This window comes from Bacillus sp. T-10(2022) (assembly GCF_056502895.1).
Genome location: NZ_CP113518.1, coordinates 1,219,902 through 1,277,215 on the forward strand (window position 1 = coordinate 1,219,902; position 57,314 = coordinate 1,277,215).

General features: G+C 41.8%; 59 protein-coding genes and 2 riboswitches (2 of these 61 cut by a window edge). Of the genes, 33 read left to right on the forward strand and 26 right to left on the reverse strand.

Annotated features, from left to right (window positions below; translation table 11 throughout):
* A protein-coding gene (locus tag OSJ91_RS05920; RefSeq protein ID WP_485891208.1) for a ribonucleoside-diphosphate reductase subunit alpha crosses the window boundary here: on the reverse strand, positions 1 to 1,159 show its 5' portion. Its footprint begins 1,139 nt before the window's first position; 1,159 of the gene's 2,298 nt are visible here — the first part of the coding sequence; the start codon lies at positions 1,157 to 1,159; the stop codon falls past the left edge of the window.
* A gap of 138 nt (positions 1,160 to 1,297) precedes the next feature.
* Positions 1,298 to 1,478: riboswitch (cobalamin riboswitch) on the reverse strand.
* 293 nt (positions 1,479 to 1,771) lie between these two features.
* On the opposite strand from OSJ91_RS05920, the gene OSJ91_RS05925 reads away from it, so the two are divergent.
* Positions 1,772 to 2,701, forward strand: a complete 930-nt coding sequence (locus tag OSJ91_RS05925; RefSeq protein ID WP_133348980.1) for a manganese-dependent inorganic pyrophosphatase — start codon at positions 1,772 to 1,774, stop codon at positions 2,699 to 2,701.
* Between the two features lie 98 nt (positions 2,702 to 2,799).
* Here OSJ91_RS05925 and OSJ91_RS05930 read toward each other — a convergent pair whose 3' ends face one another.
* The 3 genes from OSJ91_RS05930 to OSJ91_RS05940 all read right to left on the reverse strand — a co-directional run bounded on the left by OSJ91_RS05930 (position 2,800) and on the right by OSJ91_RS05940 (position 6,976).
* Complete coding sequence (locus OSJ91_RS05930) at positions 2,800 to 2,946, reverse strand: hypothetical protein (RefSeq protein WP_155726446.1); 147 nt, start codon at positions 2,944 to 2,946, stop codon at positions 2,800 to 2,802.
* An 85-nt stretch (positions 2,947 to 3,031) separates the two neighbouring features.
* Positions 3,032 to 4,489, reverse strand: coding sequence for a SulP family inorganic anion transporter (locus OSJ91_RS05935; RefSeq protein WP_485891210.1), 1,458 nt, complete (start codon positions 4,487 to 4,489; stop codon positions 3,032 to 3,034).
* Between the two features lie 971 nt (positions 4,490 to 5,460).
* Positions 5,461 to 5,550: riboswitch (cyclic di-GMP riboswitch) on the reverse strand.
* A 214-nt stretch (positions 5,551 to 5,764) separates the two neighbouring features.
* Positions 5,765 to 6,976, reverse strand: a complete 1,212-nt coding sequence (locus OSJ91_RS05940) for an MFS transporter (protein WP_137019406.1) — start codon at positions 6,974 to 6,976, stop codon at positions 5,765 to 5,767.
* 200 nt (positions 6,977 to 7,176) lie between these two features.
* On the opposite strand from OSJ91_RS05940, the gene OSJ91_RS05945 reads away from it, so the two are divergent.
* Both OSJ91_RS05945 and OSJ91_RS05950 read left to right on the forward strand, forming a co-directional pair.
* Positions 7,177 to 8,484, forward strand: a complete 1,308-nt coding sequence (locus tag OSJ91_RS05945; protein WP_413016063.1) for a CitMHS family transporter — start codon at positions 7,177 to 7,179, stop codon at positions 8,482 to 8,484.
* 169 nt (positions 8,485 to 8,653) lie between these two features.
* On the forward strand, positions 8,654 to 9,286 hold the full coding sequence (locus tag OSJ91_RS05950) for a superoxide dismutase family protein (protein WP_413016065.1): 633 nt from the start codon (positions 8,654 to 8,656) through the stop codon (positions 9,284 to 9,286).
* Positions 9,287 to 9,589: 303 nt separating this feature from the next.
* On the opposite strand, the gene trhO is transcribed toward OSJ91_RS05950, so the two are convergent.
* Positions 9,590 to 10,555 carry an oxygen-dependent tRNA uridine(34) hydroxylase TrhO gene (gene trhO / locus OSJ91_RS05955; protein WP_350301614.1) on the reverse strand — a complete coding sequence of 322 codons (966 nt, stop codon included), beginning with the start codon at positions 10,553 to 10,555 and terminating at the stop codon, positions 9,590 to 9,592.
* 141 nt (positions 10,556 to 10,696) lie between these two features.
* Between trhO and OSJ91_RS05960 the strand changes: the two genes are divergently transcribed.
* The 3 genes from OSJ91_RS05960 (at position 10,697) to OSJ91_RS05970 (ending at position 12,405) form a co-directional block, all read left to right on the forward strand.
* On the forward strand, positions 10,697 to 11,713 hold the full coding sequence (locus OSJ91_RS05960) for a nitronate monooxygenase (protein ID WP_485891211.1): 1,017 nt from the start codon (positions 10,697 to 10,699) through the stop codon (positions 11,711 to 11,713).
* A gap of 17 nt (positions 11,714 to 11,730) precedes the next feature.
* A complete protein-coding gene (locus tag OSJ91_RS05965) occupies positions 11,731 to 12,186 on the forward strand; it encodes a GNAT family N-acetyltransferase (RefSeq protein WP_350302806.1) in 456 nt (151 codons plus the stop codon).
* A gap of 75 nt (positions 12,187 to 12,261) precedes the next feature.
* A complete protein-coding gene (locus OSJ91_RS05970) occupies positions 12,262 to 12,405 on the forward strand; it encodes a hypothetical protein (protein ID WP_350301616.1) in 144 nt (47 codons plus the stop codon).
* A gap of 46 nt (positions 12,406 to 12,451) precedes the next feature.
* On the opposite strand, the gene OSJ91_RS05975 is transcribed toward OSJ91_RS05970, so the two are convergent.
* Positions 12,452 to 13,030 (reverse strand): GNAT family N-acetyltransferase, encoded by a 579-nt coding sequence (locus tag OSJ91_RS05975; RefSeq protein WP_413016072.1) that lies wholly within the window; start codon positions 13,028 to 13,030, stop codon positions 12,452 to 12,454.
* A gap of 103 nt (positions 13,031 to 13,133) precedes the next feature.
* Between OSJ91_RS05975 and pdxR the strand changes: the two genes are divergently transcribed.
* A complete protein-coding gene (gene pdxR, locus OSJ91_RS05980; RefSeq protein ID WP_485891212.1) occupies positions 13,134 to 14,525 on the forward strand; it encodes a MocR-like pyridoxine biosynthesis transcription factor PdxR in 1,392 nt (463 codons plus the stop codon).
* Between the two features lie 65 nt (positions 14,526 to 14,590).
* Here the strand turns inward: pdxR and OSJ91_RS05985 are convergent, their stop codons facing one another.
* Positions 14,591 to 15,010, reverse strand: a complete 420-nt coding sequence (locus OSJ91_RS05985) for a MarR family winged helix-turn-helix transcriptional regulator (protein ID WP_336863169.1) — start codon at positions 15,008 to 15,010, stop codon at positions 14,591 to 14,593.
* A 498-nt stretch (positions 15,011 to 15,508) separates the two neighbouring features.
* Positions 15,509 to 15,712: a hypothetical protein gene (locus OSJ91_RS05990; RefSeq protein ID WP_350301619.1), complete on the reverse strand. Its 204-nt coding sequence runs from the start codon at positions 15,710 to 15,712 to the stop codon at positions 15,509 to 15,511.
* Between the two features lie 128 nt (positions 15,713 to 15,840).
* Here OSJ91_RS05990 and ytvI point away from each other — a divergent pair, with 128 nt between their 5' ends.
* A complete protein-coding gene (gene ytvI, locus OSJ91_RS05995; RefSeq protein ID WP_350301620.1) occupies positions 15,841 to 16,884 on the forward strand; it encodes a sporulation integral membrane protein YtvI in 1,044 nt (347 codons plus the stop codon).
* Between the two features lie 344 nt (positions 16,885 to 17,228).
* Here the strand turns inward: ytvI and OSJ91_RS06000 are convergent, their stop codons facing one another.
* Complete coding sequence (locus tag OSJ91_RS06000) at positions 17,229 to 18,581, reverse strand: hemolysin family protein (RefSeq protein ID WP_350301621.1); 1,353 nt, start codon at positions 18,579 to 18,581, stop codon at positions 17,229 to 17,231.
* A 615-nt stretch (positions 18,582 to 19,196) separates the two neighbouring features.
* Here OSJ91_RS06000 and OSJ91_RS06005 point away from each other — a divergent pair.
* The 4 genes from OSJ91_RS06005 (at position 19,197) to uptA (ending at position 21,625) form a co-directional block, all read left to right on the forward strand.
* Entirely contained in the window at positions 19,197 to 19,769 is a 573-nt protein-coding gene (locus tag OSJ91_RS06005; RefSeq protein ID WP_048678063.1) for a YitT family protein, read from the forward strand.
* Positions 19,770 to 19,863: 94 nt separating this feature from the next.
* Positions 19,864 to 20,577 carry a FixH family protein gene (locus tag OSJ91_RS06010; protein WP_485891213.1) on the forward strand — a complete coding sequence of 238 codons (714 nt, stop codon included), beginning with the start codon at positions 19,864 to 19,866 and terminating at the stop codon, positions 20,575 to 20,577.
* 91 nt (positions 20,578 to 20,668) lie between these two features.
* Positions 20,669 to 20,833, forward strand: coding sequence for a hypothetical protein (locus tag OSJ91_RS06015; protein ID WP_157831095.1), 165 nt, complete (start codon positions 20,669 to 20,671; stop codon positions 20,831 to 20,833).
* A gap of 162 nt (positions 20,834 to 20,995) precedes the next feature.
* Positions 20,996 to 21,625, forward strand: a complete 630-nt coding sequence (gene uptA, locus OSJ91_RS06020; RefSeq protein WP_485891856.1) for an undecaprenyl phosphate transporter UptA — start codon at positions 20,996 to 20,998, stop codon at positions 21,623 to 21,625.
* Positions 21,626 to 21,678: 53 nt separating this feature from the next.
* Here the strand turns inward: uptA and OSJ91_RS06025 are convergent, their stop codons facing one another.
* From OSJ91_RS06025 to OSJ91_RS06040, 4 genes are all read right to left on the reverse strand, one after another.
* Positions 21,679 to 23,010 carry a hemolysin family protein gene (locus OSJ91_RS06025; RefSeq protein WP_137019416.1) on the reverse strand — a complete coding sequence of 444 codons (1,332 nt, stop codon included), beginning with the start codon at positions 23,008 to 23,010 and terminating at the stop codon, positions 21,679 to 21,681.
* A 274-nt stretch (positions 23,011 to 23,284) separates the two neighbouring features.
* On the reverse strand, positions 23,285 to 24,394 hold the full coding sequence (locus OSJ91_RS06030) for a histidine kinase N-terminal domain-containing protein (RefSeq protein ID WP_350301624.1): 1,110 nt from the start codon (positions 24,392 to 24,394) through the stop codon (positions 23,285 to 23,287).
* 236 nt (positions 24,395 to 24,630) lie between these two features.
* Positions 24,631 to 25,518 carry a cation diffusion facilitator family transporter gene (locus OSJ91_RS06035; protein WP_350301625.1) on the reverse strand — a complete coding sequence of 296 codons (888 nt, stop codon included), beginning with the start codon at positions 25,516 to 25,518 and terminating at the stop codon, positions 24,631 to 24,633.
* 394 nt (positions 25,519 to 25,912) lie between these two features.
* Positions 25,913 to 26,437: a universal stress protein gene (locus tag OSJ91_RS06040; RefSeq protein WP_485891214.1), complete on the reverse strand. Its 525-nt coding sequence runs from the start codon at positions 26,435 to 26,437 to the stop codon at positions 25,913 to 25,915.
* 295 nt (positions 26,438 to 26,732) lie between these two features.
* On the opposite strand from OSJ91_RS06040, the gene OSJ91_RS06045 reads away from it, so the two are divergent.
* Positions 26,733 to 28,766 (forward strand): transglycosylase domain-containing protein, encoded by a 2,034-nt coding sequence (locus OSJ91_RS06045; RefSeq protein WP_485891215.1) that lies wholly within the window; start codon positions 26,733 to 26,735, stop codon positions 28,764 to 28,766.
* 915 nt (positions 28,767 to 29,681) lie between these two features.
* On the opposite strand, the gene OSJ91_RS06050 is transcribed toward OSJ91_RS06045, so the two are convergent.
* Entirely contained in the window at positions 29,682 to 29,990 is a 309-nt protein-coding gene (locus OSJ91_RS06050; protein WP_061461953.1) for a hypothetical protein, read from the reverse strand.
* Positions 29,991 to 30,184: 194 nt separating this feature from the next.
* On the opposite strand from OSJ91_RS06050, the gene iadA reads away from it, so the two are divergent.
* The 7 genes from iadA to OSJ91_RS06085 all read left to right on the forward strand — a co-directional run bounded on the left by iadA (position 30,185) and on the right by OSJ91_RS06085 (position 38,870).
* Positions 30,185 to 31,360, forward strand: coding sequence for a beta-aspartyl-peptidase (iadA, locus tag OSJ91_RS06055; protein ID WP_485891216.1), 1,176 nt, complete (start codon positions 30,185 to 30,187; stop codon positions 31,358 to 31,360).
* Positions 31,361 to 31,707: 347 nt separating this feature from the next.
* Positions 31,708 to 31,914 (forward strand): hypothetical protein, encoded by a 207-nt coding sequence (locus tag OSJ91_RS06060; protein ID WP_485891217.1) that lies wholly within the window; start codon positions 31,708 to 31,710, stop codon positions 31,912 to 31,914.
* Between the two features lie 368 nt (positions 31,915 to 32,282).
* Positions 32,283 to 33,395, forward strand: a complete 1,113-nt coding sequence (pdhA, locus tag OSJ91_RS06065) for a pyruvate dehydrogenase (acetyl-transferring) E1 component subunit alpha (RefSeq protein WP_485891218.1) — start codon at positions 32,283 to 32,285, stop codon at positions 33,393 to 33,395.
* Positions 33,395 to 34,378 (forward strand): alpha-ketoacid dehydrogenase subunit beta, encoded by a 984-nt coding sequence (locus OSJ91_RS06070; RefSeq protein WP_350301631.1) that lies wholly within the window; start codon positions 33,395 to 33,397, stop codon positions 34,376 to 34,378. The genes pdhA and OSJ91_RS06070 overlap by 1 nt, the downstream gene beginning before the upstream one ends.
* Positions 34,379 to 34,407: 29 nt before the next feature.
* A complete protein-coding gene (locus OSJ91_RS06075; RefSeq protein WP_485891219.1) occupies positions 34,408 to 35,688 on the forward strand; it encodes a dihydrolipoamide acetyltransferase family protein in 1,281 nt (426 codons plus the stop codon).
* Positions 35,689 to 37,113 carry a dihydrolipoyl dehydrogenase gene (gene lpdA / locus OSJ91_RS06080; RefSeq protein ID WP_485891220.1) on the forward strand — a complete coding sequence of 475 codons (1,425 nt, stop codon included), beginning with the start codon at positions 35,689 to 35,691 and terminating at the stop codon, positions 37,111 to 37,113.
* Between the two features lie 377 nt (positions 37,114 to 37,490).
* Positions 37,491 to 38,870, forward strand: a complete 1,380-nt coding sequence (locus tag OSJ91_RS06085) for an amino acid permease (protein WP_413016099.1) — start codon at positions 37,491 to 37,493, stop codon at positions 38,868 to 38,870.
* Positions 38,871 to 38,960: 90 nt separating this feature from the next.
* Here the strand turns inward: OSJ91_RS06085 and hisC are convergent, their stop codons facing one another.
* Positions 38,961 to 40,073 carry a histidinol-phosphate transaminase gene (gene hisC / locus OSJ91_RS06090; RefSeq protein ID WP_485891221.1) on the reverse strand — a complete coding sequence of 371 codons (1,113 nt, stop codon included), beginning with the start codon at positions 40,071 to 40,073 and terminating at the stop codon, positions 38,961 to 38,963.
* Positions 40,074 to 40,246: 173 nt separating this feature from the next.
* Between hisC and OSJ91_RS06095 the strand changes: the two genes are divergently transcribed.
* On the forward strand, positions 40,247 to 40,705 hold the full coding sequence (locus tag OSJ91_RS06095; protein ID WP_350301636.1) for an Lrp/AsnC family transcriptional regulator: 459 nt from the start codon (positions 40,247 to 40,249) through the stop codon (positions 40,703 to 40,705).
* A gap of 296 nt (positions 40,706 to 41,001) precedes the next feature.
* Here OSJ91_RS06095 and OSJ91_RS06100 read toward each other — a convergent pair whose 3' ends face one another.
* Positions 41,002 to 41,211, reverse strand: coding sequence for a hypothetical protein (locus tag OSJ91_RS06100; protein WP_485891222.1), 210 nt, complete (start codon positions 41,209 to 41,211; stop codon positions 41,002 to 41,004).
* A gap of 157 nt (positions 41,212 to 41,368) precedes the next feature.
* Positions 41,369 to 41,635 carry a hypothetical protein gene (locus OSJ91_RS06105; protein WP_485891223.1) on the reverse strand — a complete coding sequence of 89 codons (267 nt, stop codon included), beginning with the start codon at positions 41,633 to 41,635 and terminating at the stop codon, positions 41,369 to 41,371.
* 91 nt (positions 41,636 to 41,726) lie between these two features.
* Between OSJ91_RS06105 and OSJ91_RS06110 the strand changes: the two genes are divergently transcribed.
* Positions 41,727 to 41,909 (forward strand): hypothetical protein, encoded by a 183-nt coding sequence (locus OSJ91_RS06110; protein WP_350301639.1) that lies wholly within the window; start codon positions 41,727 to 41,729, stop codon positions 41,907 to 41,909.
* 120 nt (positions 41,910 to 42,029) lie between these two features.
* Here the strand turns inward: OSJ91_RS06110 and OSJ91_RS06115 are convergent, their stop codons facing one another.
* Positions 42,030 to 42,428: a carboxymuconolactone decarboxylase family protein gene (locus OSJ91_RS06115; protein ID WP_485891224.1), complete on the reverse strand. Its 399-nt coding sequence runs from the start codon at positions 42,426 to 42,428 to the stop codon at positions 42,030 to 42,032.
* A 118-nt stretch (positions 42,429 to 42,546) separates the two neighbouring features.
* On the opposite strand from OSJ91_RS06115, the gene OSJ91_RS06120 reads away from it, so the two are divergent.
* From OSJ91_RS06120 to OSJ91_RS06150, 7 genes are all read left to right on the forward strand, one after another.
* Positions 42,547 to 42,975 (forward strand): Lrp/AsnC family transcriptional regulator, encoded by a 429-nt coding sequence (locus OSJ91_RS06120; RefSeq protein WP_350301641.1) that lies wholly within the window; start codon positions 42,547 to 42,549, stop codon positions 42,973 to 42,975.
* 86 nt (positions 42,976 to 43,061) lie between these two features.
* The gene (gene sigY / locus OSJ91_RS06125) at positions 43,062 to 43,622 is read left to right on the forward strand and encodes an RNA polymerase sigma factor SigY (RefSeq protein WP_350301642.1); all 561 of its coding nucleotides are present in this window, start codon (positions 43,062 to 43,064) and stop codon (positions 43,620 to 43,622) included.
* Positions 43,582 to 43,932 (forward strand): DUF5345 family protein, encoded by a 351-nt coding sequence (locus tag OSJ91_RS06130; protein WP_485891857.1) that lies wholly within the window; start codon positions 43,582 to 43,584, stop codon positions 43,930 to 43,932. Before sigY ends, OSJ91_RS06130 begins: the two co-directional genes overlap by 41 nt.
* Positions 43,919 to 44,137, forward strand: coding sequence for a sigma-Y antisigma factor component (locus OSJ91_RS06135; protein WP_137017007.1), 219 nt, complete (start codon positions 43,919 to 43,921; stop codon positions 44,135 to 44,137). The genes OSJ91_RS06130 and OSJ91_RS06135 overlap by 14 nt, the downstream gene beginning before the upstream one ends.
* Positions 44,118 to 44,432, forward strand: a complete 315-nt coding sequence (locus OSJ91_RS06140) for a YbjQ family protein (RefSeq protein WP_350301643.1) — start codon at positions 44,118 to 44,120, stop codon at positions 44,430 to 44,432. The genes OSJ91_RS06135 and OSJ91_RS06140 overlap by 20 nt, the downstream gene beginning before the upstream one ends.
* 397 nt (positions 44,433 to 44,829) lie before the next feature.
* Positions 44,830 to 45,762: a catalase family peroxidase gene (locus OSJ91_RS06145; RefSeq protein WP_350301644.1), complete on the forward strand. Its 933-nt coding sequence runs from the start codon at positions 44,830 to 44,832 to the stop codon at positions 45,760 to 45,762.
* The gene (locus OSJ91_RS06150) at positions 45,759 to 45,983 is read left to right on the forward strand and encodes a hypothetical protein (protein WP_350301645.1); all 225 of its coding nucleotides are present in this window, start codon (positions 45,759 to 45,761) and stop codon (positions 45,981 to 45,983) included. Before OSJ91_RS06145 ends, OSJ91_RS06150 begins: the two co-directional genes overlap by 4 nt.
* Before the next feature lie 46 nt (positions 45,984 to 46,029).
* Here the strand turns inward: OSJ91_RS06150 and OSJ91_RS06155 are convergent, their stop codons facing one another.
* Positions 46,030 to 47,700, reverse strand: a complete 1,671-nt coding sequence (locus OSJ91_RS06155; RefSeq protein ID WP_485891225.1) for an ABC1 kinase family protein — start codon at positions 47,698 to 47,700, stop codon at positions 46,030 to 46,032.
* 14 nt (positions 47,701 to 47,714) lie between these two features.
* Positions 47,715 to 48,017 carry a phasin family protein gene (locus tag OSJ91_RS06160; RefSeq protein ID WP_063232312.1) on the reverse strand — a complete coding sequence of 101 codons (303 nt, stop codon included), beginning with the start codon at positions 48,015 to 48,017 and terminating at the stop codon, positions 47,715 to 47,717.
* 219 nt (positions 48,018 to 48,236) lie between these two features.
* Here OSJ91_RS06160 and OSJ91_RS06165 point away from each other — a divergent pair, with 219 nt between their 5' ends.
* Entirely contained in the window at positions 48,237 to 48,986 is a 750-nt protein-coding gene (locus tag OSJ91_RS06165; protein ID WP_350301647.1) for an SDR family NAD(P)-dependent oxidoreductase, read from the forward strand.
* Positions 48,987 to 48,988: 2 nt separating this feature from the next.
* Here the strand turns inward: OSJ91_RS06165 and OSJ91_RS06170 are convergent, their stop codons facing one another.
* Together OSJ91_RS06170 and OSJ91_RS06175 are read right to left on the reverse strand one after the other, a co-directional pair.
* Positions 48,989 to 49,195, reverse strand: coding sequence for a hypothetical protein (locus tag OSJ91_RS06170; RefSeq protein WP_485891226.1), 207 nt, complete (start codon positions 49,193 to 49,195; stop codon positions 48,989 to 48,991).
* An 88-nt stretch (positions 49,196 to 49,283) separates the two neighbouring features.
* A complete protein-coding gene (locus OSJ91_RS06175; RefSeq protein ID WP_048687434.1) occupies positions 49,284 to 50,075 on the reverse strand; it encodes a TIGR00266 family protein in 792 nt (263 codons plus the stop codon).
* A 190-nt stretch (positions 50,076 to 50,265) separates the two neighbouring features.
* On the opposite strand from OSJ91_RS06175, the gene glpK reads away from it, so the two are divergent.
* Both glpK and OSJ91_RS06185 read left to right on the forward strand, forming a co-directional pair.
* Positions 50,266 to 51,756 (forward strand): glycerol kinase GlpK, encoded by a 1,491-nt coding sequence (glpK, locus tag OSJ91_RS06180; protein ID WP_485891227.1) that lies wholly within the window; start codon positions 50,266 to 50,268, stop codon positions 51,754 to 51,756.
* Positions 51,757 to 51,821: 65 nt separating this feature from the next.
* Positions 51,822 to 52,289: a CBS domain-containing protein gene (locus OSJ91_RS06185; RefSeq protein ID WP_485891228.1), complete on the forward strand. Its 468-nt coding sequence runs from the start codon at positions 51,822 to 51,824 to the stop codon at positions 52,287 to 52,289.
* Positions 52,290 to 52,342: 53 nt separating this feature from the next.
* Here OSJ91_RS06185 and OSJ91_RS06190 read toward each other — a convergent pair whose 3' ends face one another.
* The 4 genes from OSJ91_RS06190 to OSJ91_RS06205 form a co-directional block, all read right to left on the reverse strand.
* The gene (locus OSJ91_RS06190) at positions 52,343 to 54,457 is read right to left on the reverse strand and encodes a peptidoglycan D,D-transpeptidase FtsI family protein (protein ID WP_485891858.1); all 2,115 of its coding nucleotides are present in this window, start codon (positions 54,455 to 54,457) and stop codon (positions 52,343 to 52,345) included.
* Positions 54,458 to 54,800: 343 nt separating this feature from the next.
* A complete protein-coding gene (locus OSJ91_RS06195; protein WP_350301650.1) occupies positions 54,801 to 55,154 on the reverse strand; it encodes a hypothetical protein in 354 nt (117 codons plus the stop codon).
* A 74-nt stretch (positions 55,155 to 55,228) separates the two neighbouring features.
* On the reverse strand, positions 55,229 to 56,347 hold the full coding sequence (locus OSJ91_RS06200; protein WP_350301651.1) for a DUF2515 family protein: 1,119 nt from the start codon (positions 56,345 to 56,347) through the stop codon (positions 55,229 to 55,231).
* Between the two features lie 83 nt (positions 56,348 to 56,430).
* Positions 56,431 to 56,598, reverse strand: coding sequence for a hypothetical protein (locus OSJ91_RS06205; RefSeq protein WP_350301652.1), 168 nt, complete (start codon positions 56,596 to 56,598; stop codon positions 56,431 to 56,433).
* 507 nt (positions 56,599 to 57,105) lie between these two features.
* Here OSJ91_RS06205 and OSJ91_RS06210 point away from each other — a divergent pair.
* Positions 57,106 to 57,314 carry the 5' portion of an ABC transporter ATP-binding protein gene (locus OSJ91_RS06210; RefSeq protein WP_485891229.1) on the forward strand. Its footprint extends 1,543 nt past the window's final position, so the window shows 209 of its 1,752 coding nt (coding positions 1-209); its start codon is at positions 57,106 to 57,108; the stop codon falls past the right edge of the window.

Here is a 57,314-nt window from a genome sequence, read left to right on the forward strand (position 1 = left end):
CGCCTTTCTTCTCGTCATAAAGATCTTCAAGTGAAAATCCAAGGGTTTGCTTAACGGTATGCGGATCGAAAAGATACCATTCTTTTCTGTCGCGCACAGCCTCCATGAATAAATCCGGTATGCATACGCCTGTAAAAATATCATGTGCTTTTAATCTGTCATCCCCGTTTTGTGTCTTTAAATCGAGGAAGCTCATGATATCTTTATGCCAGGCATCCAAGTAAATCGCGATGGCGCCTTTACGTTGCCCCAATTGATCGACACTTACCGCTGTCTGGTTGAATAGTCGAATCCATGGCGTCGTGCCGGAACTGTTTCCAGAGAAACCACGGATATCAGAACCAAGCGAGCGAACCTTACCAACGTAAAGGCCGACACCGCCGCCGAATTTAGATACTTTTGCTGCATCGTAGTTTGATAGATAGATGCCATCAATGGAATCTTCAATTGCGTCGATAAAGCAAGAGCTTAACTGTCCATGTGTTTTACCTGCATTGGAGAGTGTAGGAGTCGCAACGGTCATATAAAGGTTGGACATGGCCCAGTATGCTTCTTTTATAAGTTGCAGGCGGTGCTCCGTTTTTTCCATTCGCATGATTTCCATCGCGATGATCATGAAACGTTCTTGCGGCAGTTCGTAGACCTTGTCCTTTTTTGGGCGGGCCAGATAGCGGTCGTTCAATAAGTAGATGCCTATGTATGAGAATAATTTATCTTTTTCCGGGTCGATCACCGAACCCAATTCCTCAATTTCCGCTTTTGTATATGAAGATAGCAGTTCTGGTTTATAAATTGGATAACGCTGACCTTCCGAAAGCTGGGAGAGTTCTGTGATCAGCTCATAGAATGGGCCATAACTCTTGCCTTCATAACCTCGATTGGCTTTTGCATCCCTATACATTGTATTCAACAGTTCTGCTGCAGCAACGAATGTCCAATCCGGAGCATCGATATCCACACCTTCAAGAGCGAGCTGAATCAGTTTTTTTGATGCCTGTTCTTCGGTTGAGTCACTTTTGCGATCAAGCCATTTTGTAAAACGCTTTTTGAACTTTTCCATATCGAGACGGCCTTCGAATTCCTTCGATAACATCTCAAGCTGGATGGATTTCGTTTCTGTGTCATTTTCACTTATGGTAGAGTTATATGTTTGAGTCATTAATAATCCTCCTTGTTAACTTCCGCTAAAATAAAAAAACCGCCCAAAGAATTGAGCGGATCAAACGATAGAATAAAGGAGCCATGAAAAAATAGCCGTTATACTATCGTTTCATCATCTCAATCCCCGAAGAATAAGAAACGTGAAAAATTCAAGGCAGGTCTCCTGACTCATGATCATCCTACTTTGAGTCCTTCCCGTATAGAGAGCTATACAGTGGGTTTCTCATTTCGTCACATTTACAGTTGCGGGGACAGTTCCGGGTTTACACCGGATTCCCTTTTCAGCCATCACTGGCACCTTGGATTATAAAAAATTCTATATATAGTTATTGGTATTGTTTATGTAATCAATATCTAGTATTTCTGCTTATATTATCGTAAGCCATATACGATGATAATTCAACTAATATATTTGAAAAAAACCAACCCTTATCTATTGACAAAGTGATGGCAGAGGGTGAAGGAATGAAAGAATTTATTGGGGAATGGATAATTCAAGCACTGATTTTACGGGATTTTGTGTTAAAATAAAGTGTCTAGTAAAGGTGGCTCTCCCTTATTGCGGTGAGGGGATTCGCGGAAAAATATTTATGAAAAAGGGGATAAAATCTTGGAAAAAGTATTAGTTTTTGGACATAAAAACCCGGATACAGACACAATCTGTTCAGCAATCGCTTATGCAGATCTGAAAAAGCAGTTAGGTATCAACGCTGAACCAGTTCGTCTGGGTGAAGTGAATGGTGAAACTCAATATGCATTGGACCAATTCAAATTCGATGCTCCCCGTCTTGTGGAAAAAGTTGCAGGGGAAGCTGATGGCGTAATCTTGGTCGATCATAACGAACGCCAGCAAAGTGCTGAAGATATTGACCAAGTCCGTGTGTTGGAAGTTATCGACCATCACCGTATCGCTAACTTCGAAACGAGCGATCCTTTATATTACCGTGCGGAACCAGTTGGCTGTACGGCAACCATTTTAAATAAAATTTATAAAGAAAACGGCATTGAAGTTCCTAAAGCAATCGCAGGTCTTATGCTGTCTGCCATCATTTCCGATTCTTTATTGTTCAAATCACCTACATGCACGGAGCAAGACGTTGCAGCAGCTATGGAATTGGCTGCCATTGCGGGAGTCGACGCTGAAACATATGGCTTGGAAATGTTGAAGGCGGGAGCTGACTTGAGCGACAAAACGATTGCTCAGCTTATCACTCTTGATGCAAAGGAATTCTCCATGGGAATGGCTAAAGTGGAGATAGCACAGGTAAATGCTGTTGATCCGAACGAAGTCCTTGCTAAGCAAGCTGAATTGGAAGCGGCGATTGAAGCGGTAATCGCTGTGAAGGAATTGGACTTATTCCTATTCGTCGTAACGGATATCTTGACTAATGATTCTGTTGCCTTGGCTCTTGGTAAAGCAGCTTATGCAGTGGAAAAAGCATACGACGTGTCATTAAACAACAACATCGCCGTCTTAGAAGGCGTTGTATCGCGTAAAAAACAAATCGTGCCGGTCTTAACGGACGTATTCAGCAAGTAATAAAGGAAAAGGGATGCTCATTAAAAATTTGGGCATCCTTTCTCTAACATGCAAAAAAAAGACTCAACCATCCATTAAGGGTGTTTGAGTCTTTTTTCTTAATTCAAGGCTTCCTTTTCTTTTTCATAGGCGATGACAATCAATTCTTTATTGGCTTCCTCGCCTAGTTTGCTTTCAAAGCTTTTCAGTTCATTCAATAAATCCGGTGACAGATTTGCTGCTGTATAATCCTGCTCGGGTGTCATGCTTTTCGCTCCTTTCAAAAGGAAATGATTCATGTTATCTATTTTGTCGGTTTGAAAAGTTTCTATTCAGCAGAATGTTACTTCTTCAAGATATTTTACTTTCTGAGGTGGCGAGTTTTTCAAGCAATGACGAACTTTCTTCATCGAGCCCTTGGACTTGGACAGGAATTCCCAGAAGCTGATATTTAAGGATAACCGTATCAACAGCACCGACTGCTGAAGCATCCCAAATTTTAGAATGGGTGAAGTCGATGACGATTGCATCAGCTTTTTCCTTGAAGTCGAACTTCGAAACAAAGTCTTGGACAGAAGCAAAAAATATTTGTCCGCTGATACGATAAGTGATTTTCTTAGCCTGGATGTTTTCCGTTTTCTCTACTGCCACTTTAGAAATTTTAGCCGAGAAGAAAATCATGCTCAAAAGCACTCCGGCAAATACCCCTTTTGATAAGTCATGTGTATAAAGGACAATGAGGACCGTCACTATCATCACGGCTGCATCCGACTTAGGAGCTATAGTGAGCCTCTTTAGGGAAGACCAGTCAAATGTCCCGATTGAAACCATGATCATGACTGCGACAAGTGCAGCCATCGGTATTTTAATAAGTACATCATTCAATACCACGATTAATACCATAAGGAATGCGCCCGCTACAAATGTCGAGAGCCGGCCCCTTCCACCCGATTTAATGTTGATACCGGATTGGCCGATCATCGCACATCCTGCCATGCCGCCAAAACATCCGGCGATGATATTAGAAATCCCCTGGCCTTTGGCTTCCTTATTTTTATTACTGTCCGTGTCAGTCATCTCATCGACAATTTGAGCTGTCAATAACGATTCAAGCAGCCCAACAAACGCAAGGGCAATGGAATAAGGGAAAATGATCGCCAAAGTTTCGAAGGTCAAAGGGATGTCTGGAAGCATGAACATCGGAAGCGCTTCGGTCAATTGCCCCATATCCCCAACCGTTCGCACCGTAGCCCCCGTGGTAACTGCAACGATCGTCATGAATATGATGGCGACAAGTGGTGAAGGTATGACTTTCGTGATCTTCGGAAAAAGATAAATGATAGCTAATGAAACGGCTGTCATGACATACATGATCCATGTTTCGCCCACGAAATGGGTGAGCTGTGCCGTGAAAATCAAGATGGCTAAAGAATTCACAAAACCAGTCATGACCGGCTTCGGAATGAACTTCATTAATTTCCCGATTTTTAAAACCCCTAGTAAAATTTGCAGCAAACCAGTCAATATTGTTGCAGCAAGTAAATAGTTCAAGCCATGATCTTTAACAAGGTCGACCATGACGAGTGCCATTGCGCCAGTGGCAGCCGATATCATTCCCGGCCTCCCGCCGACGAAAGAGATGACAATGGCAATGCAGAATGAGGCATATAAACCAACCATTGGGTCAACGCCAGCAATGATCGAAAAGGCAATCGCCTCCGGAATCAATGCCAAGGCAACGACAATTCCCGATAGAACATCTCCTCTAACGTTGCCGAACCATTCCTGTTTGTATGCAGATGTATTCAAAGAAACACTCCTTCTTTCTTTTATATATGTGTGTTGAATTCTTTTTTAAATGCACTAAATTATAGCATGAGCCGTTCTTTCTATCTATATGGATAATATAAACGACAAGTCGTGGGTCATTCATTTCTTATCAAATGGGGGTAAAATGCTTTAAGAGAGAAGAATTGGTTAAAAAGGTGCTTGAGTTATCATGTGAGGGAAGTCGATTATCATATGAAGGTAGGCGGTACCACTAGTAAGCTGGATCATTTATTATGTCTGCATACAGGCCATTCATGTAATAATGTCAGTCGAAATGGATTTCCGAAAAAATGGCTTGGCCATTTTTGACGTAATGGGCTTCTACACGCTTTTATAAAATTCCCTTTAAGGAATATGGAGTAAAACAGTAGGGATCTATTTCATAACTAATCGCTTTGCATTCTAGACATGGGTTTTAGAAGGTAGTGAAACGAGATAGAATCTAATGATTACTTATAAATCTCATGATGATTTATATCAATCGAGCCAGTTATAGGGCTGACCGTACATTTACTATTCATATAATGAAAAAAGATAGTGCTTTAACTGTGTCAGTATAATTGGGCATGAGGTAAGAGAGTTTTTTACCGGAACTATATCTTCCTTCTTTTCATACAAGGAAGTGGTGAGGGTGAAAAAGTAGGGAACCGGAACCCCATACCAGTGTTAAGGGGCTAACCCTTATCAATGATACTGGATTTACATTTAGGACATGTCACTTCTTTATAATGCTTGAACCTGATCTTTCGAAGGTCGCTTCTGGACAGCATTGCGAATACATTATATCTTGTGCCGCATGCACAAGTATTTTTATCTTTAACTATGTGTCTCTCATCCGTAGTAGCTGAATAAATGGTTGGAAAGAACATATATAACCCTCCTTGTTTTAATTTTAGGCCAATTAAAAAGGGGCAAGAAATTGATAATGAAGTGATCCATTCAAGAAAAATCTTGGCAGCCCGGCTGCCATGACAACTAGTTGTTGGTTTAGGCCCGTGGCTTTGCGTCTTTTACTTTAATAAAATTTGCCTATAATAATCTTAACATAAAATCTAATGTGTGATGAAGTGCAGTAAAAATACTTATCAGTTTATGGGTGGGACCAAAGGTTATCATTTTTGGACTCACTGCCTGTATCGGAATACGACCGAAACGAGATTCAGTTCCAAAAGTATCCAGAACTACAGCTGTATGAGCATTAAACATGAGAAAGCCTGCTTCCATCTGGAAGCAGGCTTTCTTGCCTAAGTGTGATTAATGTGATCTGGCCAACTCCGGATTGCGGTGCATCGCGAAATAGAGGACAAGTCCGGCAATGAGGAGTAACGTGCTGGTTGTTATGAAAACGGCGGAGAATCCGTAGAAACCAGCAACCATTCCGCCCATTGCGGGCCCGATGATATTGCCTAAAAAGCGCAGGCTCGTATTATACCCAAGAACTTCCCCCTGCATTGCGACAGGCGCTTCTTGGCGAATGTAGGCAATCCTTACAGGGATGATGCCGCCTATTGCCATGCCTAGTATGAAACGTACAAAAACAAGCTGCCAAAAATGATTGATGAAGGCACCGGGCAAGTAGACAAGAGCTGTCAGAAAAAGAAGCAGCACAAGAATTTTCACATGACCATGCCGATCACCTATCTTGCCCCAGTGACGCGCCATCAATAAATTCCCCAGGCCTGCTGCAGAAAAGGCGATTCCTGAATAAAATCCAAGATTGGAAGTTCCATGCAGCTCGCCAACGTATAAAGAAAGAATGGGCTGGATGCTGAAGTGGGCAACTTGGACAAGTGTCGAAATGAGCATGACATTCACTAAGATGGGGTTCCTTAAGATATGCGAGAGAACCTCCCTGCTTGTATAGCTCGACTTCGTTCCCTTCTGCTGTTCCATTCGGTACTCCTTGGTAGCAAAAACAAGAAGTCCAGAGATGAAAATGGTGATGGAGGTGAATTTAAAGGCGGTTGAATAGCCGAGTGTGTCTGCAAGCACGCCGCCAAGCAATGGTCCGAAAAGGGAACCGGTTATATTTCCCGTTTGTAAGGTTCCCAGTACACGTCCGGCAATTTCTTTTGGTGTCTGTGTTGATATGAAGGCCTGTGACATGGAAATGAAGCCAGTGAATATTCCTGTGAACATCCTTAAGACGAATAGCTGCCAAACATTTTCGACGAATCCCATCAGGAAGATGGACAGACCCATCCCAAAGGCGCAGGCAATCAAGATTTTCTTTCTGCCATACCGGTCACCAATCCGTCCCCAAATGGGAGAAAATAAAAAGGCTGTCACGAAAGTAATTCCAAAAGTCCATCCGGACCAATGCTGGATATATTGAGTCGAATAATCTCCGAATGTACCAATGTATAAGGATATGAATGGAAGAACCATCGTCATGCTTCCGCCTATGAAGAAATTGGCGAACCACATGATGAAAAGATTCCGTTTAGCTATTTTATGAGCGTTCATTTTACATACAACACTTCTTTCCTCCGAAAAAAACTTCGGGTTCCTAAATAATAGTATACAGAATTTGACTAATTTATTAAACGAATTTGTTTTACTGGTTTTTTAATGAATGTGCAAATGGTATAATGTGAAAATATTGATTTTTCAGAAAAATTAGAAATCGAAAGGTTTTCATTTTTTCAATTAAAGGAGTTTTTAACATGTTAACGATTTTAGGGTTTTGCATGATTTTAACGTTTCTGGTCTTAGTCATCACAAAGCGCTTATCAGTGGTTGTCGCTTTTATCTTCACGGCGATAGCCTTTGGTCTGATTGGTGGGTTTGCTTCGGAAATGGGAGATATGATGGTTGCGGGTATTTTAAAAGTGACACCAACGGCAGTCATGATCGTTTTTGCTATTCTATACTTTGGTTTAATGATTGACGTTGGTTTATTCGAGCCCATGATCGCTAAAATACTGAGTTTTGTAAAAGGAGACCCGCTAAAGGTTGTCATGGCAACCGCCATTATAACCATGTTGGTAGGTTTGGACGGAGACGGTTCTTCCACATTCATGATCACCGTTTCAGCCATGCTGCCGCTTTATATCAAATTAGGGATGAACAGGCTCGTATTGGCCTGTGTCGTTGGTTTAGCCGCTGGCGTCATGAATATGATTCCTTGGGGAGGTCCTTTGGTCAGGGCGGCCGCGAGCCTTCAGGTTGAAGTATCGGAGTTATTCATTCCTCTCATACCTGTCATGATCTGTGGTCTTTTATGGACGCTTTTTTCGGCATATGTACTTGGCAAAAAGGAAAGGGAGAGATTGGGAGTCAGCTCCCTGGAGACGAACATGCAACCTGGTATGAGTGAACAGGCTGCAGCTGTTGAAACGGCATCTAAAGGAACATCCAAACTTTTTTGGTTTAATTGGTTCTTGACGATTTTACTGATGGTTTTGCTGGTGATGGAAGTGCTGCCGATACAAATCTTATTTGCCTCCGCTTTTGCGATTGCACTATTCGTTAACTTTCCGAACCCAAAAGAACAGCAGGAAAGGATTTTAAGTCATGCCAATAGTTTCGTGATGATCTGTACACTCATTTTCGCAGCAGGGATTTTTACGGGTGTATTCACGGAAACAAAGATGATGGACTCGATGGCTGCTTCAATCGTAACCGTCATTCCGGAGTGGCTCGGGGCACATTTGCCACTGGTGGTAGCGCTGACGAGCATACCGATGGGGTTCATTTTTTCACCTGATGCCTATTATTTTGGCATTCTGCCAATAATAAGTGAAACGGCATCGAACTTCGGCATAGCCCCTGTAGAAATCGGAAGGGCGGCTTTATTAGGTCATTCGACCGCAGGGTTCCCCTTATCGCCATTGGTGCCTGCAACATTCATATTGATTGGACTTGTAGGCGTGGATTTTGGGGATCACCAAAAATTCCTGTTTAAATGGGCGTTTGGGACAACCATCATCATGACGATTGCAGCCATTACTTTCGGGGTCATCACTTTGTAAAATGTGAGCCCATTAAGCTATATTGTAAAATCCTTGTCTGTGAATTTAGTAAGGTGTTCACTCTCATTGGTGTAATCTATTTTCCTATTTATCCCGCTTTCTGTTTATTCTTCCATAATAGTGGAAAGTAATAAGAGGAAATACATATAAGAGAGTGAGGGAATTTATCATGAACTATAAACAAAAACTTGTACTGCCTATGTGTACTGCCTTTTTACTGTATGGATGCAATTCAGCGGATGATTCAAATCAGGCCGATAATAATGCCGAGGACATGACTACAGTGGGACAAGGAACAGATACAGCGGTTGATCCGCAGGTGAAAGCGGAAGTTAAAGATGTTGAAGGTAAAACCCTTGGGACGGTGAATTTTACCGCTGAAGAGAATTCTGTAGTGATCGAGACCGCTTTGGAAGGCCTTGAGCCAGGCTATCATGGATTCCATATTCACGAAAACGCAGCATGTGAGGCGGATGCCAAGGATGGCCCTTTCACTACAGCGGGAGGACACTTCAATCCAACTGATGAAACGCATTCTAAGCACGCAGGTGATATGCCTCCTTTATATGTAAAAGAAGATGGGACAGCAAAATATACGGCAACATTGGATAACATGACAATAGACCAACTGAAGAAAGAAGAGCTGGCTGTAATCGTTCATGCGAATCCAGACAACTTTGCCAATATTCCTGACCGCTATGAAGCCAATGGAGAAAAAGGACCGGATGCAGATACTTTGAAAACTGGTGATGCTGGCGATAGGCAAGCTTGCGGGATTGTTGTAAGTGCAGAGGCAAAATAGGTTAGAACATGAGCGATTCTTCTAATGAGGAATCGCTCTTTTCTTTGAAGGTAGAACTGCTGACAGCTAAAATCTTAAAGCTGACCATTCTTTTTACGATTTAAGAAGGTTTTTTCTATTGTGATATAGAAGTAAGAATGTAAGTAATATTGCAATAGAAGCAGTGTATTAAAAAGATCATAGTTAATTCTTGCAGTGGAATGAAGTCCAAGGCATAGGTTTAATATAGGAAAATAAGATTTGGTTTGAATCGATAAAAAAACCCGAACAGGGATCATGTCCACTGATTCGGGTATGCTAAAATTATTTTGCCGTAATGGAATCTTCGATTAGCTGTAATCTCTCAGCCACTTCTTCTTCAGAAAGGTTATGCTCGACTACATAGCGATTACGCGGATGCACTCGGCATTCATGAGTACAGCTGCGCATATGTTTGTGTTCGTTCTCTTCGCTGCAAAGGATTTTCTTGTTGCATTCAGGATTAGCGCAATTGACATAGCGTTCACAAGGTTCGCCGGAATAAATATCGCGTCCGACAATGACATGTTCCTTTTGATTGATAGGTACGGCAATCCTTTCATCGAAAACATACATTTGGCCATCCCATAGCTCACCTTGGACTTCGGGATCCTTCCCGTATGTTGCGATGCCGCCATGCAGCTGGCTTACATCTTCAAAGCCTTCTTCGACAAGCCAGCCGGAGAATTTCTCACAGCGGATACCGCCGGTGCAATACGTTAGGATTTTTTTGCCTTCGAACATTTCTTTATTTTCACGGACCCATTCGGGAAGTTCACGGAAATTCGTGATTTCTGGCTTGATTGCACCCCTGAAATGTCCTAAATCAAATTCATAGTCATTTCTGGCATCAAGGACGATGGTGTTTTCATCTTGCATTTGCTCGAAGAACTCCTTCGGGCTCAAGTATTTGCCTGTCGTCTGGGTCGGGTTGATGTCGTCTTCCAAGCGAAGCGTTACAAGTTCATTGCGTGGACGAACATGCATTTTTTTGAAAGCATGGCCTTCAGCTTCATCTATTTTAAACACGATATCGGCAAAGCGGGGATCGCTTTTCATCATGTCCATATATTTGTCGGTTTGTTCGATCGTACCTGAAACTGTTCCGTTGATACCTTCTGAAGCCACCAAGATACGGCCTTTCAATTCAAGGGCTTTACATGCCGCAAGATGCTCGGCTGCGAATTCTTCGTGATTTTCGATGGGTACATACAAATAATAAAGTAATACTCTATATGGTTTTGTTTCCATTTTTTATTTACCACCTATGTTTTATATTTGCAAGATATAAAGGGTGATCATTTAGACACTTTTCTCTTACAGATAATCATTATACCAAGAAAACGTAAAAATGATAAGGGCATGAAGAAAAATCAAGGGGAGTTGTATGGAATGTTGAAAGAGTTAATGAGATATCCAATCATTCAGGCACCGATGGCAGGAGGAGCTTCCACTCCGAAGCTTGCGGCTTCAGTATCCAATGCAGGAGGATTGGGCTTTCTCGCGGCTGGCTATAAGACTGCGGAAGAGATGAAGGACGAGATAGGGCAGACCCGTCAGTTGACTGAGCGCCCTTTTGGCGTGAATGTATTTGTGCCAGGCAACGAGGCGGTAGATGAAAATATATTATCTGGCTATCGTGAAAAGATCGAAAAAGAGGCCGAGAGCGTTGGGGCTGAGATTGGAAAAGCCGATAGTGATGACGATGATTGGGGAAATAAACTACATGTATTGAAGGAGGCTGGGGTCGCTGTCGTCAGTTTTACGTTTGGATGTCCAACGGAAGATGTAATAAGGGAGCTCCAAGATGTCGGTTCCCTTATAGCCGTGACAGTAACCAACCTTCAGGAAGCAAAAAAGGCGGCGGGAGCAGGCGCCGATGTTCTATGTGTACAGGGGTTTGAAGCAGGGGGGCACCGGGCCAGCTTTGATAACCGCACAGAAGATGATTACGGTCTTTTAGTATTGATACGGATGATAAAAGATGAACTGGACTTACCGATCATTGCCGCGGGCGGACTGATGCATGGAAAGGATATCGCGGCCGTGCTCGAAGCGGGAGCAGCAGCGGCGCAATTGGGAACCGCTTTCCTTCGCTGTCCCGAAAGCGGGGCAAGTCCGGTCCATAAGGCAGCGTTGGGAAATCCCCGATTTACTCAGACCTCCATTACCCGAGCCTTCAGCGGCCGGAGGGCACGCGGGTTGGTGAATCACTTTTTAACGGAATATGATAGCGTTGCACCAGTCGCCTATCCTTATGTCCATCACATGACAAAACAAATGCGAAAAGCGGCTGGACAAAAAAACAATCCTGAATTGATGGCTTTGTGGGCAGGACAGGGATATAAGTTGAGCAGGGAACTTCCTGCATTTGAATTGGTTGAACTTTTTGTAGAAGAATTAAACTGAGAAGGGTTTGGATGCTGATGGAGATAAGGAAATTATTCAAGGATGAGACACCCCCGATGCATTTATTGCTTTTGGCAGATCCTTCAAGGGAATTGGTCGAGGAATATTTGGGGAGCGGAACGTGCTTTGTTGCCGTGAGTGATAAGCGAATGATCGGTGTTTATGTTTTACTGCAAAAAGGCCCGGAACTGATAGAGATAATGAACATCGCAGTGGATGAACGGCACCATGGAAGGGGAATCGGCAGGCAATTGATTGAACACGCCAAAGGCCATGCAAGGGAACAGGGATATAAAATGATTGAAATCGGAACGGGGAATTCGGGGATAGGGCAGCTTGCGCTTTACCAAAAATGCGGTTTTAGAATAACTGGGGTCGATCGGGATTTTTTTAAGAGAAACTATTCCGAGGCCATTTATGAAAATGGGATTCAGTGCCAGGATATGATTCGCCTGTCACAAAGCTTAGACTAAGGCAATGATCATCCAAGTTTGACGGAAAAGCTTTACAGACAAAAGTGCGCGTCGCATTGCTTAGGGGGAATGAACTTGTTCTTTGGTGATATGATTTATCTTCTTTTTGCTTTACTAATGCCGTTTTTATTTGCGATTGGCGTTTTCATATTCATTCGATCAACGAAAAGGCAAAAGGATTCTTTAGCGAAAATTCGTAAAGACCCACATGAAAAATAGCAGCAAGAGAAAAGAGTGCAAAACAACGGCACTCTTTTTCTCATTTTCACCTTTCCAAAAAAGCTTCCAAATTCCTTTTCACCCTGGGCCATTCATGCTCGAGAATACTATAGACCACCGTGTTCCTGATCCTCCCATCTTGCAGTTTTTTCTCCATCCTCAAAATGCCTTCTTCAAGGGCGCCGAGCCTGGTTATTGCTGCACGCGATCTTTTGTTGCATTCGTCAGTCCTGAATTCAACCCGTTTCATTTGCCACTTTTCAAAAGCATGCAGCAATAGCAGGTACTTACATTCTGTGTTAATGGCTGTTCGCCATTTGTCGGGATGATACCAAGTCGCGCCGATTTCCAGGGATTGATTATGAAAGTGAATATTTCTTAAGCTCGTGCTGCCGACTATCGAATCATCAATCCGATCGATAACGACAAATGGATGATGAAGTTCCTGTTCCCTTGCTCGAATGCCTTCCTTTACATATGAGATCGCCTCTTCATATGACAAAATTTTTGTTGCACTCCATTCCCATATTTCAGATGGCAGGGAAGCGGCGTAAAGCGGTTCGATATGATGTTCCATCATCGGGGTGAGTATCACGTGTTTCCCGTATAATTCGATATGCTCCATAGTTTCCTCCTCTTGATTGATATCTTCATTATAAAAATATTCTGGTTCTGCAATAAGGACCAATGCTGATATAATTTATGGAACCAGTTTGAAGGAGGACCAAATGTTTGAAATCACTCTAACCTTAGATAAAACGAATAAAGAAGCTTTATATGTGCAATTGTATAAATACTTTATGAAGGAAATCCAGAATGGACAAATAAAGGCCGGAATGAAACTGCCTTCTAAACGAAAACTGGCCTTGCATTTAGGGATAGGCCTGAATACAGTGGATACGGCTTATCAGCAGTTGATGGCAGAAGGATATGTGGAAAGTCAATTAAGGAAAGGTTATTATGTAGCCGATTTAGAACCGATTTCAGCTTTGAATGAGCCGTTGCCTGTAACAGAAGGGATGATGTGCCCTCCGAATGAAAGAAATGAGATAGATTACAATCATGGCCGGGTGGACGTGGATTCTTTCCCGCATGCCGTATGGAAAAAATGCTTGAACAATACGTTGTATCTACAGGAAAGGGAAATGTTCATGAGCGGTGATCCTCAAGGGGAATGGGGGCTTAGGGCTGAGATTTCATCCTATCTATTTCAATCGAGAGGAGTTCGCTGCGGGGCTGATCAAATCATCATTGGGGCAGGTACCCAGTATTTCATCCATCTGCTGCGGTTACTTCTTGGAAATGAGCGGGTATTTGGGTTGGAAGACCCTGGCTTTCATCGGGTAAGGGAGGTACTGAGGCTGGAGGGAGCGGATATGGCATACATACCCTTGGATGAAAGTGGAATGAGTGTGGACTCCTTGAAAGAGAGTGCAGCGAATGTTGCCTATGTCACTCCTTCCCATCAATTTCCTTCCGGTATGATCATGCCGATAATTAGACGGGTGGAATTGCTCAATTGGGCAGTGGAAAAAAAGGGTTATATTATTGAAGATGATTATGACGGGGAATTCCGACATGCTGGTAAGCCGATTCCGTCATTGCAGGGGTTGGACACCAATGGAAGGGTCATCTACCTAGGCACGTTTTCAAAGTCGCTCATCCCATCAATGAGGGTGGGATTTATGGTGTTACCCATGGAGTTGGCTTGCCGCTATCAGCAGAAGTTAATAGGATACAAACAGACCGTTTCCAGACTGATTCAGGAAACGCTCTGTCTTTTTATGAAAAATGGACATTGGGAACGCCATCTGAATAAAATGCGAACGATTTACCGTAAAAAGAATAAGGTGCTGCTGAATGCCATTGAAGAGTGCTTCCATGATCGTGTAGCCGTAATCGGTGAAAAGTCAGGCTTGCACGTTCTTTTACAAGTGAAAAACGGCAGCAGTGAGGCAGAGCTCATTCATGAGGCTGCCAGTGTGGGGGTTAAAGTCCACCCAACATCGGTTTATCATTCAAAGAATGTGAAAGATCCGACTATTTTGATTGGGTACGGTGGTTTAACCGAAAGGGAAATCGAAACAGGAATCCGGCTTTTAAAAAAGGCATGGCTATAGCTTGGTGCGAAAGTAAGGAAAGGCCTTGCTTCACACTTATTCAACAATGATATAAGCTACCCATTTTAGTTTCTTATATTATTGAGGATTTTAAGGACCGTCTGGAAAAATACTTCCTGTTCCTCTTCAGTAATGCCTTCCAGGGCTTTCCCTTCGATTTTTTCGGCAATCTTAAGACATTTTGTATGTACCTCTTTGCCCCGGGGGGTCAGTTCGATTCGTTTTTCCTGTTCATCTTTACCAGGAACTTGTTTAATCATATTATTCTGTTCCATACTGTTGACCGAACGTGTGATGATAACACTATCTACATCCAGGTAACTGCAAATATCGGGGATTGTGGAATAGCCACAGTTCTTTAGGTAATTAAGGATTGTCCACTGATTATGGTAAATTTCAAGTGATGTAATTTGTTCATTCATTTTGCTGACTAATGATCTCGATACTTGTAAATATTGATGAAATAATTGAGTAGGGTTCGTCATATGATTCTCCTTTATAATGGTCGACCAATCCATTATATTCTTTAATTCTTAAAAGTCTATTGTAAAGAATCATTTATTTCAGTCAATGTTTATTTTTGGAAGCAAAGCGGGAAAGGGAAAAATACTGGCAAAATGAATGAATTGAGGGAAAGCTCAGTCTTCCCAAATCATCAAAAAACAACGGGGAAGCATAAGCACAATCACAAGAAGAACCCTAATATATGATGGGAGATATTTCAGACTATAGGTAAATTCGAGTTTGCCAACAGTTTTTTAATGGTTTGTCCATTTGGGCGTTTATTTCCGCTCCAGGCACTCGCTTTCCGCGGACGGTCCGCCCTCGGCTTGCACCTGCGGGGTCTCCCTTGGACGCGCTTTTCCCGATTGTCCATAAGTGCCACTGAGAATTGGTGAAAGTCAATACGACACGTCACCTTGAAAGCTGAATGCAGAATATCCTGCAAACAAAAACCAGCCTCTAAAGTGGCTGGTTTCTGTTTAAAACTTCTCGCTGGTGGAGCGGTGCTTTGTTTCTTCTTTATTTCGTTCTTCTTGTTGTTCATATTTAATTTCATCAATTGGTAAATCATCAATGGGCATGACCACTTGATCACGTTCCAGCTGTTTTTCCTGATTTTTCTTGAAGGCCTTGGATTTATCATTACGCTCCTCAAGATACTTTTCTTTATCTTTATTATCCAATGTCAATCCCTCCATCTCTTTGTATCTCTTTTTCCCCTTATTGAGAAAATAAAACGTATAAGCGAAATATATGTGATCCCATTTCATAAATATAAGGAGAACAGGAAAGTGCAAGGAGGGTTTGTTCAGTGAATGTCGCCGTCTTTTTTCGCTGGTTTTGGAGGGGGATTCTCCTTTTAGTCATAGTTATCGTCATTCCCTATTCATGGGCTTTGATTTTAGCGTTGCTCACCGCCATTCTTTTGGATGGATTGGTCCGCATGATTGGTGAAACGGCAAAGCTGCATCGGTTTTGGGCAGTATTGATTTCATTTGTTTTATATGTAGGCGGGCTTATGAGCATCACTTATTTTTCCTTTTCGGTATTAATCAAGAAGGTCATTGTCTATTCGGAAGAATTTCCCGGTTTCATACGTGAAGTGTATTTGACGGCTATATTGCCAGTCATTAGGCAATGGGAAAGGTATTCCCAAACTTTACCGCCAAATCTCATTCAATCAATAGAACAAACGATGGAAAAGGGAGTCATGGCTCTGGAGGGGTTCACAGAGGGCTTTGTTCAGGATATGGTTCAATTCGTTACACTCATTCCGGGATTTTTCATTGACTTTTTAATTTACTTAATCGCTTTATTCTTATTTAGTCTTGAATTGCCAAAGTTAAGAAAAAAGGCAGTCCTTTATTTGAAGACATCCACCTATCAAAAGATTTCGCTAGTTTATCAAGATTTAAGTATGGCAGCCGTAGGCTTCATCAAGGCACAAATCACGTTGAGTTTAATAACGTTCATCATGGCTTATGGAGGACTATGGTTGTTAAATGTGAAGTATACGATTCCATTGGCACTACTAATAGTAGTTGTGGACATTCTTCCTATCTTGGGGACGGGATCTGTACTGGTTCCTTGGGCAGTAATCGTTTGGGCTCAAGGCAACCATCATCTAGGTATTGGCCTCATCATCCTTTTCCTGGTCATTACCATCATAAGAAGGACAATCGAACCAAAAATCTATTCAGCAAATATGGGGTTGAGCCCATTGGCATCGTTGATCAGTCTTTACTTAGGGTTTAAGATGCTTGGCTTCATTGGGCTTTTCCTTGGACCTTCGATACTGATTGTTTATGATACGTTAAAGAGGGCAGGTGTCATCAAAACCAATTTCAAAATATGAAAGATTATTAGATGTTTTTTGCCTGATTTCTTAAATTTGACATATCTTTTACCGCTTTACCTTGACCGTTGCAATGATTGCAGTCCCGGGAAAAAAATTGCAGATAACGGGTTTTCCCTTTCCCTTTGCAGTGCTGGCAAATGGTTATGAGTTTCATGATTCCTCACTCCTTCAAAAAGTATCGCTTTTTTAACAGTATGAAACAATTAAGGTAGAACTATACTTCGTGTAATCATTCAATGTTAAAAGCAGCAGGTTTTATATAATATGTATTTATTTTATTTCATGTACCAGTAAAAAAAATAACCCCCGATCCTATTGTCTTTTAGGAACGGGGGTTATTATCATGAAACGATTTCGGTTTGTGATATGATCGGGAATTCTTTTACTTCGCTTACGACTTTTACTTGTTTATATATTTCAATATAACGAATATGGTGATCTTCCATTTCCTTTATCCTAAAGTTATAAGGCCCGTAAGTCAGGATATCCCCTTGTTTGGCCTCGTAATTCTCGGTAAGGATCCATCCGCCCATCGTATCAATATCTTCATCATTGATATCCAATCCAAGTAAGTCATTCACTTCACTGACTAATACCTTGGCATCGATGATGTAGTGATCTTCTTTTAATTTACGGACATCCGGCACTTCATCCAGGTCGAACTCATCGCGGATATCGCCAACGATTTCTTCAAGAATATCTTCAACGGTCACCAAGCCTGACGTACCGCCGTATTCGTCCATGAGGATAGCCATGTGGATCCGTTCCTTTTGCATTTTTAAAAGTAAATCGTGAATGGGGATACTGTCAATGACACGGATGATCGGACGAACATATCGATCGATCGTTGACGCTGCCTGATTGTTCTTGTCTATCATTTCAGTGAATAGCTCTTTGATATTGACCATTCCAATAACATGATCCTTATCACCGTCAATGACAGGATATCGTGTAAAGTTCTCTTCCGCCATAACGGTAAAAAACTGCTGGATCGTATCATCCTTGGATACCGTTGCAATTTCTGTACGTGGAACCATGATTTCTTTTGCGATCCGATCATCGAATTCAAAAATTTTATTCACATATTTAAACTCTGATTGGTTAATTTCGCCACTTTTGTAGCTTTCGGAAACAATGATACGCAGCTCTTCTTCTGTATGAGCCAAATCATGTTCGGAAACTGCTTTTAATCCTAGCATTCTTGTAAGCGTCCTTGCAGAGCCATTCAGTACCCAGATGAATGGATACATGATTTTGTTAAAACCAATTAAAGGTTTGGAAACCAATAAGGTTACTTGCTCCGCTTTTTGAATCGCCAATGTTTTTGGTGCCAATTCCCCAACAACCACGTGCATGAAGGTAATGAAAGAAAAGGCAATTGCAACCGAGAGTGCATGTGAAGCTGAATTTGGAAGATTCAATTGATTCAAGAGTGGGTGCAAAATCTTTTCAACTGTCGGTTCCCCAAGCACCCCAAGCCCTAGAGCTGTAACGGTAATTCCGAGCTGGCATGTTGAGAGGTATTCATCCAGGTTGGATATGACTTTCTTTGCTGAAATAGCATTCGGCGTTCCTTCTTCAATTAATTGATCGACCCTCGTGCTTCTCACTTTAACAATCGCAAACTCCGTAGCTACAAAAAATGCTGTTAAAGCAATTAAAATGGCAATAAGAACCAAGTTTATTATGTCCAAATAGTCTCCCTTAACTCGCCTTCGAGACGAATAAGGAGTACACCTCCTACATTTTTAAAATATACAAGTATATTTTTTTTGCCGTGCTGAATATTTTTGGGATTACTTCAAAATGGCTGTGGTAATAGATGTGCAGCCGCTTGAACTCCCATTTCTTTTTGTGATGAAGAGAATAATAGTATATGCCGATTAGCGATGCGTAGACGGGAAATAGAAGAATTTCTGTCTGAAGGAGTGCAGCCATTTTCCAAAAGGATGCACATATCCGTTACGCAAAGCAGCGTTCGTCCGTCAAAACGAACATTCTTTAATGCCCCATCAAATCACCTCAATCTAATTAATTTAAATACTTTTATTATAGAAAGAGTTAATCATTCAGTCAAACAGCTTACGGCACCTTAAATCCGGTAAATTGCATGAAAAGGATTAGTTTGAGCTAATAATTAGCTGTTTTTGACTGTTTTCTCTACTTTATTGTAACATATTATAGAATATTCAGAAAACTGAGGGCCGTTTCCTAAAAAATTGGTCAATTTCATTATTTTTTGGATGGTACAAACATATTCTATAGAAACCAAGACAAGTTTTCATTGAAGATTAAAGGGGGTGGCGGCCATGAAAATCATGGAAAGGATGGCAGCAATCATTGCCGGCAGCATGCTAGTAGGAGTGGGAATCAATTTTTTTCTGATACCTTATCATTTATTGGATGGCGGCATGATAGGGATTGGGCTGATTTTTCATTACTATATAGGACTTCCGACTGGGCTGGGTGTGATTTTGAGCAGCATTCCATTATATATATATGCTTGGTATTTTGAAAAAAAATTATTCCTGAACAGCTTACATGGCTTGCTTTTTTCCTCTTTATGCATCGACATTTTTTCTGACGCTGTCACAGGATGGAACCTTCCCATTTATGTAAGTGCGATAATCGGGGGAGGGTTGATTGGACTTGGAATCGGCTTGATGCTTCGGTATGGGACCTCTACAGGCGGAACGGATATGCTGGCACAGATCCTTTCCAGGAAAAGTGGACTCAATGTAGGGCTGCTGATTTTTTTCATTGATGGATGCGTATTGCTTTGCGGATTGAGCGTTGTCGGGACTTCAATCTTTTTATATTCATTTTTAACGATCATCGCGGTAGCCATGCTGACTTCAGTCACCGTGATGCGAACCATTTAGTGTTGAATTATGTATAAAAATCCTAAAAATGGAAAGGATGGGCAATATGAAAAGGACAGATTTTTAGTCTAATAAATAGTAAAGGGAAGTTCATATGAAAAAACTCTATATGTGTACTGCATTGTTAGTTATGCTGGCTGGGTGTCAAGAGGCTGAAATGCCAGAGGATAAAGAAGTGAACAGTGCTGTTCCAGAATCGATGGATGCATCAATTGTCATAAAAGGGAAAGTGGAGCCTGGAAAAGAAGTCATTCTTGAAACGACAGTGAAACAGGGAAGCCAATTGGTGAATGAAGCTGATGAGGTACTGTTTGAAGTGAGAAAGTCCGGACAGGATAAACGGGAAATGCTTGAAGCGAAGAATACTGGAAGTGGCATGTATCAAGTGATGCATACTTTTGAAGAACAAGGCAAATATATTGTAGTCTCCCATGTAACGGCCAAAGGCCTTCATGTAATGCCTGAAAAAGAAGTTGTCGTTTCTGAACATGAAAGTGAAGGTGCATCGGTTCATCCTAGTACGGATGTATCCATCGAGTTTCAAAGTAACCCTGTAAAGGCAGGAAACAGTTCGAACTTTGAAGCGACCGTTGAATTGAATGGGAAACCACTGACAAAGGCAGATGTGAATTTCGAGGTCTGGAAGGAAGGCAGCGAAGAGAGTCATTTCACCAAAGCTGAAGAAGATGGGAATGGAACATATCTAAATAAGGTATCTTTCGAAGAATCGGGAACCTATAAGGTGCAGGTACATGTTGAAAAAGACGAAGTGCACGAACACCAACTGCAAACGATTCAAGTCAATTGATTGTTTTTTGGATGAATCGTTTAAACAGGTTTCATCTCTTCGTTAAATGGGAAGTTAAAGGATAACGGTACAGCAGAAAGGGAGGGTAAGCATGAATAATCAAAAAATCAACAAGTATAAAAATCTCGGGATTCATATTGAAAAAACGAAATCACGCCAAGAGATTTTCACTAATGTTTCACAAAATGATTCATCCTTACTCACCACAGCTGTTTTTTCTCAATTTTCCCAAAAACGGGAGCTAAAAGAATATTGATGCAATGAGACCGGATTACAAATCAGCTGGTCTTTTTTTGTGCATTCTAAATGTGTTGCATTGTGAAGCTGGATATGAAAAATCGAATAGAACCTTATGAGCTGAAATAGGATAGAAGGACAAACAATTTGAAATTAGCGGTAAGGGGAGTCCGATAGCATGATATCACAGCTTATTATGACGATATTGAATTGGTTTGCGGAAATGGGGTATATGGGGATTTTATTGGGGCTGATGGTTGAAATCATCCCGAGTGAGCTTGTTCTCGGATACGGTGGTTATGTGGTCGGCCTTGGGAAAATGAATTTTTGGGGAGCTGTTCTTGCAGGAGTGGCAGGCGGGACGATGGCACAGCTATTTCTCTATTGGGCTGGTTATTATGGAGGACGGCCCTTTCTCTTGAAGTATGGAAAATATATTTTAATTAAAGAAAATCATATTGTACATGCTGAAGAGTGGTTTCAAAGGTATGGTGTAGGCGTGATTTTTACGGCTCGATTCATTCCAGTGGTTCGCCATGCCATTTCCATCCCTGCTGGAATTGCAAGGATGTCCGTATGGAAGTTTATATTTTATACGGTTGCGGCTGTCATCCCTTGGACCATCTTGTTTCTGACCTTAGGGCGGATCCTCGGCGAGAATTGGCAGCAAATCCGGGAAATAACGGACCCTTATCTCATTCCGGCTGCTGGTTTTTCCTTTATCATTATCATGCTGTATATTTTATGGAAAAAAAAGAGTACACCTCCAATCGTAACGGTCAAAAAAATGGGGCGGTTTCCCGATAAATGAACAATCGAAAAAACAGCCACGTAAAAGGTGATTTACGTGGCTGTTTTTAATCATTATCCTTGGGTAAGGTCTTCCTCCAGAGGAAGCTGTACGACCTTTTTTGTCACCTCGATAGAACGAATGGCGTGATCTTCCATTTCAATCACTTTAAAGCAGAAGCCGTCTTTTTCCATGATGTCCCCTACCTTCACATCATAATTTTCAGTAAGGACCCATCCGCCTATCGTATCGACATCATCTTCTTCTAAGTGAATGCCAAGTAAATCATTCACTTCCTTTACAAGAAGTTTAGAATCTAAAATATAATGTCCATCTTTAATTTTCCTGATCGAGGCAACTTCATCGATATCGAATTCATCACGAATTTCGCCAACGATTTCCTCGAGGATATCCTCGACTGTGACAAGTCCGGAAGTTCCGCCATATTCATCCATCAAAATAGCCATATGAATGCGTTCTTTTTGCATTTTTAACAGCAAATCGTGAATCGGGATATTTTCCATTACCCGAATGATCGGACGAGCGTAATTTTCTATTGCTTTGATATGGATTTCCCGATTTTTTATAAGATCCGAGAAAACTTCCTTTAAGTTCACTAAGCCGATGACATGGTCTTTATCACCTTCGACAACAGGATATCGAGTGTATTTTTCCAATTTGGCGACATCGACGAATTCCTGTACCGTATCATCTTTGGATATGGTCATGATTTCCGTCCTTGGAACCATGATTTCTTTGGCAACACGATCATCGAATTCAAAGATGTTGTTTACATATTTGAATTCCGACTGGTTAATCTCTCCGCTTTTATAGCTATCTGATAGGATGAAACGCAATTCTTCTTCCGTATGGGCTATTTCGCTTTCGGATGCTGGCTTGAAGCCAAATAATCCGACAACTAATCGGGAAGAATGATTCAAGGCCCATATGAAGGGAAAGGCTATCTTATGGAAAAATATCAGCGGGCTGGCAATTGCCAAGGCCACTTGCTCAGCCTTTTGGATGGCAACCGTCTTTGGAGCCAATTCACCTACAACCACGTTCAGGAACGTAATCAGGGAAAATGAAATGACGAATGTCAGAATGCTTGTGACTTCTTGAGGGATATTCAAGGCATTGAATAATGGCCCAACCAATTTGAGGACGGTCGGTTGTCCTAGCCAACCCAATCCAAGGGCAGTAACGGTAATACCAAGCTGTGTCGCGGATAGGTACTCATCAAGATCGGATGTAACCTTCTTAGCCGCAATGGCTTTTTTATTTCCCTCTTCAATCAATTGATCGATCCTGGAGCTGCGAACCCTTATGATCGAAAATTCAGAAGCTACAAAAAAGGCCGTTAAAGCGATTAAAATAATGACGAATAAAAAACTTAATATGTCCAATTAGTGTGGGACTTAATTGAATCGCCAAAACGATTTAATTATCCCAGTCACCTCCCAAAACCAATAATGAATGAAATGATATTTAGTGTATAAAATGTTAGATGAAAAATAAGTCTTGTCTATCTTGTATGAAAATTATGCTGGTTTATATTTTCAATCTATAGGATCATTCACCTCGATTAGTAGTGGAACCTACCTATTAGTATAAGTAACTGGACGTCAATCAGTCAAAAATTTCACACTAAAAACCTAAGTAAAAAAGGTTATTTATCCATTATTTAGTTTTCAATTGTATGGAAAAGGTCGTTAGGAAATCGGTAGAGTGGCAGGTTAAGGTTCCTTGATGCTTTAAAACGATTTCTTTACAGACGAATAATCCCAATCCCGTTCCCCTTTTTTTGGTGGTGATGAATGGTTCAAAAATATTCGGCAAAACGTCGTCAGGTATCTTCGGCCCGTTGTTCGATATATTTAAAGTAAGAATGCCGGGTGGTGATTCAGAGCCTGAAATGTAAATGGATGGGGAAGGCATCCCTGCAACCACATCAAGAGCGTTTAAAATAATATTAAGTAAAACTTGACGGAATTCTTCTTTAGAACCGGAAATTACGGCATCCTCGGCAATATTACATGTAATGGAGGCATTTACTTCCAAGATGCTCGGATATAAAAATTCGATTACCTCATTCACAAGCTGAGCAATGGAAAATAGATCAGGTGGTGATGCTGAAGTTTCCTTTTTGGAAATATTAAGGAATTGTGTGATCCGGTAATTGAGCTGATCCAATTCCTTTGAAATGATATCAAGGTATTTTATCTCAGGCTGTTCTGCCTGTAACAATTGTATGAATCCCATGATGGAAGTCAGTGGATTTCTGAATTCATGGACAAAGCTTGAGGTCATTTGGCCAAGTAGCGTCAAACGGTCTTTATGGTTTGGGCTTATGAATTGATAGCGTTCTTCAAGTTCGATCGTTTTCAATTCGGTATAATGGGATAATGCAAAATGAATGAGTTTATCGAAGTAAACGTTTATTTGCTTAATTAGAACCGATATTTCTTCTTTGGGTGCTTCGGAATTCAATACGTGCTCAATGATGGTGGATCTCCCGATGGTTGCAGTGGAAAAGAAATTTTCCATATCCAATTGCTTATTAACTCGATCAGACGCAATTTTTTCCCCTACGACCTTCAGTACATCACCAATTTCAGTATCCGATTTTCCAAGCTGATCCATTAGCAGATTAAAAATATTTTCCACTTCTCCTTTAAAATATCCCAGATATCCGTCCGGTAAATGCAGTAACTCATCTTTCCATTTGGAAATGATGCTGGTTTTTTGAGAAGATAAAAAGTGAATGGTCATTTCTCGATTAGATACCATTTTGCCCTCCATACTGTAGGAAAATGAATTTACTTTTGACCCAGAAAGTGCTTTATTAGAATAAAATTACAAAATATCAAAATAATTACATGATGTTTTCATGATAACAGATTACTGTTCTTTTAACATGTGTCAATTGGATAAATATTCGGCAATCAATCAATAAATACCTTTTTTTGACACAGTTTTATTACAGTAATTACAGGAATTAATAACAAAAAAAGGTATCCGTAAAGTTAATGACGGTTACCTTTTTTATGAAATGCATATGGTTCGATATGAACGATCACATGCTGGATATTATATTCCTTCAAAAGATTCTCTTCGATTTTAACCGTGATATCATGACCTTGAATGACGGTCAAAAGGGGGTTGACATGAACGGTAGTTTCGAGCAGGATTTCACTTCCGTGCATCCGGGCTTTGATTTCACTCATTTCTTTAACACCTTCTGTCAATATAATGGTTTGTCCGATCTTTTGCAGGAGCTGCTCGTCGAAACCATCGGTTAAAGAGATGGAGGCATCACGAAAGATATCCCAGGCTGTTTTGCAGATGATGACCCCCACGACTGCTGCAGCTATCGCATCCAGCCAAGGGATTCCCATCTTGGTGCCGATGATTCCAATGAAAGCACCCACACTGACAAGGGCATCGGATCGATTATCCTGTGCTACGGCATAGATGGAAGAGCTGTTGATCTTTTTACTTAGAGATAAGTTATAGCGGAAGATTCCGTACATGAAGATTGCAGAAAATAGAGCGACATAACCGGTCAGCATACTGGGAACGGTTGTTGAATCTTGGTGAAAGAAGGATTCAATGGCACTGAATACAACTTGGAGGCCCACGGTGATCATGATAAAGGCAGCTACCAACGAGGCTACGGTTTCCGCCCGTAAATGACCATATGAATGATTATCATCAGGAGGTCTCTTTGAAATTTTTAAACCGATCAATACGGCTATGGAAGCGATGATGTCGGTCGTATTATTTAAACCATCAGCCCAAAGCCCTTTGGAATCACCGAAATAACCAAATGACAATTTAAGAGCAGACAAGAATATGTACGCGGCGATGCTTATGTAAGCGCCTTTTTCAGCAGAAATCGAATGTTTATCCATGTCCACATTCCCTCCCCAATGTAAATTAGGCTTAATAAAGATACCAAATCAAACCTTAGTGAGTCTATAGAAAAATTGTCGTATTTAGCCATCTAACTTGGTTAATAGCAGATGTATTGAAGGTCTGTAAAGAAGTTGGATAAATGAAAGATTACTGGGAATGGCAAGTTTTGATAACATGTGCATTTTCTTTAATTGTAATATTCTAACCGATGATCGAAAAATAAATACTTCCAAAGGGGAGCCAAAAAGGCTGAGAGTGAACAGTTCGAACTGATGCAGGGATGTGGTTTTGGATACAAGCAATAACTGAAAAATCCAACAAAAAGGCCGGATTCTATAAGAATCCGGCCTTTTTCAAAGTATGATCAACTAGTGTGAACCGGCTCAATTTTCATTTTGCAATGAATACCGAACAGGGTGCGTTTTTCGCAATGGTACTACTTGTACTGCCAAGGAAGAATTTTTCCAAACCGCTTTTAGCGCTATTGCCGACCACGATAAGGTCAGCAGAAGTTCTTGCTGCAAAGTCACATACGCTATCTGGCGCATATCCTTCCAATAGTTCGAATTTTCCCTTGACTTGACATTCACTTAACAATCTCAACGTATTACTTTCTGCATTCTGAATACTATTCTCGACGGCGGAAGGGGTGTCATTTACCTTTTGATTTCGTGGTTGATCAACTTCAACAACAGGATGTGTCTGGACTGGATCTACATAAAATCCGGCAGCAGGTACGAACCCTGGAGCAGAGGCGTCTCCCATGATACGCTGTTCAACCTTATCATTTAGGACATGAACTATGGTCAACTCTGCTTTTGGAAAGGCCTTTTTCAACGTTGCTCCATATTCGACGGCCCGTTTACTCTCTTCATTTCCATCAAAAGCGACGACAATATGTTTTAAGTCCTTCATTAATATTATCTCTCCCCTTTTTAAGACCTTAAAGGTGTTATACCCACTTTTAAATGGCTTCACGCCTTTAATCTGTATATAGACTGCCATTTACGGGTAAAGGATAGATACGAGCATAGTTAAAATGGTAGGATGAAATCTGGTCTTTCAATTAGTTGTCATGCTCAGACGATGAAGAAATATCATCGGCAAGGGTGCGATATCCGAGTATAGTACTACAAGAAAAAGGGCGCCTAGCTTTGGCCTTTTATTCAATCGACGAGTTTTCTTTAATAAAAAGGGTAAAATATTTTTAATGAAACATGTCGCAGATGGGAAAATGGGGGTACAAATGAGAGGGTTAGTGAAATTAGGTCTAATTATAATATTGGCGATTGTGGTTTTAGGCGCCGGTTCACTATTGTATTTCAGGCAGGGTGCTGATATAAGTCATCTTGAAAATAATCTTCAGCAACCGACAGGAATCTATGATCTGGATGGGAATCTTGCCAGTACGATCACGGCAAATAAATCCGAAGGTGTTGCGATAGATGAAATACCGGAACATATGAAACAAGCGGTGGTTTCCATTGAGGATCACCGTTTTTATGAACATCACGGCATAGATTATCAAGGGATCATGCGGGCTTTGGTTAAAAATGCGAAGGCTGGAAGTGTTGTTGAAGGCGGGAGCACGCTTACCCAGCAGCTTGTCAAAATCACGATGCTGGAATCGGATCGAACACTGAAGAGGAAGATAGACGAGTTTTTTCTCGCCCAGGAAGTTGAAAATCAATATACAAAAGATGAAATCCTGGAAATGTATTTGAATCAAGTTTATTTTGGCCATGGAGCATGGGGAATCAAAAAGGCAGCAAATATTTATTTTTCCAAAGAGGTCTCTGAATTGACCGTTGCCGAGGGAGCTTTGCTGGCGGGAGTCATTAACTTGCCATCCAAACTTGATCCATACAAGAATTTAGACGGGGCAGTGAAGCGGCGTGATTTGGTTCTTTCGAGAATGGCGGAACATGGTTATTTGACGAAAGATGAAGAAGCAGCTGCAAAAAAAGATTCGGTGACACTTCTTATGGGGGAGAAGGAAACCGATCCATTAAGAGGTAAGTATCCTTATTATGTCGATCATGTTTTATCGGAAGCATCGAGTAAATATGGAATTAAGCTTGAGGAGCTGCTTTCAAAGGGCTATAAAATTTACACGACTCTGGACCAATCCATGCAGCAGGCTACAGAAACCGTGTATGAGAATGCAGCCAATTTCCCAGTTGGGACGAGTACAGAAGAACTGGTTCAAAGCGGGTCTGTCCTCCTTGATCCTGAAACCGGCGGCATAAAAGCACTTGTCGGCGGGAGAGGTGAACATCAATTCATGGGATATAACCGGGCAACCCAGCTGACAAGGTCTCCTGGTTCATCCATTAAACCGCTTGTCGTTTACACGCCAGCTGTTGAAGAGGGATATGATATCACTGACCCTTTAAAGGATGAAAAAATGAGCTTCGGTGAATATGAGCCAACAAACCTGAGTGGTGAATATAAAGGAGAAGTCCCCATGTATGAAGCGGTGATGAATTCCTTGAATGTACCAACGGTTTGGCTATTGAATGAGATTGGCATCGATAAGGGGCTTGATTCACTTAAGCGGTTTGGGATTCCATATGACAAGGATGATCGAAACCTTTCGATCGCTTTAGGAGGGATGGAAAAAGGTGTGTCCCCGCTGCAGATGGCAGGAGCCTTTTCAGCTTTTGCCAACGAAGGGGAACGGGTGGAAACCCATGCCATTGTAAGAATAGAAAATGCCGATGGAAAAGAAGTCGCCGCCTGGAAAGAGAAGAGCACCAAAGTGACCTCTGTAGGCGCCGTCGATAAAATGAATGCCATGCTGCTTGGAACAGTGGAATATGGCACAGCGAAAAACGCGGCAGTTTCCGGTTATGAAATAGCAGGTAAAACAGGGTCCACACAAGTTCCCATCGAAGGAATATCAGGGGTTAAAGATCAATGGTTCATCGGTTATTCACCTTCGCTGGTCGGTGCTGTATGGGCTGGATATGATAAGACGGACAAAAATCATTATCTAACGACACACAGCAGTCAGGGAAGTGCACTCATCTTCCAAAAAATAATGGCGCAAGCTTTACAGAATCAAGCGGCTCAATCTTTTAAAGCTCAGGATATCGGACCGCTAATAGCTGAACAGCAGGCACTTATAGCTGAGCAACAGGCAAAGGAAGAAGAGGAGAAAAGGAGACAATATTGGATTGATAAAGGAAATGAGATTAGGGAAGGTTTGAATAAATGGAGGGACTGGGAGGTTCCGTGGTGATTCTCAGGTAAGGCAATTTAATTAAAATTAACAAACTGAGACTGTCAATCATTTGACAGTCTCAGTTTGTCGGCGAATGGGAGCGGATTTAATACGTGGACCTTAAAATAAAATGCTCCGGAGTCTGAATAATGAGGTAAGGGCCGGATAAAGAGCGGGTAAGGTCAAATAAATCCGTGAACGGCCGAATAAAGAGCAGTGAAGGTCGAATAAATCCGTGAACGGCCGAATAAAGAGCGGGAAAGGTCGAATAAATCCGTGAACGGCCGGATAAAAAGCGGGTAAGTTCGAATAAATCCGTGAACGGTCGGATAAAGAGCGGGAAAGGTCGAATAAATCTGTGAACGGTCGAATAAAGAGCGGGAAAGGTCGAAAAAATCCGTGAACGGTCGAATAAAGAGCGGGAAAGGTCGAATAAATCCGTGAACGGCCGAATAAAGAGCGGTGAAGGTCGAATAAATCCGTGAACGGCCGGATAAAGAGCGGGAAAGGTCGAATAAATCCGTGAACGGCCGAATAAAGAGCAGTGAAGGTCGAATAAATCCGTGAACGGCCGAATAAAGAGAGGGTAAGGACGAATAAATCCGTGAACGGTCGAATAAAGAGCGGGAAAGGTCGAATAAATCCGTGAACGGCCGGATAAAGAGCGGATAAAGTCGAAAAATCCGTGAACGGCCGGATAAAGTGTGGTGAAGGTTCGAATAAATTTGTAAACCGCCAAAAAAAGCTCAGGATGAAATCAACTGGAACGTTTTTAAATGAAAAAAACTGCAGCCAAACTCTTCGTTTGGCTACAGTTCTTCATTTATTTTAAAAAATTAGATTTGCTATTATGCCGATTACAACAATTGCGCCTATTACCATTAAAATGGTTCTCATTTCTATACACCCTCTTCATTACGTAGTCGGAATCATTTAAATATTAACAGTTTGGTTCGATTGGAAACCGAATGCACTTTCATCATTTTCTTTACAAATAGCCTGTACTTTTTCTAGCATGGCATGTACATTCTCTCCTTCAAGGATGACTTTCATTGTTGCACACTCTTGAAGAATGAGCACAAAGGATACGAAAGTCGAAAGTTTCTTGGCATCGACCAATTTATGGTTGCAGATAAAATATATATTCCCTTTAAATTCTTTTGTAACTTGATATAGGTTCATGATTTGTCGCATGGATAATCTTTTATTTGTTTTAATGTCAGAAGAAATCACTTTATTCATGTCGTTTGCTCCTTTTGTTTTTATACTTTTGGAAAAGCATAATCAAGATGTCAATTCGGCTACAACTTTAAAAAAATGAACAAGTATGTTTGGTCTTTTTTATGTAATTGTTAGCGGGTCATGTTGTATATTTACCCGAGTGAAAGATTTTGAAACCTATTTGAAAATTTGTATTTTTTGAAGGGAGAAGGAGAATGCTCACACTTATTAAAAATGGGGAGCTATATGGTCCGGAATATATGGGCCAAAAAGATATCCTCTTGGTTGGGAAGCAAATTGGATTCATCGAGGACAAGATTGAGGTACCTGACAATTTCGTTGAATTGGAGGTGATTGATGCGGATGGCCAAATCGTGGCTCCGGGTTTTATAGATGGTCACGTACATATTATCGGCGGAGGCGGGGAAGGCGGCTTTAAAACGAGGACTCCTGAAATCCAATTAACAGATGCCACTTTAGCGGGTATAACGACATTGGTAGGGGTCATCGGAACAGATGGAACGACAAGGACGATGCCCGCACTGCTTGCTAAAGCGAGAGCGCTTGAAGAAGAGGGAATTAGCTGCATCGTTCAGACTGGCTCCTATCAAGTTCCAGTCAAGACGTTAACAGGTAAGATCGAAGATGATTTGATTCTTGTCGATAAAATTATCGGTGTTGGCGAGATAGCCATTGCCGATCACCGTTCCTCGCAGCCGACTGCAGCTGAGCTGGCTAAACTGGCCTCTCAGGCGCGTAATGGAGGTCTGCTGTCCGGGAAAAGCGGTATCGTCAACATTCATGTCGGGGACAGTCTTGATCATTTGCATGTAATTGAGGAAGTTGTCGAGACAACGGAAATACCGATCACTCAGTTCTATCCTACGCATATAAACCGAAATCCGCATTTATTCAATGCAGGGGTGGAATATGCAAAAAAAGGGGGTTATATCGATTTTACGACAAGTACGATCGAGAAGTTCCTTGAAGAAGGGGAGGTCAAAGCAAGTACAGCAATAAAAAGGGCACTGGAAGAAGGCGTTGAAATCGGGCAGATCACCATAACTTCAGATGGACAAGCCAGCCTGCCTGACTTCGATGGAAGCGGTAACCTGCGGGGTTTGAACATTGGTACATGCATGTCCTTATATGATTGTGTTGTCGATGCGGTCCTTGAGGATGGAGTGACAATTGCCGATGCCATACGAGTTGCGACGGCAAACCCGGCAAACATTTTAAAACTTTCTGCAAAGGGACAGCTTGCGGCAGGTAAGGACGCCGATATCATCATAATGAAGAAACAAACTTTAGAAATAAATAGTGTTATCGCGATGGGGCAGATCATGGTCAAGGATGGTGAAGCAGTCGTGAAAGGAACATTTGAAAAATAGATCTTTCTAATTTTGGGTGCTATTTCCGTGCGAGTTCTACCCATTTATCCTGAATTGAAAAAAGGGGTAACATTGATCTAATTTCGGATTTCTGAAAGAGGGTATGTGTAATGATTCCCACTCCAGGCACTCTCTTTCAGCGGGCGGTCCGGGAGCCTCTTCGGCACTCGCCTGCGGGTCTCCCTCGACGCGCTTTTCCTGAAGGAGTCTCGAACACCCGCTCCAATCAACTGGAACTTCTTTTTAAGAAGTATTGTAGGGAAGCGATTTCATCAATTTTTCGACAAAAGGAGTTTCGGATTTCTCGCCCTGAACCAAGATTTTAAAAGTAAACTTGATTATCTTTCATGTTTTTTACTGTAATCCTCATTGGATTGAAGAAATTTGCGATACTCCTGCCGAATAACTGGCTAGCCGAGACCCCACAGGCGCATGCTTTGATGCGGCTTGGCAGACAGTCGGCGGAAAGGGAGCGGATTTCTGAAATCAACTGGAATATTCTGTTAGAAAAAACCGTATGCAACTGGATTTCTTGGAGTTTGTATACAGTCTAAGACCCTTATTATATAATGGGTCTTTTTTTGTGCTGGATACTTTTTGGATGAGGTCGTGAATCGATCGAGCATATCAACAATTTGTAGGAATAAATGGAAATTAACCCATTAAAGGTTCTCATTTTCAAAATGAAGGTGAAGTATCAGAAAACATATTCTAAATAAAGGTAATTTACGAAAAATTCATTCTATTTAACATATTATTAAAAACTTGGATGTATTATCCTTTTATATAAGGCACTGTAGTTTATGAAACAGCATTTAATCACAGACATAAAGACCAATAAAACATTTTGGGCTGTTATTTCATGACTGTTCAAAACCTTGGTATGTTTGCGAATCAAATCTATCTTAAGGGGAGAAATGAAATGGAAAAGACGGGAAACCCAATAATGAAAGCGCATTCAGGCGGAACTGAGCCGGAAATGTTTCGTGTATTGACTCCTGAAGGGGAAATCATTGAAACGATTGATGGAAAAATCGATAAATCACTTATGTTAAAGATGTATGAGAGCATGCTCCTGCTCAGAACATTTGACCGAAAATCAATTAATCTCCAGCGCCAAGGCAGGATTGGAACATATGCACCTTTCGAAGGACAGGAAGCATCACAGGTAGGAAGCGCTTTAGCGTTGTCGGCAGGGGATTGGATGTTTCCCACATACCGTGATCATGGAGCTGCAATCATTCATGGACAGGAATTATACCGCGTTTTCCTATATTGGATGGCACATTTTGACGGCTCAATTTGTCCAGAAGGAAAAAGGATTATGCCTCCAAGTGTTCCCATTGCCACTCAAATGGTTCATGCGGTTGGTACGGCTTGGGCAAGTAAGCTTAAAGGCGAACAGAATGTTAGCATTGCTTATTTTGGTGATGGAGCCACTTCTGAAGGGGACTTTCATGAGGCACTGAATTTTGCTGGCGTTTATAAAACCGCGACAATCTTTTTCTGCCAAAATAATGGCTACGCAATCAGTGTGCCTTTTGAAAAGCAATCGGCATCCAAAACGATATCCCAGCGGGCTGCTGCTTATGACATCCATGGGGTAAGGGTGGATGGAAATGATATTTTTGCAGTATGGCTGACTGTTAAGGAGGCTGTCGAAAGAGCGCTTAAAGGGGAAGGGCCTACATTGATCGAAGCCATTACATTTCGCTATGGCGCCCATACTACTGCAGACAATCCGAACATATATCGCGATCAGGACGAAATTTCAAAGTTCTGGAGGGAAAACCGCGATCCCATAACACGTCTTAGAAAGTATTTGAATAAAGAGGGTCACTGGAATGAAGAGCAGGAGGAATTGGTGATAAAACAATTCAACGAACTGATCGATGCTCACCTTCAAAGAGCCGAAGGGCATCCAAAATCCGACCCGCTCGAAATGTTTAACCATGTATATGCCAAGGAGTCATGGCATCTAAAGGAACAGAAGCAGGAATTGAACCAAATCTTAAGGAAAGGCGGGAAGAAATAATGGGCAAAAATTTAACGATGCTCCAGGCTATTACGGAAGCGCTGGACCAAATGCTGGGTCATGATGATCGCGTGATGATTCTGGGTGAGGATATTGGAGTGAATGGCGGGGTTTTTCGATCGACGGAAGGGCTTTATGAGAAGTATGGAAAAGATCGTGTTGTCGATACGCCATTAGCTGAATCCGGAATCATCGGCTCTGCCATTGGTTTAGCCCTTAACGGAATGCTGCCCATAGTTGAGATCCAGTTTCTCGCCTTTATTTATCCGGGATTCGAGCAACTCGTTTCCCATGCTGCCCGTATGAGGTATCGTACTCGTGGGCAATTTGGGGTGCCCCTCGTAATCCGTACGCCATATGGTGCCGGAATCAGGGGTCCTGAACTTCATTCCGAAAGTGTCGAAACCTTCTTTGCCCATACTCCGGGTTTAAAGGTGGTTGCACCCAGTAATCCATATGACGCAAAAGGGCTGCTCATTTCAGCGCTCGAAGATCCAGATCCGGTGATTTTTTTGGAACCGACTAAATTGTATCGGGCCTTTAAGGAAGAAGTTCCCGACGAAATGTACCGAATACCCATCGGTCAAGCAAAAGTGGTCCAGGAGGGAAGCGACCTGACCATTTTTGCATGGGGGGCCATGTTAAGGGAGGCATTGAATGCCGCGAAAAAGATTGAAGCGGAAAAAGGCTGGCAGTGTGAAGTGGTCGATCTAAGGACATTATATCCTCTGGATAGGGATACGATCGTGCAATCCATTAAAAAGACAGGTCGTGCATTAATCGTCCATGAAGCCCATAAGACTGCCGGATTAGGTGCGGAGATCATCTCTATCATTAATGATGAAGCTCTTATTTACCTGAAAGCGCCGATTAAGCGTGTAACAGGATTTGATGTTCCGGTTCCGCCGTTTACAATAGAAGATCATTATTTACCGACTGTTGACCGGGTAAAGCAAGGAATAGTCGAAACGATATCATTTTAATTGTGATCAAGGGAGAAGGAGGATGACGCATGATGGAATTTAAACTTCCTGATGTAGGGGAAGGGATGCATGAAGGGGAAATTATCCAATGGCTCATCAAAGAAGGGGATGCTGTAAAACAGGATCAACCCATTGTTGAGGTGCAAACGGATAAAGTCAATGCGGAATTGACTGCTCCCGCAGCGGGAGTGGTCAAGAAGATATTTTTTTCCGAAGGGGATATCGTGGAAGTGGGGACCACAATATTCACAATTCAGGAAGAGAACGATATGTCGGTTCCGGATACAGGCATTATTGAAGAAGAAAACCAAGTCGTGCAATCTGGCGATGTAAAAGTGAATGCAGAGCATATTACGACTAAACAGCATCATGAGGCTGTGCGTGCGCTGGCAACACCATTCGTGCGCCAATTGGCGAGGGAAATGAAGATTGATATCGAGAAGGTTAAAGGCTCCGGTCCAGCTGGGCGAATTACCGAAAGTGACTTGAAGCAGGTTAAAGAAAATAATTCGGTTACACGGGAAAATGCCAAACAGCTTGATGACAGGATTGTTCAAGATATGGCCCTGATGAAGGATGCCAACCAGGCAAAAGGTTTGGAAAATGAGCGGGAAGAGCGGATTCCGCTTAAAGGCATTCGTAAAAAAATCGCTGAACATATGGTGAAGTCGGTTTCGACCATTCCTCATGTAACCCATGTAGATGAATTGGAAATGGACCGATTGAAGGAATTTAAAAATCAATTAAAGGAGTACTCCGATGATAAGGATATTAAATTGACTTTTTTGCCATTTTTCGTTAAAGCCATTGTCATCGCCTTAAAGGAGTTCAAAACATTAAACGCTTCAATTGATGAAAGAACCAATGAAATCATCCTGAAAAATTATTATCACATTGGGATTGCGACGAATACAAACGAGGGTCTCATTGTACCGGTCATAAAACATGCCGATCAAAAAACCATTTTCCAACTGGCTGATGAAATCAGGGAATTGGCAGCCCAAGCCCGTGAAGGGAAGTTGAACATAGATCAAATCACAGGCAGTACATTTACCATCAGCAATGTAGGACCTATCGGAGGGATGCACGCGACCCCGATCATTAACTATCCGGAAGCGGCCATATTAGCTTTGCATAAAATGGAACATCGCATGGTCGTTCGCGATTTGGAAGGTGTCATCCGTTTAATGATGAATATGTCACTTTCTTTCGACCATCGTTTGATTGATGGGGTAACAGCGGTGCATTTTACCAATAGAATCAAGGAATTGCTGGAAAATCCAATTCGTTTAGTTGTGGAGATGAGATAAATGGTAGTTGGGGAAGTTGCTGTAGAGACGGATGTTGTCATCATGGGAGGAGGTCCGGGAGGATATGCTGCGGCTATCCGTCTCGGCCAGTTAGGAAAATCGGTCGTGCTTGTTGAAAAGGATAAGCTGGGCGGGGTATGCCTTAATCGGGGCTGTATACCATCAAAGGCATTAATTCACGCAGCATATCAATACCAAAGTCTTAACGATTTAGGGAAAATGGGAATCCGGCTGCCTCAGGAAAAAACCATTATGGACTTGGGAGTTTGGCAGGATTGGAAAGCGGGCATCACATCTCAATTGAGGCAAGGTATTGCCCATTTGTGTAAGGAAAATGGAGTGACGGTGGTTAAAGGTCAAGCAACCTTTTTATCTGATGACCGCATTGGAGTCGAAACCGATGGCGATTTTGAAACCTATAAGTTTGAGCAGGCAATTATTGCGACGGGGTCCAGGCCTTTCATTCCATCCTTCATTAAAGTCGATGGAGAATATATATTGGATTCGACTTCATCTTTGCAGCTGCAGGAAGTTCCTTCAAGCTTGTCAATCATTGGCGGAGGATATATCGGAATCGAATTGGGTATGGCATTTGCAAAGCTAGGTACTAAAGTGACCATCATTGAAATGGCCAATCGCATACTCCCCCAAGTTGCTGAAAACCTGGTAAAGGAAGTCACAAGGAATGCCAAGAAGCTTGGGATGAATATCAAAACCTCCTCGAGGGTAGAAAAGGCGACAATAGTGGATGGCCAAGTACATCTTCATGTGTCCTCGGAAGAACAGGGGACGGAAGTGGTCGTGAGCGAAAAGACCCTGGTTACAATTGGAAGGATGCCTAACACTGAAGAAATTGGCCTGAATCGGGCTGGAGTTACGGTTGGCGAGAAAGGCCATATAGCAGTGGATATGGAATGCCGTACAAATGTGCCGCACATCTTTGCCATCGGCGACACTACACCTGGTCCGGCTCTTGCCCATCGAGCTTCCAAACAGGGAATCGTGGCAGCTGAAGTGATAGCGGGGCTGCCAAGTGCCGTTGACTCGCCTTATGTTCCCTATGTAATCTTCTCGGAACCACAAATAGCTGGTGTTGGTTTAAGCCGTGAAGAAGCTGAACAACAGGGATACAGCGTCAAGGTCGGCAAATTTCCGTTCAGTGCCAACGGAAGGGCGCTTGCAACGAATGAAACGGAGGGATTTGCAGAAGTGATCGTGGATGCCGATAGCCATATATTGCTCGGAATGCATATGGTAGGTGCTGATGCTTCCAACCTTATAGGTGAAGGGGTCCTTGCCCTTGAGCTGGCGGCTCGGGTCGAGGATATAGCCCTCAGCATGCATCCTCATCCAACTTTGACCGAGGGGTGGATGGAAGCGGCTGAGGCAGTTTTGGGACATGCGATTCACATCGTAAATAAATAACATAACTGGAATATGTATCATGGGGATTACCAATGTAGTCCCCGATTAGAATGTTTCATTATAATAGAGTCAGAAACCCAATCATTGGTCCCCGTAAGGCAGGTCTATCTGCAAGTCACTCCATTTCGAAAATCTGACCCGGCGTTTGACCAAACGGGAGCCGTATTAGCCTGCAATGATTCCTCTTGTAAAACTAATGGCTTATTGATATCATTTTTACTTTGGGGAAGTATGAGAAGAGTTTTCAAGAAGGCTTTGCATCCTTCCACTCCTAAACCATAACGGTTGATGAGATAACTTATCTATTCGCCATTCAACGATTGAAATGGGTTTGATTTTTTATATGAGAAAATAATGGAATGAAGGAGGCAAATGTAATGGAGTCAAATGGTGGGTCACTGCAAAAGAAATTATTGCCGCGGCATATTAGCATGATGGCAATGGGAGGGGCAATAGGTACTGGGATTTTTAAAGGAAGTGCCGAAACCATATCGTTAGCAGGGCCAGGAGTCATATTCACTTATATTTTTGCAGGATTATTACTGCTTGTAGTCATGGGTGCTATAGCAGAAATGGCAATTGTCTATCCAAATACAAATATGAAGGGTTTCGTTCAGAAAGCATTCGGTAAGCGCTTTTCCTTCATCGTAGGCTGGATGTATTGTTTCATGTGGCTGTCCGTATGTGTCATTGAGGTAGTGGTGGCAGGAAGCTTCTTGCAGTATTGGCTCCCGGCAATCCCGCTATGGGTATTAAGTTTAGGGTGTGCGGCTTTCATCATTGGGATTAACATGATGAATGTCAAAAATTATGGTGAATTCGAATTTTGGTTTGCTGGCATCAAAATTACAATGATCATCTTATTCATCATATTGGGAGCCTGTATTTTATTTGGAGCCATCCCAAGCGGCGGATCTAATTATCTGCAAAACTTCACAGGGCATGGAGGGTTTTTCCCAAATGGGTGGATGTCCATCTTTTCGGCATTACTGATCGTCATGTTCTCGTATGGCGGTTCCGAGTTAATAGGGGTGACGGTAACGGAAGCAAAGGATGCGGAACGCATTTTACCGAAGGTCATTAAAAACTATATTTGGAGAGTCGTATTATTTTTCACCTTACCGATACTTGTAATCTGCGGTTTGATTCCATGGAACGAAATTAGCGACCAGGCAAGTCCGTTTGTACAAGTTTTGTCAATGTCAGGTTTTCAAGGATCTGCACATATCATGAATTTCATTTTGATTACGGCCGTCTTATCAGCCGCTAACTCTGGAATATATGGGTGTACCCGAATGCTGCATTCTTTAGCTGCAGAAGGGGAAGCTCCCAAGTCGTTCTCTTATGTATCAAAAAATGGCGTTCCATTGTATAGTTTGATATTAAGTGCAGTTGTATTGGTCGTCGGTTCCATGATTACTTTCGTTGCACAGGACCAGGCATTTACTCTGTTAATGGCTTTTCCGGGTTTTGTAGTATCACTTGTATGGATCAGCATCTGTTTAGCGCAGCTAAAACTTCGCAATTCATATCCCAAGGCTCCGAGTTTTAAATTGTGGGGCTTTCCATATGTTACCTTGTTTACCGTAATCACCTTAAGCATCATTTGTGTCACGTTCGTGTTCAGTGAACAGAATCGGATCAGTATCATTGCTTGCCTGATTGTGTTGGCTGCATTAATCTCGATTTCGATTTTTAAATTTAAAAGTGTGGATGCACAGGAAACTCCTATAATAGAAAAGGATATTGCTAAATAAATCCACGTAAAAGATACGGCATGGGCAAAGGCGTCCATGTCGTATCTTTCATTAATGATCATTGTTATACAGCAACTTCATTTCAATCGGTCATGCACCAGACGTTTTATTGATTATATGTTGTAAGGATGCTATGAATCTCTCGTTTTCAGGCGGAGTGCCGATGGTCACGCGGATCGTATTTTCATAGCCTAGCAAATGACCTGAACGGATGATGACACCCTGAATTAATAACTTCTCAAAAATATCCCTGCCAGGCTGGTTCAATTTGACCATCAAGAAGTTGGCATGTGATGGGAAGAATGTTAATCCCATCTTGCTTAGTTCGTTTTCTAAATATCTTCTTCCTTCCCCATTCTTACGAACACATTTCTCAACGAATGGATGGTCGTCGAGGGAAGCGAATGCCGCAGCCTGTGCTAAACGGTTGGTATTGAAGGGTTCCTTCACTTTAACTAGCTCTTGTATGATGGATGCATCCATTAAACCGTATCCAATCCTTAATGCAGCCAGGCCATAAATCTTAGAAAAGGTGCGTAAGATAACCAGATTTGAATGCATATTTAGAAGTGGCAAGGTTTCTAAATATTCTCCATCTTCGACATATTCATAGTATGCTTCATCTACGATCAGCAAAATATGTTTCGGCACCTTTTCGATAAAAGAGCGCAACTTTTCTTTTTGAACGATCGTTCCTGTTGGATTATTGGGATTACAGACAAATATCATTCTTGTTTTTTCTGTTATGGCCTCATACATACCTTGCAGGTCATGTACACCATTAATAAGAGGTATCTTTACAGGTGTGCCGCCGTCAATCAATACATTCGTTTCATACCGTGGAAATGTCACATCAGCCATGATGACTTCATCATTTTGTAGAATATAGGTTCTTGTTAACAAACGTATAACTTCATCAGAACCATTTCCCAAAATGATATGATCTTTATTGATATTCAATTTCCTTGCCAGCTTTTCAGCTAATGCCGGTGCCATACCTTCAGGATAAAAGGAGGTTTGCTCCATCTCGGTAAGCATGGCTTCTTTTGCTAGAGGTGAGTAACCGAATGGGTTCTCATTGGATGCCAATTTAACGATCGTTTCAAGACCAAGTTCACGTTGCACTTCTTCAATTGGCTTGCCGGAAACATATGGGCTAATGCTTTCAATGTTTTGTCGAACCGGGATTTTCGTAAAGGTCAATGCAGGTTCCTCCCTTTGGTAAATTCTGAATTTTCTTTTTCTATTTGATTATTTTAATGATAGAATATTAACTGGTAAAATTACATACAAAAAAGAATGTATTTATTGCTATCCATACAACATTTTAAAGAAATATATGCTTATATTCCTTCATTATGAAAGGCGGTTGCTTAATGGATGAAATAGATGTCAGGTTACTGGAACTTTTACAAAGAGATGGACGCATTACGATTAGTGAACTATCGAAGAAATTGGCTCTCAGTCGACCTAGCATCTCTGAACGGATGTATCGCCTGCAAGAAAAGGGGGTCATTGAGGGGTTCAGCGCAAGAGTTTCACCTCTGGCAATAGGAAGGGGTGTACTTGTGTTCATTCAGGTGAGTGAACTTAAGGTTCCTGTTTCCGATTTTGAAACATTGGTGAAAAATGATTTAGACATTATCGAGTGCCATCGTGTAACAGGAACAGTTGGATATTTTTTGAAAGCAGCTTTAGCTGATATGGACAGCATGAGATTACTGATAGATCGATTGATACCCTATGGACATCTTAATACATCCGTGGTTTTGACATCCCCGGTACCTTCCCGCTCCATTCTTCCAAGGATCAATGAAATGGAGGATACTAGATAAATCGATTCGTTCAAGTTATTGAAGTGTTTTGAACTAGGTCTTTTTCAGAAAGGAACGAGCAAGATGCTCGTTCCTCAGAGTGTAGAAAAAACCCTTTTCCCAAAATAACACTAAAGAAAAAGGGGTTTTTCTTCTTTTCATATAGTTGGTTGCTCGGATGGATAATACTATATATTGACGCTTATTGGGATAAAAAAACAGCTGTCGACTACAGTCTGAGAGTTCATCATTTAATTAGATGAACTCTGTATACTTATACTGTTTTAGTTCCCGATGATTAATAAATTAATCATATTTTAGTTATATTTAACTTTTATATAGGGAGCACCTACACCATATGCAGTATTTGAATAATACGTATTTATAACCTTTCCGGTAGGGCTTTTTACTACGTGTTTAAATCTCTTGAAAGTAATATCTGCCCAAACACCTAATCTACTATATTTTTTTGAATTAGCTGGGATTGTTGTAGAAACTGAGGTATTATGAGCTACGCTAACGCCCACATTATAACCACCATAACTATAAGAACCAGAAATAGTATAAGATTTTCCACGAGAAATAGTATAACTGCTTGCTTTAGCCCAAGCGTTTGTAAGAGGGTGGTAGTTTACCCATTTTTCTTTTGCTGTATTAGTAGTAATGGTTGTTGTTGTAGTTTTATTACACGTTGCGCATGTAGGAACAATTTTTATAATTTGCTAAATAAGCACTATAGTCTTCTACTGTATCAAAAAATACTAAGGTCCCATCGTTTTTTGTTAAGCTGTACGGAGCATCAACTGTTAATTCCACATTAGCTCCTTCAATTTCAACAATAGAACCGTCTACATTTTCTGCTGAAACCTTTGCTAAATTCCAAGAACAGATTAATAAAATAAACAGACTGAAAAGGCTAAGAAGTTGAATGTAAAACTTTTTGTTATTCATCCTCATTTTAATCCTCCTTTTTTCTGAATTTTCTGCGTATGGTATACACTTTATAGTATATAATACAAATTAACTAAATGGAGGTAATATTATGAAATTATTAGCCGGTATAATAGCATTGTCTGTTTCTTTTATACTATTTATTTATTTGTATGGATTAAAAGTTGATCACTCTATTAAATACAACGGAAGTTTTTATACCTTTCCAGCAATACTATTATTGATAGCCGTATTTTGTTTTGTATCAATTATGGCGAAAAACAACAAAGATTGAACGAAAAAAGTGATTAGTAAAAAAGCCCCTAATCAAAAAGAGTAAGGGCTCAGATTGTAGAGAAAAATATACTTTCTCTACGAAATGAGGAACAAGCAAGATGCTCGTTCCTTTTTGTCGTTACTTTAAATCCATCAACGCCCCGAAATATTGCTGGGCGGTTGTAAAACAAATGAATGCCAATAGTTCAGAAATCTCTTCATCACTTAATGCCTCCTTCAATACTTGGAAAAACATTTCCTCCGTTTTTTCACGTTGCAAGAGGAATACCTCCGCAAAGGCGATTGCATAGCTTTCTTTCATATCTTCCGGCTTTAGTGGAGTTCCTTTTGCCTGACAGTATGAGCAGCCATTACCGTAGGCCAGCACCCTTCTGACGTTTTCCTTTAACTTCTTCGAAAGTTTCCCATCTGCAGATATGCAATCTGAAAGCTCCGACCATTTATGCGAAATCTCTTCAGAATGAAATAATCTTTGAAACGGACTTGATCCAATTGATGATTTTTTTATTCTTGTCATGAACATCTCCCCTTTGAGATAATCCTAATATAAAAACCCAGGAATTTTAATTCCGTTTGTAAAGTATTGCGGTTGAATAATGAATGAATGCAAAGAGAAGAAGGGAAAAAATTTTAAAATGAAAATAGATGAAAAAGACCAGAGTATCCTTGCCGAATTAGCGTTGAATAGCCGAATTTCCATGAGGGAATTGGCAAAGAAAGTAAACCTCTCCGCCCCCACCGTTGCCGAACGGGTACGGCAAATGGAGTCGTTCGGGATCATTAAGGGGTATGTTGCCGAGATAGATCATAAAAAGATCGGCTTTCCGATTGAGTGTATCGTGGAAGCAACGATAAAAAATGGCGAATATGAGAAATTCAAAAAGTATATTTCCAAGGAGCCGAATGTTGACTTTTGTTATCGAATTGCCGGGCAGGCTTGCTTTATGCTTAAAATACACAGTGAGAGCCTTGAAGCAGTGGAGGAATTCATCAATCGGACCATTCCTTTTGCGGCGACCGTTACCCATGTTATTCTTTCTGAGGTAAGGCTAAGTCAGGAATAAGAAATTTTTTATTTCCCGTGAACGATTTCATCATCTGAAACGTCAAATAAGTATAAAGGTTACGGATGTGAGAGTGGTGACGATAAATGGACGAAAAAGATCTGGTTAAAGCAGCAAAAAAGGGAGATGATCAAGCGTTAGCTGAATTGTTTCAAGGTTCCTATCCTTTTCTGCTTAAATATTTACTGAAGTTGACCTTTGATCTCGAAAATGCTGAAGATTTGGCTCAGGAGACTTATTCGAAAGCAATTGAGAATCTCTCGAGGTTCAAGGGTGCTTCGAAGTTTTCCACATGGCTGATTTCCATTGCAACCCGTTTATTTTTGGATCAGAAACGGAAACAGAAGCGAGAATTCACCTGGTTAAAACAAGAGAAGACAGTACGAAAACTGAAATGGGAAACACAAAACAATAACCAAGCTTGGGATGATGTCATGGAAGCGTTGGGTCACCTACCGGATGAGTTACGTGTGCCAATCATTTTGAAGCATTACTATGGTTTTTCTTACGAAGAAATAGCAAAAATAGTCAAAGTTCCAGAAGGTACCGTGAAATCACGTGTTCATAAAGGTATAAAAACAGTAAGAAAGGAGTTGAATCCGGTTGATGAAGAACCATCCCATTTATCCAAACCATTCAGGCAGTGATGATCAAGAAACAATCAGCCAAATAAATCGGAGCCTGGAAAATTTTGATGAAGCTTTTACAATTGATATCCCTCAAGCAGCTTATTTTGAACAAAAAGTTGAGATACAGCGTGAAAAACTTAAAAAAAAATGGTGGAAAGAGCTGTTTATATTTACTGTAACCGCTGCAGTCATCCTAAGTTTTCTGGTTATTGCCCTATTCCATCAACCAGAAGTGTTTCTGGCGCTCCAAGTGATGACTGTGATTTTCATTGGTCTATATACGTTTTACGTGAAAAGGAAGGTGAAGGTGAGTCATGAGCAGCCTTGAAATATATGCATTAATCGTGTGCGGGTTGATTTTACTGACCCAAAGCATTTATTTATTTATCGATGCCAGGAAGAATGGCTTCAACCAATGGATGTGGGGTATTTTAGGTTTGATTCAAGCACCTGTTCCATTAATTTTTTATTTGATAATAAAAAGAATAAGAAAAAAGGAAGAGGATGAGCTATATGATTATCGTGACTACTAATACCGTCCCTGGTAAAGAAATTAAAGAACTGAAGGGACTTGTTAAGGGAAACTGTGTTCAATCGAAGCATATTGGGAAAGATATTCTCGCAGGATTACGGACAATAGTCGGTGGTGAAATTACTGAGTATACAGAAATGATGATGGAAGCCAGACAAAAAGCAATTGGCAGGATGGTGGATGAAGCAAAAGGAAAAGGGGCGAACGCAATTGTCGCAATGCGTCTGGAAACCTCTGCGATCATGCAAAACGCTTGTGAAATCATTGCTTACGGCACGGCAGTTCATGTTGAGTGACAAAAGGTTTGATTCATATCCTTTTGTAGTCCTTATTTTATTGAATCAACTTCACGCTATTCAGTAAAGTTGTTGGAAATGGGCAGTAGCTCCCTGGAATTTTTAATAAAATGCTACAGGCAATTTGAATGGGAGCATTCGGAATTTAATAGAGATTATTATTTACCATAAGATTATCGTTCATTGAACTTTTTTAAAACCGATTCGAAGCTATCGGACTTCGGTTTAATCGTAGTAATAATTGAAAAGGTTAAAGCGCCGGGATTTTTCCAGGCGTTTTCTTTTTGTAAAAAGTTCAGTCATGAGAAATGTGATAGAGCATAAGGAAGTCCATTAATGGGTAGAGGTAATAACAAGTGAAAATGATTTTTTGACATTGAAAAATGGGGTGTGTGTTATGGAGGAAAATGATAATTTGAAACCTGAACTAGCCAGGGAAGCAGTTAATGTAATTGAAGATGTAGCTGGAAAACATCCTGGTTATCGGCGTGTACATGCAAGGGGATATGTTTATGAGGGGGTTTTTACCCCAAACGGAAAAGCGTCCCCATTAACGGTGGCTTCGCATCTTCAGGATGAAGCCGTGCCGGCGATCATTCGGTTTTCAAATAGCTCGCCGATTCCAAGCCATCCTGATGCCATTTCCCCTGTAAAGGGCATGGCAGTCAAGTTTCAATTGCCGGATGGAGAGGTGTCAGATCTTATTACTGTGACCATTCCGTTATTCTTTGCGAAAACACCGGAAGCGTTTGTTGATATTGCTGGTTTTTTCAAATCTGCCAAAGAAGGTTTCCCAAATCTGAAAGAGCTTGCAAAAATCCTGTGGAAGTACCCTGAAAGCAAGGCAAGCCTGCAAATGCTTAAAGAAATGCGTTCTCCAGCCAGTTTCTCAACGTGTCAATATTACTCGATTCATGCATTCTATTTCATTAACGCGGAAGGAAGGCGGCAGGCCATCAAGTACGAGTGGGTACCTGATGCCGGCCTTAGTATGCTAGAAAAAAAGGATTTGGCCATGCATTCGCCAGAGTATCTGAATGAAGAAATGGAAGAGAGGCTTAAAGAAGGGCCGGTGGGCTTTAAATTGAACATACAAATAGGAGGGGAAAATGACCCGACTGACGATCCAACCACAGCTTGGCCGGAAGATAAACAGGTAATCACGATTGGGCATTTAATGATCTCCAAAAAATCGGAAGTGTGTAAAGATACTTTATTGTTTGATCCAACCAATATTCCTGAAGGTATCGAGTGCTCGGAAGACCGGATCTTGCATTTCCGCCATAGTGCGTATGCCGTTTCATATGAACGACGGATAAATAACCAATGAATGAAATCACGAAAAGGGAACCCTGCATTAAAGGGGTTCCCTTCAGACTGCTGGAAAACCTGCTTTCAGAAATCCACTCCCTTTCCCACTGTCAGACAAGCCTCATCAAAGCAAGCGTCTGTGGGGTTTCGGTTAGCCAGTTATTCGGCAGGAGTGTTGCAAATTTCCTCAATCCAGTGAGAATTGCAGTAAAAAACTTAAAGGATAAGGACTTGTTTTAAATTCATGGTTCGGGATGAGACCAATCTGAACCCCTTTTATAGTAGGTTACATTTTTCCGGATCTGAAAATGGTGTAGAGCATAAGTAGGAACATCAGGGTTGCAACGACAAATCCAATCTCGATAACCGGTATTTTCCATAGGGTCAAGGTTTCCCCGCCTATTGCAGAGCCGATAATGAGACCGACCATGATTATGCTGAATGCAAGCAGGATAATACTGAATGACAGCCGGTTCGAGATTTGATCAAGCTTATGTAAAAATACTTGAAGTTCGGGAATGTTGATATCGAGCCGCAATTTCCCTTTTTTAATGATACCTGTCACTTCCTTGATATCCTTGGGCAGTTCGGCAATGGCTTCAGCAGACTCGATGAATTGATTCCAAGCGTTTTTCGCAATGTTTTTTGGATTGTAGCGTTCTTTAAAAAGCCTCTCCCCAAAAGGTTCAGCTGCCTTCATGATGCTGAAATTCGGATCTAACCCTTCGACAATGGCCTCCATGGTAAGCAGAGCCTTGCCGAGCATCGTGAATTCGGGTGGGATTTGGACTTGGTGCCGATTGGCAACAGTGAACAGGTCATTGACTGCTCCGCCTAAGCTGATTTGGCTCAATGGGATATCATAATATTTGTTTCGCAGTTCATCAATATCCCCCCTTAATGGGGCCATATCGATTTCGTCCGTCAGGAGGCCCATATCTGAAAGCGTCTTGATCAATCCATTGGTGCTTCCGCGTTTCAGGTTGATGACAAGCGAGGCGAACTGATATTTCGTTTCTTCCTCCAGACGTCCCACCATTCCGAAATCCATGAGTGCGACGACATTTCCCGGCAAAATGATGATATTGCCAGGATGGGGATCGCCGTGGTAAAAGCCATCGATCAATATTTGCTGAAGCATGGAGTTCGCTAATCTTTCCGCGATTTGCCGGCGATCATAACCTTCATCATCAAGCTGTTTATAATGATTGATCTTAATTCCTTGAATGAAATCCATCGTCAGGACCCTTTTTGTGGAATACTCCCAATGGATCCTTGGTACCTTAAACCCTTGATCACCGGTGAACTGCTTGGCAATTCTTTCCCCGTTTCGACCCTCGGAGTTATAATCGAGTTCTGCGCGGAGTGATTTAGCGAATTCATCAATCATTTTTCTGATTTGGTAGCGTCTTGCCCAAGATATGCGAGCTTCCATAAGTCTTGCCAAATCATCGAGAATTTCCAAATCCGTTTCCACTGTCGGCAGAATATCGGGCCGCTGCACTTTGATTGCTACGACTTCCTGTGAAGGAAGCCGTGCCGTATGGACCTGTCCAATTGAAGCGGTTGCCAGAGGGGTTTCATTAAATTCAAGAAAAATGTTTTCCAAAGAATCGCCCAATTCACTTTCGACAATTTTGCGAACCTTATCAAATGGAAAGGGGGTCACCTGGTCCTGTAGCTTTTCAAGTTCGCGGACGATCTCGTCGGGAACGAAATCACGCCTCGTGCTTGCAATCTGACCAAGTTTAATGAATGTTGGTCCCAAGCTTTGTAATATCTTATGCAGCCGCTCTCCGATTGAGCGGAGGTTCAGGTTTTCATCGGGTTGGAGTTTCGATCCCGCTTTGCTCTCGGATAATCCCAGGCGATAGATGAAGTAACCGAAACCATTTTTCAAGAAGGCATTAATGATTTCCTGGTAACGATGTGCGTGTTTCAGTCGCTTGCGAAACATTCAAGTACCTCCAGTCACGATTGTAAGTTTTGGTTCTGTTTCTCCAAAATTACGATACGGCGCTCCAATTCCTGAACTTCTTCTTTAGTTGCCAAGTTGAGGCCATTGAGCGCTTGATTGACTTTGGCCTTGACGGAATCATCCAGCTGCTTTTGGGCTTGTTCCCCTTTTTCGACCCATTGCTTCAAAAGGACCTTGGAGTCTTCTTTGCTGATATCGCCTTTTTTGACAAGAGAGTCCACTGCTTTTTCAATTTGCTCTTTTGTAGCAGCGGCAGCACCTAATCCTAAAGAAAACACATTTTTTAATAAGTCCATTTTTACATTCCTCCAATATAAGTATTTTACACCGTAAGAAAGATAATAGCGGATGCCGTTCACTCTGGTTCATTCTTGCTGTTATTATCTATCATACATCACTTTAGGGCAGCTAGAGAAATATAAGGATCCTGCAGGTAATGATGATAGGAAATTGTTTGAAGTGAAGCGAATTGGATATTATGATAGGGACAAACCTGTGAAAGTGAGGATGGAATAATGGGTTTCAAAAATAAAACGGTGATTGTAACAGGCGCTTCGAATGGTATAGGGAGAGGCGTGGCAAAGGGATATGCAGAAAGCGGCGCTTCAGTCGTTCTCGCAGATTTGGACGAGCGGGAAGGTCTTTCGTATGTGGAAGAGCTCAAAAGTAACGGTCATGAAGCCATGTTCGTCAAAACGGATGTGCGCAAGGAAGCTGACATCCGTCATTTGATGGATGTAACTCTAAAAACATATAAGACCATTGATATATTAATCAATAATGCAGGGAAGGCATTATTCAAATCGCTTTATGACCTGACGATTGAGGAATGGGACGATATGATGAATACGAATTTGCGCAGTGTTTTCCTTTGTTCCCGGGCTGCGGCAGAATCGATGCGGAAAAATGAAAAGGGAGGTGCAATCATCAATTTGGCATCAACCAGAGCGATGATGTCTGAGCCTGATTCGGAATCCTATGCAGCGACAAAAGGGGGGATCAAAGCACTGACACATGCACTTGCTGCTTCTTTAGGCAAAGAGAAAATTACGGTCAATTCGATTTCGCCGGGATGGATTGAAACGCGAGATTATGAATCGCTGAGGGATAAAGATCACCAGCAGCATTTTTCCAATCGGGTTGGCAAGCCTGAAGATATTGCAAGGGCCTGTCTTTATTTGACGGCACCGGAAAATGATTTCGTTACGGGTGCGGATCTTATCGTCGATGGAGGCATGACAAGAAAAATGATGTACGAGGAGTGATCTCATTTTTTTCGATAGAGATATTGCAGTTCAGTCCCGAGTTCACGGTTGAGCAGCTGTTCCATTTCTTCAAGCTCTTTTATGCCGATTGGGCCATCGGCAGCTGTCCAGTGAATGGTATAAACAAAATAGTAATCTCTTATTTTTCGGAAAATAACAGGCGAATTCGGGAATTGATCAAAAATTGCCCTGATATTATAGCGTCTCATGTAGGACCACTTAACAAGCTGCATGTAGCTACCCATCCTTTTCAAAAGAGATCAATGACTGCCATAGTGGCAGCCATTGGTCCGGTTCTTATTTATCGTTGAATAAATTGAATAAGCCTCTAGCTACGCTGCCTTCTTCGGAGGATCCTCCATTTTGCGGCGCTGCAGCAAATACACGGCTTGCAAGCCGGCTGAATGGCAAAGATTGCACCCAGACGGTTCCGGGTCCTTTTAATGTTGCAAAGAACAATCCTTCGCCTCCGAATAAAGCGGTTTTCACGCCTTTTACAGTTTCAATATTATAATCTACCCCGCTAGTCATTGCTACTAAACATCCTGTATCGACGCGTAAGATCTCTCCGGCAGCCAATTCTTTTTTATGGATCGTGCCGCCTGCATGAACGAAGGTCATTCCATCTCCTTCAAGTTTTTGCATAATGAAGCCTTCACCGCCAAAGAAGCCTGCCCCTATCTTTCTTTGAAACTCAATTCCGACTGAAACGCCTTTCGCTGCCGCAAGGAATGCGTCTTTTTGACAAATGATTTTCCCGCCGAGCTCGCTTAAATCCATCGGAATGATTTTACCTGGATAAGGCGAGGCGAATGAAACGTGTTTTTTATCTCGTCCTTCATTCGTAAAAGCCGTCATGAAAAGACTCTCACCAGTAAGGAGCCGTTTCCCGGCACCGAATAGCTTACCCATCATTCCGCTGTCACCATTCGAAGACCCATCGCCAAAGATGGTTTCCATCTTGATTTGATCTTCCATCATCATCAAACTTCCAGCTTCGGCAATCACCGTTTCCTGAGGGTCCAATTCCACTTCAACAAACTGCATGTCATCTCCATATAATTTAAAATCTATTTCATGGTTATTCATTTTCCATTCCTCCTATCAATCTTATTTTCATTGTAAAAGATAAACTCTTAACCTGCCAATATTTTTCAGTTTTCTGCTGTAATTTATATATTTTTGTTTTCACGGGTAAATCTAGTAAAATGAAGAAAGAAAAAACAGCATGACACTTAAGCTGAAATGAACCTTTTCTTAAGTGCAGGAGGAGACAGCCGTGGAGACTTACATACTATCATTGGACCAGGGAACGACAAGTTCCCGGGCCATTTTATTTAATAAAAGCGGGGAAGTTTTGCATATTGCCCAAAAGGAATTCACCCAATATTTCAGAAATCCTGGATGGGTGGAGCATAACGCCAATGAAATTTGGGGTTCCATCCTATCGGTAATCGCTTCCTGTCTATCGGAAATGAATGTAAAGCCTGAACAGATCGCTGGAATTGGCATAACGAATCAACGGGAAACGACCGTGGTATGGGATAAGGAAACAGGTCAGCCGATTCATCATGCCATCGTCTGGCAATCCCGGCAGACAAGCGAAATTTGTACGCAATTGAAGGATGAGGGCCTCGATGACTTATTTTTGCAGAAAACCGGATTATTGATTGATGCATATTTTTCCGGAACAAAGGTGAAATGGATTCTCGACCATGTAGATGGGGCACGGGAAAAGGCTGAAAACGGAGACTTATTGTTTGGTACGATCGATACGTGGCTGATATGGAAACTTTCGGGTGGTAAAGCACATGTAACCGATTATTCGAATGCTTCAAGGACGCTGATGTATAACATTCATGATCTGAAGTGGGACGAAGAGCTGCTGGAAATCCTGCAAGTGCCGCGATCGATGCTTCCGGATGTTCGTTCTTCATCGGAGATATACGGGAAAACAGCGCCACACCATTTCTTTGGGCACGAAATCCCGATTGCCGGAGCAGCGGGAGATCAACAGGCCGCCTTGTTCGGCCAAGAATGCTTTGAAAAAGGAATGGCTAAGAATACGTATGGCACCGGATGCTTCATGCTGATGAACACAGGAGAAAAGGCAGTGAAATCAGAGCATGGACTGTTGACCACGATTGCATGGGGTCTGAATGGAAAAGTCGAATATGCCTTGGAAGGCAGTATTTTTGTCGCAGGTTCAGCCATACAATGGTTAAGGGATGGGCTGAAAATCTTGAATGATCCGAAAGACAGTGAAAAGTATGCTTTGCGGGTCACTTCAGCCGATGGTGTCTATGTAGTTCCCGCATTTGTTGGATTAGGTACCCCTTATTGGGATAGTGATGTCAGGGGAGCTGTATTCGGACTGACAAGGGGGACATCGAAGGAGCATTTCGTCCGGGCAACATTGGAAGCATTGGCCTACCAGACAAAAGATGTCCTTAGCGCCATGGAAGTCGATTCAGGGATTAACCTAAAGGCATTGAGGGTCGATGGCGGCGTTGTCAAAAACAACTTCTTGATGGAATTTCAAAGCGGCCTCCTGAATGTACCAGTCGAAAGACCCGTTATTAGTGAAACGACAGCGTTAGGAGCGGCATATTTGGCTGGGCTCGCTGTCGGGTATTGGGAAAGTCAGGAAGAGATTTCAAAGCTATGGGCAGTCGATAAGAAATTCGAACCCGGGATGGAAGAACAGGAACGGAGGGATTTATATAATGGCTGGAAAAAGGCAGTTCAGGCGGCAAGGGTTTTTAAATAGAGTAAGTAAGGGTATTAATAGAGAGAGGAATACAGAACGTACAAACTTAAAAAAGGGGTGGTAATATGTTAGTTAAGGATTTCATGATAAGGGAAGTCTACGTAGCCCGTCCTGATTTTACATTAAAGGAAATTCTGCGGATCTTAATCGAAAATAAAGTGGGCGGGGTCCCCGTTGTGGATGAACATGATAAGCTATTGGGAATGGTGACGGACGGGGATATCCTCCGTTATTTGACACCTGCTGAGGAAGCCATCATGGGTTATTTCACCTACATTACGGTTCTTCCCGGTGAAGAATTGGATGAAAAGGTTACATCCAAAATGAATGATAAAGTCTCACAAATCATTAAAAATAAAAAGATTACAAAGTTATCTCCCGAAGATCCGTTAGATGAATTGATAAAGGTCCTTTCCAAGCATCATTTCAAGAAAATCCCCGTCGTGGACAAAAATGATAAAGTCGTCGGCATCATCAGCAGGGGAGATGCACTTAGGGCCCTTTATAAGGAATTCGTTCAAAAGCTGGAATAAATGGGCATCATAAAAAGGCCTGCTCGATTACGAGCAGGCCTTTTTTGTAATCATCATTGTTTGCTTTCTACTGCCTTGTCTGCATCAGATTCACCTTTTGCTCTTTTTTCCTTCAATTTAAAGTAGGCGTCCATTACGTCCCGCCCGATCCGTTTGTTTATATCATCAGAGGGCTTGCCTTGATACACCCATGGCACGACGACAGAAAATGCCACTTCCGGATTATTGTGGGGTGCATAACCTACAAGCGTCAAATTGATAGTCGGGACTGGAGCGCTATATTGATTTCTCCGCGGTCCGTCGTAAAAGGCCTCGGCAGTACCCGTTTTTGCTGCCGCACGGTAGGACTTACCGCCGAAATATTTATATGCCGTCCCGCCTGGCTCCTGTGCGACCTGTCTGAATCCTTCCTGGACACGTTGCATCCAAACGTCTTTTCCGCCTAAGTCGTTTAATACTTTAGGACTCATTGTTTTAAAAACGCTGCCCAATTCTTGGTGTTCGTTGGAAGGATTCCTGATTTCCCTGACCATATGGGGCTCAAGCCTTTTTCCGCCATTTGCAATCGTCGATACGTACTGTGCCAATTGCATAGGTGTATATGTATCATACTGCCCAATCGATAAATCCAGCAGCAATCCGTCTTTTGACATATCGACCCCTTTAAACCCTACGGATTCATTTGGCAGGTCGATGCCTGTACGGACACCCAATCCAAATTGGGCATAATGATTCCGCATGATTGAATAAGCTTCCCGGTTGATCCCTAACGGTCGATGAGGGACATAATGCCCGCCGCCAATTCTGATTGCCGTCATGAACATATAGACATTCGACGATTTCTTTAATGCAGAGACATCCGTTACATACCCTAAAGGGCTATAGGATTTTTTGGGTTTTGCACCAGCTAATAAAAGTGGATGGTCATGAAAGGCCGTACCTGGTGCGATCGCTCCAGTTTGAAAGCCTGTGTAGACCGTGGCTCCTTTAACAGATGACCCCATCGTATAGGAGGTCGTAATGTTTCCAAGGGCGAAATCGTTCATTTCGGTCAATCCTGTCTTACTGTTGCGGCCATATTGCCTGCCGGCCATCGTAAGAACCTCGCCTGTATTCGGGTCCATTAAAACGACGAAGGCACGATCCAATAAGTAGGTATTTCCCTTAGACTTGGCTCTGCGCAATTCGCTCTCGATGATTTTTTCAACCTGCTGCTGCAGCTCCATATCAATTGTAAGGATCAAGTCCTTTCCGCTTTGCCCTTCAGTGAGGGTATTCGTTTTGATGACTTCCCCTTTGCTCAGCACATTTTCAATCCGCGTCTTTTGACCGCGCAGGACATCTTCATATTGCTTTTCGATATAACTTTTTCCGACCCGGTCATTCCTGGTATAGTCGCGTGCCAGATAATAGTCGATATTTTCACTGGGAATGCCTTCTTCGGAAGAAGAGACCTTGCCAAGAACCGAACGGAGGGTCTCATCATACTTATAGGTCCTTTCCCAATCCGTCGTTACATCCACGCCTGGCATTTCATCCAAATGTTCACTGACCCTGGCGAATTCCTTAGTGGAAACATCTTTATTCTTTACGATCGAAGGTGCGAGGGCATAGCCGCTATTGAATTCCCTGAAGATGGCGATCACTTCCAATTCTTCCTTGGTGAATTCCTTGATATCCTCATCGGTTACCCGTTCCATTTGAAGTTTGTATAAATCTTTTTGCTCCATTTTCTTTTCGATGACTTTCTTCTTCTCGGCCTTGGTGATCAAGGCTTCGGCCTCTTTCGGATGCTTTAAAATCCAAAAATCCTTTTTATCCGGCAGGGTTACCTTTTTGGTATCTTTTTCTATCAGGGTGGCAAGGACCTCTGCCGTCTTCACCATATCGGCCGTTTTCGTATTCGGGTATTTCGTATAGGTGATGGCATTACGCGGCTCATTATCAACGACCGGATTCAAGTTGCGGTCATACATCTTGCCACGGGGAACGGGGGTATTGGCCACATCGTTTTCCGTTCGGTCGACTTCGCGGAGGTAATCATCCCCATACACGATTTGGACGATGCCAAGCCGGATTATTAAGCTTGAAAATAAAATGAATATTAAAAAGAACATAAAGTTCAGTCGGAAAGGAATTGGGGTTTTTTTCTTTTTTTCTTTGGCCATCATTAACATTCCTTTCTAGTAAAAGTAAAAAATAAGAAAATTCCTATCTCCAATGATATATAAAATTAACTTATTTTTCTATGCTTTATCCGTAAATTTATCTATATTTCCAAAAGAATGTTTTGTAGTCATATAATTCCTAGTAATCTTATAATTGGGAAAATTGATATAATAGATAAATAGAGGAAGAAGCGGTCCAGCGGCAATCATTAGTAGGGATGCGTGGTTGGGGTGCTCATATAAAAAAGGGGAGCATAAATCAAGGTACTTGGAAAGAAGTCTTGTACATGAACGATTAATGACTATAACCCTAATTCACTACAACGACTTAAGTACCATGATTTTATCTTGCTTCATATTTCCTAACGGGAGTTTGAGTCGTGACACTGATAACCTCTTTGAAATATCCGCATAGCTCAAGCCATTTTTCAGGGTAAATATAGTTGAAGCGTTCGATCGTTTCTAGGGAGTGAAGCACAAGGCAATCGATTTGACCCGTTTTTTTACTTTGTAAATTGAATAGAAGCTCATGCGGGATTGTGTAATAAGGGTGGATTTGATACGGATTGAGTATGACCGGGGAAATATTCTTCTCTTCCATATACTTGTCCGTCACGATCTTTTGGATTGCAAAGCTTTCATCTGTATGTAAATCCCCGATTTTGTAATTTGGGTTCAATAGTACAATGCCTCTCATTTGCTTCACCCATCCTTTTTGCTAACCATTCTTGCCAAATGGGGGAAGGGATATTCAAAGTAAGAGGCTTCATGCTAGAAAATGGCTTTCATTCCGTTAAGGGTTTTGAGATGCGTGACATTTTCGAGCACCTCGTTGGTCAGGTCCGCCCTTTTAATGATCGGTAAGCTTCGTAAATCTTCTATGAAGCTTTCATTCGTGAACCAATCAAAGGAATGGGGAGGAAAGACTAGATGATCTTTCCATGCATCATGAAGAGTGGGGCTGTAAACTTTATCATCTTTTGACGTGGATGCATCAGAGGTATATATGCTTGCCCAGTAATCCTCTCTTGAACCCGTGTGGGGAATCTCTTTTGTAAATTGGCCAACACCGCGAAAAACCACCGGATGCTGAAAAAGAAGCTCATATAATGATTTGCCCGTTTCAATACGCTGTTTCGGGTCGGCAAAGCGTTCAACGGTAAGGCCTGTCAAGGAATGAAATCCTTTTTGCTTGTTTGCATAAGGAAAAATCACTTTCATGAAGCCTAAGTATTCCTGCAGTTGAAAATCAAGCCTGCGGAGGATTTCGCCATGACGGGTGCGTTTTAATATCCTTTCCTGAAGCATTCTTTGTTCATTGATGATAAGGGCCGTTGTCAAAAGGGGGGAATGGGGCTCTTCAATGAAAGATTCCCAAATCGGGGCCATGAATCTTGAAATGCGGAATACCGGTAAATACCTTCTTAGCGGAAGTTCTTTTTGTTTGGAATGTTCATATAAAAGAAGCTGGGGGAAAGCATCAGCAAATATGGCTGAATTGGCGCGCTCAAGGAACAGGAAGAATTTCTGCCGTTCCGCTCGGTCAAGGAGGTGGGTCATGATTGAACTTTTCAAGTCAGACATATGGTATCCTCCATTCCTCGAAACCATATGTGCTAAAAAGGCCCAATGGACCTCTGGATTACGATTGTAAAAGGCAAGATATGCTTGTGTTCTTGTGATATTGTTCCGGTTCAAGGCAGCCGTCACGGTTCGAATCCTTTTTATAAGAGCGGTTTCCTCAGGGAAAAAAGCTTTTGACTCATCAAAAGGCTGAAAGAGCTCTTTTTGTAAAAGGGATTTTAGCGTGACATATCTTTCAGCATCGATGATGGGTTTTGTTTTGGCAGGGTGTTTACCCAACAGCTTTTTCAAATATTGGGAGAGCATACAATCACCACGAATGTTTTTCGATCATTATATGCAGAGCCGTCAAGAAAGGGGCATTGCATTTGCAACGCCCCCAGGTGATGTCATTTTTTTTTCTTCTTTTCCCGGTACAATAAAATATAATAGACTATCCAGAAAAGAAACACAGGAATGAAGGATAAAAATCTATATTGGACCGGTACGGCAAATAAGATGAAAATGGATGATAATAAAAAGGGAACCGCCAGGAGTATATATTTTCTCCATTGCATATGCTGAACCTCCTTAGGTTACGTCATCCTATAAGAATAAAGGAATATCCATCAATAATCTAGAAAAGTCGCAATTGACAAAAATAAGCAAACGTAGTAATCTTTAAATATAAGTTAAAAATTACCATTAATTTAAAAAAAGGAGGCGAACGTCATGACTAAATCAGTTAAGCACAGTGATGTCATAATCGAATATCATACGTCCGCCTGCCCAGAGACCTTGTCTTTCTAGACAAGGGATCCGACGTGTTCATTGATCATTTTAAAGCGCAGGTTGTGGAATTTTCGCGGCCTGCGCTTTTATATGTGTTATTACGCATCTAAAAAAGCTTCCGCTAATTGGCGGGGGCTTTTTGGCATTTGGGATACAGGTGCATTAGCATCCTTTCCATATAAAAGATAGGAGGAATTTAAAATGAGACAAAAGACATTGGAAATTTTATTGAAGCCGGGAGATCCAGAAAGCGGTTAGCGAGTGAAAGATTTGACCAAAAGGGAGGGGAATTCATGTTTGCGATTTTTAAAAAGCTGTCCTGGTTCTTTAAAGAACAGTGGCAGCGTTACACCTTGGCTATTTTATTTCTATGTCTAGTGAATATCTTGGAGGTTATCCCGCCAAAACTTGTCGGGAATGCCATCGATGATATGAACAATGGCACCATGACGCAGGAAGCGGTCATGAAATACGTTATTTATTTGCTCATGGTACTGATCGG

Coding starts and splice junctions, on each gene's coding strand:
- OSJ91_RS06030 (WP_350301624.1), bottom strand. CDS start 24,394: ATGGTATCTAATCGAGAAATGACCATTCACTTTTTATCTTCTCAAAAA.
- OSJ91_RS06005 (WP_048678063.1), top strand. CDS start 19,197: ATGAAAATCATGGAAAGGATGGCAGCAATCATTGCCGGCAGCATGCTA.
- OSJ91_RS06165 (WP_350301647.1), top strand. CDS start 48,237: ATGGGTTTCAAAAATAAAACGGTGATTGTAACAGGCGCTTCGAATGGT.
- OSJ91_RS05950 (WP_413016065.1), top strand. CDS start 8,654: ATGAACTATAAACAAAAACTTGTACTGCCTATGTGTACTGCCTTTTTA.
- OSJ91_RS06110 (WP_350301639.1), top strand. CDS start 41,727: ATGAAATTATTAGCCGGTATAATAGCATTGTCTGTTTCTTTTATACTA.
- OSJ91_RS06145 (WP_350301644.1), top strand. CDS start 44,830: ATGGAGGAAAATGATAATTTGAAACCTGAACTAGCCAGGGAAGCAGTT.
- OSJ91_RS05975 (WP_413016072.1), bottom strand. CDS start 13,030: ATGGAGCATATCGAATTATACGGGAAACACGTGATACTCACCCCGATG.
- OSJ91_RS05960 (WP_485891211.1), top strand. CDS start 10,697: ATGTTGAAAGAGTTAATGAGATATCCAATCATTCAGGCACCGATGGCA.
- OSJ91_RS05985 (WP_336863169.1), bottom strand. CDS start 15,010: ATGACGAACCCTACTCAATTATTTCATCAATATTTACAAGTATCGAGA.
- OSJ91_RS06085 (WP_413016099.1), top strand. CDS start 37,491: ATGGAGTCAAATGGTGGGTCACTGCAAAAGAAATTATTGCCGCGGCAT.
- OSJ91_RS06120 (WP_350301641.1), top strand. CDS start 42,547: ATGAAAATAGATGAAAAAGACCAGAGTATCCTTGCCGAATTAGCGTTG.
- OSJ91_RS06195 (WP_350301650.1), bottom strand. CDS start 55,154: ATGAGAGGCATTGTACTATTGAACCCAAATTACAAAATCGGGGATTTA.
- pdxR (WP_485891212.1), top strand. CDS start 13,134: ATGTTTGAAATCACTCTAACCTTAGATAAAACGAATAAAGAAGCTTTA.
- OSJ91_RS06095 (WP_350301636.1), top strand. CDS start 40,247: ATGGATGAAATAGATGTCAGGTTACTGGAACTTTTACAAAGAGATGGA.
- OSJ91_RS06075 (WP_485891219.1), top strand. CDS start 34,408: ATGATGGAATTTAAACTTCCTGATGTAGGGGAAGGGATGCATGAAGGG.
- OSJ91_RS06175 (WP_048687434.1), bottom strand. CDS start 50,075: ATGAATAACCATGAAATAGATTTTAAATTATATGGAGATGACATGCAG.
- pdhA (WP_485891218.1), top strand. CDS start 32,283: ATGGAAAAGACGGGAAACCCAATAATGAAAGCGCATTCAGGCGGAACT.
- OSJ91_RS06015 (WP_157831095.1), top strand. CDS start 20,669: ATGAATAATCAAAAAATCAACAAGTATAAAAATCTCGGGATTCATATT.
- OSJ91_RS06105 (WP_485891223.1), bottom strand. CDS start 41,635: ATGAATAACAAAAAGTTTTACATTCAACTTCTTAGCCTTTTCAGTCTG.
- OSJ91_RS06135 (WP_137017007.1), top strand. CDS start 43,919: ATGAGCAGCCTTGAAATATATGCATTAATCGTGTGCGGGTTGATTTTA.
- OSJ91_RS06060 (WP_485891217.1), top strand. CDS start 31,708: ATGTTTTTTACTGTAATCCTCATTGGATTGAAGAAATTTGCGATACTC.
- OSJ91_RS06155 (WP_485891225.1), bottom strand. CDS start 47,700: ATGTTTCGCAAGCGACTGAAACACGCACATCGTTACCAGGAAATCATT.
- trhO (WP_350301614.1), bottom strand. CDS start 10,555: ATGGAAACAAAACCATATAGAGTATTACTTTATTATTTGTATGTACCC.
- OSJ91_RS06140 (WP_350301643.1), top strand. CDS start 44,118: ATGATTATCGTGACTACTAATACCGTCCCTGGTAAAGAAATTAAAGAA.
- OSJ91_RS06160 (WP_063232312.1), bottom strand. CDS start 48,017: ATGGACTTATTAAAAAATGTGTTTTCTTTAGGATTAGGTGCTGCCGCT.
- OSJ91_RS06035 (WP_350301625.1), bottom strand. CDS start 25,518: ATGGATAAACATTCGATTTCTGCTGAAAAAGGCGCTTACATAAGCATC.
- OSJ91_RS06190 (WP_485891858.1), bottom strand. CDS start 54,457: ATGGCCAAAGAAAAAAAGAAAAAAACCCCAATTCCTTTCCGACTGAAC.
- lpdA (WP_485891220.1), top strand. CDS start 35,689: ATGGTAGTTGGGGAAGTTGCTGTAGAGACGGATGTTGTCATCATGGGA.
- OSJ91_RS06040 (WP_485891214.1), bottom strand. CDS start 26,437: ATGAAGGACTTAAAACATATTGTCGTCGCTTTTGATGGAAATGAAGAG.
- OSJ91_RS06130 (WP_485891857.1), top strand. CDS start 43,582: ATGAAGAACCATCCCATTTATCCAAACCATTCAGGCAGTGATGATCAA.
- OSJ91_RS06170 (WP_485891226.1), bottom strand. CDS start 49,195: ATGAGACGCTATAATATCAGGGCAATTTTTGATCAATTCCCGAATTCG.
- OSJ91_RS06200 (WP_350301651.1), bottom strand. CDS start 56,347: ATGCTCTCCCAATATTTGAAAAAGCTGTTGGGTAAACACCCTGCCAAA.
- OSJ91_RS06050 (WP_061461953.1), bottom strand. CDS start 29,990: ATGAATAAAGTGATTTCTTCTGACATTAAAACAAATAAAAGATTATCC.
- OSJ91_RS06010 (WP_485891213.1), top strand. CDS start 19,864: ATGAAAAAACTCTATATGTGTACTGCATTGTTAGTTATGCTGGCTGGG.
- OSJ91_RS06150 (WP_350301645.1), top strand. CDS start 45,759: ATGAATGAAATCACGAAAAGGGAACCCTGCATTAAAGGGGTTCCCTTC.
- OSJ91_RS05945 (WP_413016063.1), top strand. CDS start 7,177: ATGTTAACGATTTTAGGGTTTTGCATGATTTTAACGTTTCTGGTCTTA.
- OSJ91_RS06205 (WP_350301652.1), bottom strand. CDS start 56,598: ATGCAATGGAGAAAATATATACTCCTGGCGGTTCCCTTTTTATTATCA.
- iadA (WP_485891216.1), top strand. CDS start 30,185: ATGCTCACACTTATTAAAAATGGGGAGCTATATGGTCCGGAATATATG.
- OSJ91_RS06115 (WP_485891224.1), bottom strand. CDS start 42,428: ATGACAAGAATAAAAAAATCATCAATTGGATCAAGTCCGTTTCAAAGA.
- OSJ91_RS06185 (WP_485891228.1), top strand. CDS start 51,822: ATGTTAGTTAAGGATTTCATGATAAGGGAAGTCTACGTAGCCCGTCCT.
- OSJ91_RS05940 (WP_137019406.1), bottom strand. CDS start 6,976: ATGAACGCTCATAAAATAGCTAAACGGAATCTTTTCATCATGTGGTTC.
- OSJ91_RS06045 (WP_485891215.1), top strand. CDS start 26,733: ATGAAACATGTCGCAGATGGGAAAATGGGGGTACAAATGAGAGGGTTA.
- OSJ91_RS05930 (WP_155726446.1), bottom strand. CDS start 2,946: ATGACACCCGAGCAGGATTATACAGCAGCAAATCTGTCACCGGATTTA.
- OSJ91_RS06070 (WP_350301631.1), top strand. CDS start 33,395: ATGGGCAAAAATTTAACGATGCTCCAGGCTATTACGGAAGCGCTGGAC.
- sigY (WP_350301642.1), top strand. CDS start 43,062: ATGGACGAAAAAGATCTGGTTAAAGCAGCAAAAAAGGGAGATGATCAA.
- OSJ91_RS05965 (WP_350302806.1), top strand. CDS start 11,731: ATGGAGATAAGGAAATTATTCAAGGATGAGACACCCCCGATGCATTTA.